The 57,671-nt window shown below is 62.8% G+C and carries 51 protein-coding genes, 1 tRNA gene and 1 riboswitch (1 of these 53 running past the window's edge); of the genes, 18 read left to right on the forward strand and 34 right to left on the reverse strand.

What is annotated here, in order from left to right; all coding sequences use genetic code 11:
* Nucleotides 1–87: 87 nt before the first annotated feature.
* The 7 genes from HMI57_RS14675 to HMI57_RS14705 form a co-directional block, all read right to left on the reverse strand.
* Entirely contained in the window at nt 88–858 is a 771-nt protein-coding gene (locus HMI57_RS14675; protein WP_171586753.1) for a cupin domain-containing protein, read from the reverse strand.
* On the reverse strand, nt 855–1,838 hold the full coding sequence (locus HMI57_RS14680) for a PmoA family protein (protein ID WP_171586754.1): 984 nt from the start codon (nt 1,836–1,838) through the stop codon (nt 855–857). Before HMI57_RS14680 ends, HMI57_RS14675 begins: the two co-directional genes overlap by 4 nt.
* Nucleotides 1,838–2,953: a Gfo/Idh/MocA family oxidoreductase gene (locus HMI57_RS14685; protein WP_171586755.1), complete on the reverse strand. Its 1,116-nt coding sequence runs from the start codon at nt 2,951–2,953 to the stop codon at nt 1,838–1,840. Before HMI57_RS14685 ends, HMI57_RS14680 begins: the two co-directional genes overlap by 1 nt.
* Nucleotides 2,954–3,109: 156 nt before the next feature.
* Nucleotides 3,110–4,414, reverse strand: a complete 1,305-nt coding sequence (locus tag HMI57_RS14690; protein WP_171586756.1) for an extracellular solute-binding protein — start codon at nt 4,412–4,414, stop codon at nt 3,110–3,112.
* Between the two features lie 491 nt (nt 4,415–4,905).
* Nucleotides 4,906–6,012 (reverse strand): Gfo/Idh/MocA family oxidoreductase, encoded by a 1,107-nt coding sequence (locus HMI57_RS14695; protein ID WP_171586757.1) that lies wholly within the window; start codon nt 6,010–6,012, stop codon nt 4,906–4,908.
* Nucleotides 5,997–6,692, reverse strand: a complete 696-nt coding sequence (locus HMI57_RS14700) for a ThuA domain-containing protein (protein WP_171586758.1) — start codon at nt 6,690–6,692, stop codon at nt 5,997–5,999. Before HMI57_RS14700 ends, HMI57_RS14695 begins: the two co-directional genes overlap by 16 nt.
* Before the next feature lie 123 nt (nt 6,693–6,815).
* Nucleotides 6,816–7,961 carry a Gfo/Idh/MocA family oxidoreductase gene (locus tag HMI57_RS14705; RefSeq protein ID WP_171586848.1) on the reverse strand — a complete coding sequence of 382 codons (1,146 nt, stop codon included), beginning with the start codon at nt 7,959–7,961 and terminating at the stop codon, nt 6,816–6,818.
* 250 nt (nt 7,962–8,211) lie between these two features.
* On the opposite strand from HMI57_RS14705, the gene HMI57_RS14710 reads away from it, so the two are divergent.
* Nucleotides 8,212–9,234, forward strand: coding sequence for a LacI family DNA-binding transcriptional regulator (locus tag HMI57_RS14710; RefSeq protein WP_171586759.1), 1,023 nt, complete (start codon nt 8,212–8,214; stop codon nt 9,232–9,234).
* Between the two features lie 15 nt (nt 9,235–9,249).
* Here the strand turns inward: HMI57_RS14710 and xylB are convergent, their stop codons facing one another.
* Together xylB and xylA are read right to left on the reverse strand one after the other, a co-directional pair.
* A complete protein-coding gene (gene xylB / locus HMI57_RS14715) occupies nt 9,250–10,695 on the reverse strand; it encodes a xylulokinase (RefSeq protein WP_171586760.1) in 1,446 nt (481 codons plus the stop codon).
* A 100-nt stretch (nt 10,696–10,795) separates the two neighbouring features.
* Nucleotides 10,796–11,986 (reverse strand): xylose isomerase, encoded by a 1,191-nt coding sequence (xylA, locus tag HMI57_RS14720; RefSeq protein ID WP_171586761.1) that lies wholly within the window; start codon nt 11,984–11,986, stop codon nt 10,796–10,798.
* Nucleotides 11,987–12,225: 239 nt separating this feature from the next.
* On the opposite strand from xylA, the gene HMI57_RS14725 reads away from it, so the two are divergent.
* The 3 genes from HMI57_RS14725 (at nt 12,226) to HMI57_RS14735 (ending at nt 15,543) form a co-directional block, all read left to right on the forward strand.
* Nucleotides 12,226–13,524, forward strand: a complete 1,299-nt coding sequence (locus HMI57_RS14725; RefSeq protein WP_171586762.1) for an FAD-binding protein — start codon at nt 12,226–12,228, stop codon at nt 13,522–13,524.
* A 36-nt stretch (nt 13,525–13,560) separates the two neighbouring features.
* On the forward strand, nt 13,561–14,781 hold the full coding sequence (locus HMI57_RS14730) for an ROK family protein (protein ID WP_171586763.1): 1,221 nt from the start codon (nt 13,561–13,563) through the stop codon (nt 14,779–14,781).
* Nucleotides 14,782–15,054: 273 nt separating this feature from the next.
* The gene (locus HMI57_RS14735; protein WP_171586764.1) at nt 15,055–15,543 is read left to right on the forward strand and encodes an Lrp/AsnC ligand binding domain-containing protein; all 489 of its coding nucleotides are present in this window, start codon (nt 15,055–15,057) and stop codon (nt 15,541–15,543) included.
* Between the two features lie 4 nt (nt 15,544–15,547).
* Here the strand turns inward: HMI57_RS14735 and HMI57_RS14740 are convergent, their stop codons facing one another.
* Nucleotides 15,548–16,192, reverse strand: a complete 645-nt coding sequence (locus HMI57_RS14740) for a class I SAM-dependent methyltransferase (protein ID WP_171586765.1) — start codon at nt 16,190–16,192, stop codon at nt 15,548–15,550.
* Between the two features lie 98 nt (nt 16,193–16,290).
* Between HMI57_RS14740 and HMI57_RS14745 the strand changes: the two genes are divergently transcribed.
* On the forward strand, nt 16,291–17,718 hold the full coding sequence (locus HMI57_RS14745) for an NAD(P)/FAD-dependent oxidoreductase (protein ID WP_171586766.1): 1,428 nt from the start codon (nt 16,291–16,293) through the stop codon (nt 17,716–17,718).
* Nucleotides 17,719–17,781: 63 nt separating this feature from the next.
* Nucleotides 17,782–18,483, forward strand: a complete 702-nt coding sequence (locus HMI57_RS14750) for a class I SAM-dependent methyltransferase (protein WP_171586767.1) — start codon at nt 17,782–17,784, stop codon at nt 18,481–18,483.
* 129 nt (nt 18,484–18,612) lie between these two features.
* Here HMI57_RS14750 and HMI57_RS14755 read toward each other — a convergent pair whose 3' ends face one another.
* From HMI57_RS14755 to HMI57_RS14765, 3 genes are all read right to left on the reverse strand, one after another.
* A complete protein-coding gene (locus HMI57_RS14755; protein WP_171586768.1) occupies nt 18,613–19,644 on the reverse strand; it encodes an isopenicillin N synthase family oxygenase in 1,032 nt (343 codons plus the stop codon).
* A 361-nt stretch (nt 19,645–20,005) separates the two neighbouring features.
* Nucleotides 20,006–20,581: a hypothetical protein gene (locus HMI57_RS14760; protein ID WP_171586769.1), complete on the reverse strand. Its 576-nt coding sequence runs from the start codon at nt 20,579–20,581 to the stop codon at nt 20,006–20,008.
* A 139-nt stretch (nt 20,582–20,720) separates the two neighbouring features.
* A complete protein-coding gene (locus tag HMI57_RS14765; RefSeq protein WP_171586849.1) occupies nt 20,721–21,152 on the reverse strand; it encodes a universal stress protein in 432 nt (143 codons plus the stop codon).
* Between the two features lie 203 nt (nt 21,153–21,355).
* Between HMI57_RS14765 and HMI57_RS14770 the strand changes: the two genes are divergently transcribed.
* The 5 genes from HMI57_RS14770 to HMI57_RS14790 all read left to right on the forward strand — a co-directional run bounded on the left by HMI57_RS14770 (nt 21,356) and on the right by HMI57_RS14790 (nt 27,092).
* Nucleotides 21,356–22,249 carry a hypothetical protein gene (locus tag HMI57_RS14770; RefSeq protein ID WP_171586770.1) on the forward strand — a complete coding sequence of 298 codons (894 nt, stop codon included), beginning with the start codon at nt 21,356–21,358 and terminating at the stop codon, nt 22,247–22,249.
* 178 nt (nt 22,250–22,427) lie between these two features.
* Nucleotides 22,428–22,814, forward strand: coding sequence for a hypothetical protein (locus HMI57_RS14775; RefSeq protein WP_171586771.1), 387 nt, complete (start codon nt 22,428–22,430; stop codon nt 22,812–22,814).
* A 136-nt stretch (nt 22,815–22,950) separates the two neighbouring features.
* On the forward strand, nt 22,951–24,786 hold the full coding sequence (locus HMI57_RS14780) for a gamma-glutamyltransferase (protein ID WP_216607550.1): 1,836 nt from the start codon (nt 22,951–22,953) through the stop codon (nt 24,784–24,786).
* A gap of 31 nt (nt 24,787–24,817) precedes the next feature.
* On the forward strand, nt 24,818–25,603 hold the full coding sequence (locus HMI57_RS14785) for an alpha/beta fold hydrolase (protein ID WP_171586772.1): 786 nt from the start codon (nt 24,818–24,820) through the stop codon (nt 25,601–25,603).
* A gap of 259 nt (nt 25,604–25,862) precedes the next feature.
* Nucleotides 25,863–27,092, forward strand: coding sequence for a S8 family serine peptidase (locus tag HMI57_RS14790; RefSeq protein WP_171586773.1), 1,230 nt, complete (start codon nt 25,863–25,865; stop codon nt 27,090–27,092).
* A gap of 118 nt (nt 27,093–27,210) precedes the next feature.
* Here HMI57_RS14790 and HMI57_RS14795 read toward each other — a convergent pair whose 3' ends face one another.
* On the reverse strand, nt 27,211–27,582 hold the full coding sequence (locus tag HMI57_RS14795; RefSeq protein WP_171586774.1) for a DUF5997 family protein: 372 nt from the start codon (nt 27,580–27,582) through the stop codon (nt 27,211–27,213).
* 104 nt (nt 27,583–27,686) lie between these two features.
* On the opposite strand from HMI57_RS14795, the gene HMI57_RS14800 reads away from it, so the two are divergent.
* On the forward strand, nt 27,687–28,817 hold the full coding sequence (locus HMI57_RS14800) for a hypothetical protein (RefSeq protein ID WP_346655228.1): 1,131 nt from the start codon (nt 27,687–27,689) through the stop codon (nt 28,815–28,817).
* Between the two features lie 98 nt (nt 28,818–28,915).
* On the opposite strand, the gene HMI57_RS14805 is transcribed toward HMI57_RS14800, so the two are convergent.
* The 3 genes from HMI57_RS14805 to HMI57_RS14815 all read right to left on the reverse strand — a co-directional run bounded on the left by HMI57_RS14805 (nt 28,916) and on the right by HMI57_RS14815 (nt 32,180).
* A complete protein-coding gene (locus HMI57_RS14805; RefSeq protein WP_171586775.1) occupies nt 28,916–29,794 on the reverse strand; it encodes a LysM peptidoglycan-binding domain-containing protein in 879 nt (292 codons plus the stop codon).
* Between the two features lie 2 nt (nt 29,795–29,796).
* Nucleotides 29,797–30,043: riboswitch (cyclic di-AMP (ydaO/yuaA leader) on the reverse strand.
* Nucleotides 30,044–30,173: 130 nt separating this feature from the next.
* Entirely contained in the window at nt 30,174–31,247 is a 1,074-nt protein-coding gene (locus HMI57_RS14810; protein ID WP_171586776.1) for an alpha/beta hydrolase, read from the reverse strand.
* 144 nt (nt 31,248–31,391) lie between these two features.
* Nucleotides 31,392–32,180 (reverse strand): SDR family oxidoreductase, encoded by a 789-nt coding sequence (locus tag HMI57_RS14815; protein ID WP_171586777.1) that lies wholly within the window; start codon nt 32,178–32,180, stop codon nt 31,392–31,394.
* A 101-nt stretch (nt 32,181–32,281) separates the two neighbouring features.
* Between HMI57_RS14815 and HMI57_RS14820 the strand changes: the two genes are divergently transcribed.
* Entirely contained in the window at nt 32,282–33,154 is an 873-nt protein-coding gene (locus tag HMI57_RS14820) for a helix-turn-helix domain-containing protein (RefSeq protein ID WP_171586778.1), read from the forward strand.
* Nucleotides 33,155–33,186: 32 nt separating this feature from the next.
* On the opposite strand, the gene trxA is transcribed toward HMI57_RS14820, so the two are convergent.
* Genes trxA through dnaK form a run of 6 tightly spaced genes read right to left on the reverse strand, consistent with a single transcriptional unit; the run spans nt 33,187 to nt 39,933 of the window.
* Nucleotides 33,187–33,615 carry a thioredoxin gene (gene trxA / locus HMI57_RS14825; RefSeq protein ID WP_171586779.1) on the reverse strand — a complete coding sequence of 143 codons (429 nt, stop codon included), beginning with the start codon at nt 33,613–33,615 and terminating at the stop codon, nt 33,187–33,189.
* Nucleotides 33,612–36,248: an ATP-dependent chaperone ClpB gene (gene clpB, locus HMI57_RS14830; RefSeq protein ID WP_171586780.1), complete on the reverse strand. Its 2,637-nt coding sequence runs from the start codon at nt 36,246–36,248 to the stop codon at nt 33,612–33,614. Before clpB ends, trxA begins: the two co-directional genes overlap by 4 nt.
* Entirely contained in the window at nt 36,245–36,559 is a 315-nt protein-coding gene (locus HMI57_RS14835; protein WP_171586781.1) for a chaperone modulator CbpM, read from the reverse strand. The genes clpB and HMI57_RS14835 overlap by 4 nt, the downstream gene beginning before the upstream one ends.
* A complete protein-coding gene (locus tag HMI57_RS14840; RefSeq protein ID WP_171586782.1) occupies nt 36,556–37,494 on the reverse strand; it encodes a DnaJ C-terminal domain-containing protein in 939 nt (312 codons plus the stop codon). Before HMI57_RS14840 ends, HMI57_RS14835 begins: the two co-directional genes overlap by 4 nt.
* Nucleotides 37,487–38,026 (reverse strand): nucleotide exchange factor GrpE, encoded by a 540-nt coding sequence (locus tag HMI57_RS14845; RefSeq protein WP_171586783.1) that lies wholly within the window; start codon nt 38,024–38,026, stop codon nt 37,487–37,489. The genes HMI57_RS14840 and HMI57_RS14845 overlap by 8 nt, the downstream gene beginning before the upstream one ends.
* Nucleotides 38,027–38,034: 8 nt before the next feature.
* Nucleotides 38,035–39,933, reverse strand: coding sequence for a molecular chaperone DnaK (dnaK, locus tag HMI57_RS14850; RefSeq protein WP_171586784.1), 1,899 nt, complete (start codon nt 39,931–39,933; stop codon nt 38,035–38,037).
* Between the two features lie 435 nt (nt 39,934–40,368).
* On the opposite strand from dnaK, the gene HMI57_RS14855 reads away from it, so the two are divergent.
* The 5 genes from HMI57_RS14855 to HMI57_RS14875 all read left to right on the forward strand — a co-directional run bounded on the left by HMI57_RS14855 (nt 40,369) and on the right by HMI57_RS14875 (nt 45,896).
* Complete coding sequence (locus HMI57_RS14855) at nt 40,369–40,632, forward strand: UBP-type zinc finger domain-containing protein (RefSeq protein WP_171586785.1); 264 nt, start codon at nt 40,369–40,371, stop codon at nt 40,630–40,632.
* Nucleotides 40,633–40,655: 23 nt separating this feature from the next.
* Nucleotides 40,656–42,398 carry an FAD-dependent oxidoreductase gene (locus HMI57_RS14860; RefSeq protein ID WP_171586786.1) on the forward strand — a complete coding sequence of 581 codons (1,743 nt, stop codon included), beginning with the start codon at nt 40,656–40,658 and terminating at the stop codon, nt 42,396–42,398.
* Between the two features lie 64 nt (nt 42,399–42,462).
* Nucleotides 42,463–43,914, forward strand: coding sequence for a helix-turn-helix domain-containing protein (locus HMI57_RS14865; RefSeq protein ID WP_171586787.1), 1,452 nt, complete (start codon nt 42,463–42,465; stop codon nt 43,912–43,914).
* A gap of 80 nt (nt 43,915–43,994) precedes the next feature.
* A complete protein-coding gene (locus tag HMI57_RS14870) occupies nt 43,995–45,128 on the forward strand; it encodes a hypothetical protein (RefSeq protein ID WP_171586788.1) in 1,134 nt (377 codons plus the stop codon).
* Between the two features lie 297 nt (nt 45,129–45,425).
* A complete protein-coding gene (locus tag HMI57_RS14875; protein ID WP_171586789.1) occupies nt 45,426–45,896 on the forward strand; it encodes a hypothetical protein in 471 nt (156 codons plus the stop codon).
* A gap of 129 nt (nt 45,897–46,025) precedes the next feature.
* Here HMI57_RS14875 and HMI57_RS14880 read toward each other — a convergent pair whose 3' ends face one another.
* From HMI57_RS14880 to HMI57_RS14930, 11 genes are all read right to left on the reverse strand, one after another.
* The gene (locus tag HMI57_RS14880) at nt 46,026–46,526 is read right to left on the reverse strand and encodes a carbonic anhydrase (protein WP_171586790.1); all 501 of its coding nucleotides are present in this window, start codon (nt 46,524–46,526) and stop codon (nt 46,026–46,028) included.
* Nucleotides 46,527–46,744: 218 nt separating this feature from the next.
* Entirely contained in the window at nt 46,745–47,815 is a 1,071-nt protein-coding gene (locus HMI57_RS14885) for a sensor domain-containing diguanylate cyclase (protein ID WP_171586791.1), read from the reverse strand.
* A gap of 540 nt (nt 47,816–48,355) precedes the next feature.
* A tRNA-Met gene (locus HMI57_RS14890) sits at nt 48,356–48,429 on the reverse strand.
* A 139-nt stretch (nt 48,430–48,568) separates the two neighbouring features.
* Nucleotides 48,569–49,231, reverse strand: a complete 663-nt coding sequence (locus HMI57_RS14895) for a peroxiredoxin-like family protein (protein ID WP_171586792.1) — start codon at nt 49,229–49,231, stop codon at nt 48,569–48,571.
* A 205-nt stretch (nt 49,232–49,436) separates the two neighbouring features.
* On the reverse strand, nt 49,437–49,862 hold the full coding sequence (locus HMI57_RS14900) for a hypothetical protein (protein ID WP_171586793.1): 426 nt from the start codon (nt 49,860–49,862) through the stop codon (nt 49,437–49,439).
* Nucleotides 49,863–50,161: 299 nt separating this feature from the next.
* Nucleotides 50,162–51,667 (reverse strand): alpha-N-arabinofuranosidase, encoded by a 1,506-nt coding sequence (locus HMI57_RS14905; RefSeq protein WP_171586794.1) that lies wholly within the window; start codon nt 51,665–51,667, stop codon nt 50,162–50,164.
* A 97-nt stretch (nt 51,668–51,764) separates the two neighbouring features.
* The gene (locus tag HMI57_RS14910) at nt 51,765–53,021 is read right to left on the reverse strand and encodes an endo-1,4-beta-xylanase (RefSeq protein ID WP_171586795.1); all 1,257 of its coding nucleotides are present in this window, start codon (nt 53,019–53,021) and stop codon (nt 51,765–51,767) included.
* Nucleotides 53,018–55,390, reverse strand: a complete 2,373-nt coding sequence (locus HMI57_RS14915; RefSeq protein ID WP_171586796.1) for a glycoside hydrolase family 3 N-terminal domain-containing protein — start codon at nt 55,388–55,390, stop codon at nt 53,018–53,020. Before HMI57_RS14915 ends, HMI57_RS14910 begins: the two co-directional genes overlap by 4 nt.
* An 8-nt stretch (nt 55,391–55,398) precedes the next feature.
* On the reverse strand, nt 55,399–56,271 hold the full coding sequence (locus HMI57_RS14920; protein ID WP_171586797.1) for a carbohydrate ABC transporter permease: 873 nt from the start codon (nt 56,269–56,271) through the stop codon (nt 55,399–55,401).
* Nucleotides 56,271–57,296 (reverse strand): sugar ABC transporter permease, encoded by a 1,026-nt coding sequence (locus HMI57_RS14925; RefSeq protein WP_171586798.1) that lies wholly within the window; start codon nt 57,294–57,296, stop codon nt 56,271–56,273. The genes HMI57_RS14920 and HMI57_RS14925 overlap by 1 nt, the downstream gene beginning before the upstream one ends.
* 9 nt (nt 57,297–57,305) lie before the next feature.
* Nucleotides 57,306–57,671, reverse strand: the 3' portion of a protein-coding gene (locus tag HMI57_RS14930; protein WP_228721148.1) for an extracellular solute-binding protein. It continues 900 nt past the right edge of the window; the window shows 366 of its 1,266 coding nt (coding positions 901–1,266); its start codon lies off the right edge, out of view; its stop codon occupies nt 57,306–57,308.

A 57,671-nucleotide genomic window follows, 5' to 3' on the forward strand; every position in this document is an offset into this window, starting at 1 on the left:
TCTTCTCAGCATCAGTCAGCTTCCGCTTAGGACCCTTCGGCCCCCGCTTCATCTGAGAAAGTTCACCTAACGCAGACATAACCCGTCCTAACTGTGGATGCGGAGACCTGTTGCGGGTTTCAGATCCCAGGTTTGGAGCCGCCCACACATTCCGTAGAGCGGCTCAGTCGACACCGGGGCCGCCCCGCGGACGGTCGCTGACGCCAGCGGGGAAGCGTCCCCGGAGGCGAGCTGGTTGATGGTTGCCAGGGTCTGGTTGGCTTGCGCCAGCGGGCCGGCTTCCACCAGAGACCGCCAGTGGCCGGTCTTGTCCGCCACCAGGGAGGCGGCGTGCTCATGCAGTTCGCGTAGCGCTCCCTGGTCCCCCCGGTTCAGGCGGTCCACCAAGCCGGTGTACCCCTCCAGGGCAAGATCACGCCGTGCCCGCACGGCCGCTTCCATCTCGGCAGAACCGGCGCCGGACGGCAGCGTCGCGGCGGCACGGTACTTTTCCGGATCAGCAAGGACCTCATCTGGAAAAGTGAACACTGCATCCCCGTGCTCGGGCAGCCCAGCATTCCCCATCACAACGACGATGTCGAGCGCGCCGTCGTCGTTCACCAACCGGTGCACGGTGCCGGGCGTGAACCACAACACCGTCCCCGGCACGAGTGGATGCTCGGCGTAACCCTCAGCGCCTAGTGTCTGGACCCTGCCCTGCCCCGCCACCACAATGTAGCCCTCACTGGAAGCGGTGTGCAGGTGCGGGCTGCCGCCGCACAGGCCGTCCGGAGAATCCCACGAGTACACGTTCAGGCGGGTCACACCGGTTCCGCCGGGAAAGTTCGGGGCTGTGGCAGGGTCGACGCGGTGGCTCATGATATTCCGGCTCCGACGGCTTCTCCGAGCAGTTGTCGTCCCGCCTGAGCGAGTTCCTGCGCTCCGTCAAGCCCCCGGTCCCCATCGGCGACCAGAAGGCCGTACTGGTAGGCGAGGGTCTGGTTCGGCTCGAAATCCGTTTCTTGGGAGAAGAACGGCGAGGCGCTGATCACCGCGAAGATCCCGGTCCGCACAAACCATTCGGTGTTCTCGTGGCCCCCGGCGTACGTGTTCCCCGGTGAGTCAACGAACACGAGCGTGGAGGCACCGCCGTCGCCGTCGTGCTTGCCGCTGAACGCCATCCAGGGCGCCCGGATGCCCATCAGTTCGTCTCCCCCGGTGACGCCCGGCGCGTACACCTGCCCGCCGCTGAAGGATCGTGGTCCGCGCCAGAAAAGGCCGCCATACCCGGCGTTCTCGCGGCCCTGGGTGGTGGGGCTGCCGATTGCAATGACTGTGCCCGACACGTTCACGAAGCTGGTGCTGTAGGTAAGCGACCAGGCCTGATGCTCGGCGGCCGACAGTTCTACGGTGAACGAACGCTGCTCCTCAACCCACAACTCTCCGGCCTGCGTGCGCCACTGAAGGTTTTCGACGACGGAGATGCGCTCCCCGGTCACGGTGATGGATTCAAAGCCGGTGTGCACCATGGTGCCGTTGTTCTCCAGCTGCTCGTAACCGCGTCCGCGGTTGTAGGTGGGGCCGCCCCAGAAGTTTTCGGTGCCCATGTTCGGCAGCGACCAGGCCAGGCCCTTGTGCCATACGTGGTCGTGCGGCCGGTACTCGCTAACTGTTCGGCCGCCGAGGGTCCGGATCGGGTGGAAGTAGGGCCGCGGGGATTCGAAGGCCGGGTCCCAGGGTGCATACACGTACCGGAGGATCTCCTGCGTTCCCGCGCGGATCAGAAGGCTGCGGCCGTGCTCATGGACCAGGGTCAGGCCAGTGGGCTCGGGTTCGGTCAGGATCGTCACGTCAGGCATCAGTGGCTCGCTTTCACATCGGACCATGGAGCGGCGGACCCGTCCATGGCGGAGTAGAACGGTGATTCGGGGGTGATCTCGCCGCTGGCGACTGGCTTCCCGGTGAACGCCGAGGCGTAGATCGCGGCAATCAGTTCCATGGTCGACCTCGACGCGCTGCTGGTAGCGGGCAGGGGTTCGCCAGCTTCGATGGCGTCGAAAACCGCAGCGAACTGGGAGGCGTGGCCGGACGGTTGACCCGTCAGGCCTTCTTTCCACAGCCGTACCAGATCGTCGTGGCCCGGCGCCGCTGTCAGCGACCAGCTGTCATCGGTGTAGCCGTACAGGTGCTCCAGTTCAACGGTGGCATGATCAAAATCGAACCGCAGGTAGCTGGTTTCCTTCGGCGACAGGAAACTGTTGATGATGGTGGCAATCGCACCGTTCTCGAACCGGACGATCGCGGCAGAGAAGTCCTCGGTGTTCGTGGGTCTGGCCTGCCGGGCCGCCACAGCGGTCACGTCGGTCCACCCGCCGAAGATCGACAGCAGAAGGTCGAACTGGTGGATGCCGTGCCCCATGGTGGGACCACCGCCCTCCACCAGCCACTGCCCGCGCCAGGGCAAATCAAAGTACTCATCCGGGCGGTACCAGAGCGTGTTGCAGATCGCGGTCATCGGGGCGCCTAGGGCCGACTGGCGTATCAGCCGCTGGAGATTCTGCGCACCGGACCCGAACCGGTGCTGGAACACGGTGGCGAAGGACGCATCCGAGACCTTCTCCGCGGCGGTGATCTCGTCAATCTCCACCAGGGTCAATGCCGGGGGTTTCTCGCAGAGCACGTTTACATTGCTGCGGAGCGCCTCGACCGCCTGATCTCTGTGGAAGCCTGGGGGCGTACAGAGGTGAACCAGGTCCAGCTCCTCCGCCGCCAACAGGTCGGTCATCGAGGTGTACCGGTTCGGGATGTCCCATTTGTCGCAGAATTCCGCCAACCGCTCGGGGTCCACGTCGACGGCGGCGACAATGGAACCCCTGTCGGCAAGTTTCTGCATCCCCTCGGCGTGCACCCTGGCGATGTTGCCGGTACCGATCAGCGCGGTGCGGATCGGTTTCGGCTGAGACTGCGGGTTCATAATGCTCCATATCATCGTTGTGCTCTGGCACGCCCAGGGGCGTGAAGTTGGTTCCCCGGGCCAGTGTCGGCCTGGCGTCAGCTCGGGTCGTCGATTACCGCAGCCCCTTGGGAACTGCCGTTCTTGATCGCTGCAGTTAGGCCACTGCAGTTAGGATCACTGCAGGTTTTCGATCACTGCGAGGGTCGACTCGGCGGCCTGCTGGGGCGACTGCCGGCCGAAGAGCACTTCGCTGCCGATCAGGGACAGTTCGCTACCGAATTCGGAGGCGTTCGACGGCGTCACCTGTGGGGGTTCGACCACTTCTGCCTGCAGGTCGGCGGCGAAGTCCAGGGCCATCACCCCGGTGTCCCCGAGCTCCGGACGGATTGCTTCCTGGATGGCAGGGATGGCTGGGACACCGCGTTCCACCTGGAGGATCTTCGCGGCGTCTTCGTCGTTGACAAGGAAGTCCACGAAACGTGCGGCTTCCTCCGGATGCTCGGTCCGCGAGGAGATCGACCAGTACATGGATGCCTTGTTCACCATTTCTGCTGACTCGCCCTCGGACTGCGCGGGCAGGCGCAGCAACACGAGCTCGGATCCGCTGGCATCAACGAACGCCTGGATCTGGGTGTGGAACTGCAGGTGGAACGCCGTCGTATTGGTGCCGAACGGCTGCTGCTCCAGTGATGCTGTGACATTTTCGGTCTGCGTCGAAGGAGCGGGGGTTGCTCCCGAATCGACCAGTTCCAGCGCAAAGGCGAAGTACTTCTCGAGCGTTTCCGCGCTGACGGGTGTTTCGCCCTCACGAGGGAAGAGCTCTTCGCCGTGCTGCCGCACGTAGGCGCCCAGCTCCATGGTCTGAGTGCCGAAGAAGTCGAATCCGGTAATGCCCTCGTCGCCGAGTTCCTCACTCACCTGGACCGCCATGTCGGTGAAGTCGTCCCACGTCCAGGTGGTATCGTCGGGCATCTCCAGACCGGCCCGTTCAAGAATGTCAGGGTTCACGCCAACGGAGAAGATTCCGACGCCGACGGGTGCCCCCACGATCGAGTCCTGCACCCTGCCAGTATCGAGAACCTCCGGGGTCATGCTCGAGAGGTCAAGTGTGTCTTCGACGGTGCCCAGATCCAGCAGGGATTCCCGCTCTCCGTAGGCAGCGATCCGTGACTCATCCATCTGCATCACGTCCGGAGCGTCTCCGCCCGCAGTGGTGGTTGCCAGCCGGTCCCAGTATCCGTCCCAGGCACTCCAGTTGGCGTTAATCGTGATGTCCGGGTTCTGGTCCTCGAACTCAGCGATGACCTCTTCGGTCAGCTGGGCGCGGGCGTCGGCGCCCCACCAGGTGAAGTCCAGTTCGACCGTTCCATCGTCGGCGCTGTCCCCGCCGCAGCCGCTCAGCGTCAGAGCAAGAACTGTTGCGGTTGCGGCGACGGCGAGACCCCGGCGGTTGGCGTTTGATTTCTTGAAGTGAAGCATCGTGATCCTCTCTGATCCGTTTGCAATGCGCTGGCGTCGGCTTCAGGCGGCTGCCCCCGCGGGCGGGGTCGCTCATCGCCGAAGCTCGAAGGTAAGCGCTTTCCATAACCTTACCGAGAGAGAAAGGTGACGTCAATCACTTTGCGAAAGGATTATCGATAGCTTTCGGACTCGACGGTTCCTGCTATCTTCAGATTCTTCGGCGCGCCGGTGAAACGCTAGCGAAGTGGAGCGGGCATCACGCCCGGTCCGGTCCATTGGCTGGGCACGCAGATGTCCTGCGTGTTCCCGGGACGCGGGCTTTGCTCTGCTACCCGACGGCGATAGCTGATGCCCCAATTGTCAGGGCTTTTCCCCAAAAGTTCTCTGCGCGTCGACCAGCGGTGGTGTCCACGGCCGCGCCGGAAGAGCTGGTCCCCTTGCCGCATCAAAGGAACCAGCTCTGACGACTACAGTCCGGAGGTTCCACCCGGATGGAGGCGGCACCTCCCCTAGACCACGGGTTGTGGGACCCCCGTCAGGGGCACCGCCGAGGGACGCCTCACCGTGGTTCCGACCGTGACCGAAGTCCCGGATCCAGCCGATTCCAGCAGTGACTCGAGGACGTCGAGCACGTGGAAGGCGAGGTCACCGTTGGCACGGTGCTCCTGGCCCTCGGGTGTCTGAGCCATGTCGGCGACACCGTACCCCCGGCCGGCGTCGTGGTACCCGGCGCTGACAGGGAGTATTGCCCAACCGGCCTCCTGGTCGGTCAGTGTGCAGACCTGCACCTCGCCGTCGAACCTATTGGGATCCGGCACGATCAGGCTTGCCGTTTCGCCGTGGATCTCGATGTTCGGCGACCGCGTCTGGACGGCATCGAAGCTCATCACCAAGGTGGAAAGCGCTCCTGACTCGTGCACCAGGACTCCTGTGACGTGGGTGTCTGTCGTGACCGGGATCGTTTCGCCTGTCCGGGGGCCGGAGCCGATCCGCCGCGAGGTGCGGGTGTGGCTCGCCGCCCCGATCACCGATTTCACGGGACCTAGAAGAGTGACCAACGCCGTTACGTAGTACGGGCCCATGTCCAGGAGCGGTCCGCCGCCGGGTACGTAGTAGAAGTCCGGGTTCGGATGCCAGCGCTCATGCCCTGGGGTCATCATGGTTGCTGTCGCGGAGATCGGGGCTCCAATCAGGCCGTCGTCGATCGCCTTCCGCGCAGTCTGGATGCCGGTGCCCAACACCGTGTCAGGTGCGCAGCCAACCCGGACACCCGCTGCCCGGGCGGCGTCGATGACCTCCTTCGCCTCAGCAGTCGTCGCTGCCAGAGGCTTCTCCCCATAGACGTCCTTCCCTGCGGCGATTGCCCGCAACGCCACCTCAGCATGCGCCACAGGAATCGTGAGGTTGAGGACCAGGTCCACCTCGTCATCGGTCAGCAGCTCGTCGACACCCAGAGCACGTACACCGGGCTGGGCGGCTGCCACGGCCTGCGCCCGGGATGGATCCAGGTCGGCTACCGCGACCAGATTCACCGAGTCCAGCCGTTGGAAAGTGTCAAGGTACTGGGCAATGATGGCTCCACAGCCGACGATTCCCAGATTCAACGGCTTGCCCACAGCATGCCCCTTTCGATGATGGTACGTACGTTCGGATCGTCGAGGATTTCCACCCGGTGCCCCGGAGTGCTGACGAAGATGCGGCCCTTGCCCCACTGGCGGGTCCACAGAGCCGGAGAGGTGACCGGGCGGTTCCACGGGTCCCACTCACGGACGGCCTGCGTGGTGGTGGCGAGGACGTCGATGTAGTCGTCGGTAAGCACCCAGTACTGCTCGGTGACGAGGTCGAAGTCCCCGATCCCCCGCGTGATGGGATGGTCGGCCGCGGCGGGCAGCATATTCACCCGGTAGGGGACGTAGTTGTCGGACTGTTCGCCGACGCACTCGTCCGGGTGTTTTCCCGGGTGGCACGCGAACTGGCCGCCGATCAGGTGCAGGTAGTCGGACTGGTTCCGGTAGGAGTCCGCGATACCGCCGTGCCAGCCGGCCATGCCAGTCCCTGCCTCGATGGCTGCGCGGAGCCCCTGGAATTCATCCTTCTCGATGGTGTTCATCGTGTTGCACTGCACGATGAGGTCCACGGTGGCCATATAGTCGGGGTCGGCGTAGATCTTCGGGGAGTCCTCGATCCGGACGTCGTACCCGTTGCCCTTCAGGAACGGGATAAACCGGTCGGTGGCTTCGACGGGCTGGTGGCCGTCCCAACCGCCGCGGACTACCAGGGCGAACTTCTTCGTCATCTCAGAATCTTTCTATGGGTTGGTAACTGGCACTTCGCTGGCCAGTCGGGAGGCGTCAATGGCCGGTGGAGAACTCGGCGTCGGCAGGGTTCCAGGACGCATTCGGTCCTCCTTCTTTGGGGTTCAAACCCGCTGCCAGCGGGATTCGTTAGTGGCGCTGTGCTCCACAGCAGCCAGCACCCGCTGTACCTGCAGCGCGTCGGCGAACGACGGCGACGGTTGCCGCCCGTCCGCGAGTGCTCCCACCAAATCCACCACCTGGTGGGTAAACCCGTGTTCATAGCCCAGACCATGACCCACCGGCCACCAGTTTCCTGTGTACGGATGATCGGGTTCTCCCACCTGGATGCGCTGGAACCCCGAGGTGCGGCTGTCGTTGCTGCCGTCGTAGTACTCCAGGACATTCATGTCCTCGAAGTCGAAGGCGATCGATCCCTTCGAGCCATTGACCTCCAGGCGGATCGCGTTCTTGCGGCCCAGTGCGAACCGCGTCGCCTCAAACACGCCGATGGCTCCGGAGTCGAACCGCGCAGTGAAGGCAGTGGCGTCGTCGACCGTCACCGGGCCGCGCTCCCCCGAGGAATCCCCCCGGCCGCCCAGTCCGACCAGGTCGCCGCCCAGGGGACGCTCGGTTACGAAGGTCTCCATCAGCGCCGAGACGCCGGAGATCGGTGAACCCGTCACCCACTGCGCAGCGTCGATGATGTGCGCGCCGATGTCGCCGAGGGATCCGGAACCGGCCTTCGCCTTATCCATTCGCCAGGTCAGCGGGGTCAGTTCGTCGGAGAGCCAGTCCTGCAGGTACTGGGCGCGGACGTGCCGGATGGTCCCGAGCCTTCCTTCCTGGACCAGTTCCCGGGCGAGGGTGAGCGCCGGCGTGCGCCGGTAGCTGTACCCACACATAGCGAGGACACCGTTTTGGGCTGCTGCGTCGGCGGCAGCGACCATCCGTTCGGCTTCTGCCACCGAGTTAGCCAGTGGTTTCTCACACAGGACGTGCTTTCCCGCTCTGAGAGCGGCGATCGCTATCTCGGCGTGTGTGTCGCCGGGGGTGCAGATATCGATGAGGTCGACGTCGTCACGATCCAGGAGGTCCCGCCAGTCAGTGGCGCTCTCGGCCCAGCCCATGCGGTGGGCGGCATCCCTGGCGGCGTCGGCATTCCGTCCGACCAGAACGGCCAGCTCCGGCTTCAGGGGTAGGTCAAAGAACCGCGGGGCGGTGCGCCAGGCGTGGGAATGGGCAGCGCCCATGAACGCGTAGCCCACCATTCCTACCCGGAGTGGAGGTGGTGAAGGTGTCACAGGGTTCCTTTCGATTAGTGCCGGGACCGGCGGTGAGCCCGCTGACGAACTGTCGCCGCGACCACGACAAGTCACCGCTCATCCACCAGTTTGTTCATCCATCTTCGAAACTATTTCGAAAGATGTTTCGATATTGGTAAAGTTAGCTTCGACACACCAACAAGGTCAACACCCTCGGCAGTATCAGGCCGTGCCCGTTCATTAGGAAGAGGAAGTGATGGCAGCAGTCAATGCCACAACTCCGAAGGCGACGCTCGCCTCCGTTGCCGAGATTGCGGGGGTTTCCATCCCCACAGTCTCGAAGGTTCTCAACGGTAGGGATGATGTGGCCGCGTCCACCCGTGACCGCGTGCTGGAGGTCATGCGCAGCCTCAACTACCGTTCGCCCACCACCCGCCGGCGGACCGAACTGGTGATGATCGACGTCGTCGTGGAAAACGTGACCACTGCTTACTATTCCGAGGTCATGGACGGGATCCTTGAATGCACCGCAGAGAACGGTGCCGAGGTGGTGCTGTCGGCCATGTCGCTGCAGGCGTCCAGCGCGGCCCAGCGGGCGCAGCGCATGCTCGACGCCGGGCGGCGGGGCCTGCTGCTGGTCACGTCGAAATGGGGCCGCAGCGACCTGGTCACATTCCAGGAGCGCGGTTTGCCAGTGGTCCTCGTGGATCCGATCAACCCTCCTGGGGCCGACGTCGTCAGTGTGGGTGCGACCAACTGGGCGGGTGGCAAGACCGCAACAGAACATCTGCTGGATCTGGGACACCGGCGCATCGCGCACCTGGGTGGACCGCCCCTAGCCGAATGCAGCCAGGACCGCCAGCACGGGTACGTGGCGGCACTGTTGGGCCGGGGCATCGAGGTCCGGCCGGAATACGTCATCTCCCGGGATTTCACCCGGTCCTTCGGCATCGAGGGACTGTCCCAGCTCCTGGAGCTCCCGGAACCACCCACGGCCATTTTCGCCGCAAACGACACGATAGCGATCGGAGTGTGGGAGGAGGCGCGCCGGCGCGGTCTGCAGCTGCCCGCGGACCTGAGCATCGTCGGATTCGACGGCACCTCCTTCGCCGAGGCGACCATGCCCCAGCTCACCACTGTGGAACAACCGCTGAGGGAGATCGGCCGCTCGGCCGCACGAGCACTGCTGCGCCAGATCGACGGGCAGGAGCCTGATTCCACCCGGGTTGAGCTGGCCACGCGACTGTTGGTCCGGGAGTCGACTGCACCGCCGCGCTGAGGCTCTTCCGGGCCATCAGGCTGGTGACAGGGTGGGGTGCAGGAGCGCCGCAGCCCTCCGATACCGGGCCAGCACCTCGCTGCTGCCCTGCGATGCAGGGACCGGCGGAAGGGTCACCGCGTCGATGTGCCACTCCGGGAACTCTCCGGTAAGGGTGGCAGCGGCCTGCCGGGCGGCGCCGTCGGCCACGTATTCGCCGGCTGCCGGAACCACCACCGGCAGCCCGAAGATTCCCGCGGCGATCTGCTGCACGGCGGTGGACTGCGCACCCCCACCGACCAGGATAATGCGGTCGGCGGTGACACCCTGCGCCTGGATGGCAGCGAGACCGTCTGCGAGAGAACAGACGACCCCCTCGAAGGCGGCCCTGGCCAGGTTTGCCCGGGTGTAGTTGGCGAGGGTGATCCCCTGCATCAGGCCGGTGGCGTGGGGCAGGTTGGGGGTCCGCTCGCCTTCGAAGTACGGCACCAGGCTCAGACCCTCCGAGCCCGACGGAGCCGTGAGGGCAAGATCGGCCAGCTCAGCCAGGTCAAGGCCAAGCACAGCCGCTGTGGCGTCGAAGATGCGGGTCGCGTTCAGGGTGCAGGCCAGGGGCAGGAAATTACCAGTAGCGTCAGCGAAGCCAGCCACGAGACCGCTGGGGTCGTGCGTTGGAGTGTCGGAGACGGCGAACACCGTGCCGGAGGTACCGAGGGACACCACAATGTCCCCGACCATCGCGCCGACCCCCAGCGCCGCTGCCGCATTGTCTCCAGCTCCCGGGCCGATGAGTGCTCCAGCCGGGGTGCGGCCGGACGATTCCGCCGGGCCCAGCACGGTCGGTAGTACCGGAATGCTGCCAAGGGCATCTTGCACGACCTCGGGGAGGTACTTCCCCTGCGCCGGCGAGTAGTAGCCGGTCCCTGACGCGTCGGACCGGTCCGTGTGCAGTGCCGCCAGTCCCTCGCGTCCGGTACCAGGTCCGTAACCGGCCAGACGCCAGCTGAGCCAGTCATGGGGCAGGCAGACGGCTGCTACGCGTGCAGCGTTCGACGGCTCGTGCTCTGCCAGCCACCGCAATTTGGTGACGGTCAGCGACGCCACGGGAACCGTGCCCGTGGTCTCCGCCCAGTAGCGGGCGCCGTCGTCGGCGTTTCCGTCCCCGGACTCCAACACCAGGGAGGTCGCAGCGGCGGCAGACCTGACATCGTTCCACAACAGGGCCGGCCTGATGACGTTCCCGTCCTCATCCAGGCAGACCATCCCATGTTGCTGGCCCGCAACTGAGATCGCTTCAACATCATCGATGCCTCCGGCGTCGGCGATGGCCTCCTGAAGCGCCGTCCACCACTCCTCCGGATCGACTTCAGTACCGTCGGGGTGGCGGGCCTTGCCCTGCCGTATCAGCTTTCCGGTGGCTGCATCCCGGATAACTACCTTGCAGGACTGGGTTGAACTGTCGACGCCTGCGACACGTGGCATGGGAGGACTTCCGTGTTGGGGTGATGAGGAGGGAACAGGCTTCCGTCGCCGGACTGCTGGCGTCCGGCGACGGAAGGCCCCAGTGAAAGGAGCGGCTAGACTAGCGGGCGCCGAGCAGGTGCTCGATGAACAGCTGCTGGAGCTTGACGAAGCCGAAGCCCTTGCCGTTGAAGTAGGACTCGGTATCGAAGTCCTCGTAGGCGGAGCGGTCGGCGCGCAGTGCCTCATAACCCTCACCGGCGTCGAGAGTTGGTTCGTTGATTTCCGAGACCTTCGACGCGGCGAGGGCCGCCTGGACGTCGGGGTCCGCCCGGAAGGCTGCGGCACGTTCCTTCAGCAGAAGGTAGGTCTGCATATTGGCCGCTGCGGAATCCCAGACCCCGTTCATGTCTTCGGTGCGGCTCGGCTTGTAGTCGAAGTGCCGCGGGCCATCGTAGGAAGGCCCGCCAGCGGGACCACCGAATTCGAGCAGGTCCACTAGGGAGAAGGCGTTCTGCAGGTCGCCGTGGCCGAATACGAGGTCCTGGTCGAACTTGATGCTTCGCTGGCCGTTGAGGTCAATGTGGAACAGCTTGCCCTGGTAGAGCGCCTGCGCGATGCCGTGGGTGAAGTTCAGTCCCGCCATCTGCTCGTGACCAGTTTCGGGGTTGATGCCGACCAGTTCAGGGCGCTCGAGGGTTTCGATGAAGGCCATGGCGTGGCCGAGAGTGGGCAGCAGGATGTCGCCACGGGGTTCGTTTGGTTTCGGCTCGATCGCGAAACGGATGTCGTAACCCTTGTCGGTCACATAGTCCCCGAGCAGGTTGACGGCTTCCCGGTACCGTTCGAGGGCGCCACGGATGTCCTTGGCGGAGTCGTATTCGCTGCCCTCGCGACCTCCCCACATCACGAAGGTCTTGGCGCCCAGTTCAGCAGCGAGGTCGATGTTGTCCAGGACTTTCCGCAGCGCGAAACGGCGGACCCCGCGGTCGTTGCTAGTGAATCCCCCGTCCTTGAAGACGGGGTGACTGAACAGGTTGGTGGTGACCATTGGGACGACCATTCCTGTCGACTTCAGCACGCCGGTCAACCGGTCGATTTCGCGCTGACGGTCCGCTGCCGAGCAACCGAAGGGAAACAGGTCATTGTCGTGGAAGGTGATGCCGTAGGCCCCCAGGTCGCTGAGGCGGTTGACGGCTTCGACTACGTCAAGCGGGGCGCGGGTTGCCGATCCGAACTGGTCCTGGGCTTCCCAGCCCACCGTCCAGAGTCCGAAGGAGAATTTGTCGTCTCGGGTGGGCTGCAGTGCCATGTGAAGTCTCCGGGTTTTGTAGGGGTAGCGCAGGTAGTGACAGAACGTGTTCCTGGGACAAACGCCAGGTGAATTGTTTTGCTAACAAACATATTCCAATTTTGCCCGATGTCAACCGTTGCCGGGGCCGTGAACCCTTGGTAGAGTCAGCCGCCACATCTCCAGCAGCAACACGAACATGTTATGTTGCCAAGAACATCAAACGTAGCTCGAGCCCCACAAAGAGGGATACTTCATACATGGAACAGCTTGTCGAGGAACGTAACTGGGCCGGAAACGTCACCTACCGGGCACCGCGGATGGCACGCCCGCGGTCGGTCGAGGAGCTCCAGGACCTGGTGGCCTCCGCAGCGAGGATCCGCGCCTTGGGTTCTCGGCACTCCTTCAACGACATCGCAGACACCAGTGGAACCCTCGCGACGCTTGACGGCCTTGATCCCCAGATCAGTGTTGATGCCGCACGCCTGACCGTGACGGTCAGTGGGGGAACCCGTTACGCGACGCTGGCCGCTGAGCTGCAACGGCAGGGCTTTGCCCTTCACAACCTGGCGTCGTTGCCCCATATATCGGTGGCCGGAGCAGTATCAACAGGCACCCATGGCTCCGGAGACTCCAACGGCAATCTCGCCACCGCCGTCGCGGGCATCGAGCTGGTCACCGCCGATGGCAGCATTCACACCATCCGCCGTGGCGAGTCTCCCGACTTCGACGGCTCGGTGGTCGCTCTGGGTGCGCTCGGGATCGTTTCCCGGCTCACGCTGGACATCGAACCCGCGTTCGACGTTACCCAGACGGTCTTCGAGAACCTCGCTTGGGATCAGGTACTGGACAACTTCGACGGCGTGATGTCCTCGGCCTACAGTGTGAGCCTGTTTACCTCCTGGAGTGGTACGACTGTCGACCAGGCATGGCTAAAGCACCGCACGGACTCGTTCACCGGCGGAGGAAGCGACACGACCACCGAGGGGGGCTCCATCCCGACGTTCTACGGCGGAACCGCCGCCACCGGGGCGCGCCATCCACTACCTGGGGTATCCGGGCGCAACTGCACCCAGCAACTTGGCGTTTCCGGACCCTGGTCAGACCGGCTCGCGCACTTTCGGGCCGAGTTCACCCCGAGCAAGGGCGAAGAGCTGCAAAGCGAATATCTGATCCCGCGCGAACACGCCGTCGACGCGATCCGTACCCTGCGCGGACTCTCCGACGTCGTAACACCCTTGCTGATGATCGGTGAGATCCGGAGCATCGCGGAGGACAATCTATGGCTGAGCCCGAATTACGGCCGCGATGGCATCGGCTTGCACTTCACCTGGCACCCCGACCAGCCAGCGGTCGAGGCAGCGCTGAGGCTGATTGATTCGGAACTTGCTCCTTTTGCGGCAAGACCACACTGGGGCAAGGTATTTACCAGCGAGCCGTCCACCCTGGCCACGCTGTATCCCCGGTTTGATGATTTCATTGCTCTCGCTGCCCGGTTCGATCCGACCGGAAAGTTCCGAAATACGTTCCTTGAGCGCACCCTCTATGGCAACTGGTAGCGTCGCCACAGTGTCATCGCACCGACAGTTCCCCCAATGACTCAACCACCGTTGCCGCACCTGTCCCCGCCATTGCCGGCCATCGATCCGGATCCGTCGCGACGGAACAACCTCGCCCTCATTACCGCTCTAGTCCACCATCATGGCTCCCTGAGCCGCGCGCAGCTGACCAAACGGACCGGCCTGAACCGTTCGACGGTAGGGGCGCTGATCGGCCAACTGGTGACCCTCGGGCTGATGTACGAGGCGGCACCGACCGGCAAAGCCCAGGTCGGCAGACCGAGCCCCGAGGTGCATCCCAGCCCGTCAATCGCTGCCCTGGCGGTCAATCCTGAAATCGATGCGGTCACCATCGGGTTGATGAGCCTCGGCGGGAAAGTACAGAAGAAGATCCGCTACGCCACCGAACGGATTCCCACCGCCCGGGAAGCGGTCAACATCGCAGTGGCAGTGATCGAGGGTATGCAGTCCGAGCTGGCTGCCTCGTACCGGATTACGGGCATCGGGATGGCGGTGCCGGGACTGGTCAACCGCGACGACGGAGTGGTTCGGTATGCACCGCATCTGGGGTGGCGTGATGAACCCGTCGCCAGAATGATGAGTGAGGCGTCCGGCTACGTGTGCCACGCCGCCAATGACGCTTCCCTGGCGGCGGAGGCCGAACTCATCTTCGGAGCCGGCGCAGGCCAGCGGAACATTGTCTACCTCAACGGCGGGGCGAGCGGTATCGGTGGCGGCCTGGTCTCCGACGGGACTCTCCTACGGGGATCCTCCGGGTACGCAGGCGAAATGGGCCACACGTTGGTCCGCACCTCCGGCACGGTTTGCCACTGCGGGGCGTCTGGATGCCTGGAGACGGAGGTCTCGCAGGCCCCTCTGTTCGAACTCGCGGGGTTGGACGGTGGCGATACCTCCCAGCTCGAAGATGCGCTCCGCACCCGCCGAAGCGACAAGCTCGACAAGGAGGTGGCACGCCAGCTGGGGTACCTGGGCATAGCCCTCCGCAACGCGGTCAACACCCTCAACCCGGACGCCATCGTCCTGGACGGATTCCTGGGCGTTCTTCACGCCCTGTCCCCCCAGACGCTGGGCGATCACTTGCAGTCGCAGGCGCTGGGCGGACCGGCGAGCGAGGTGACGATCCACCGCGCTGAGTTGGGTTCCGATCTGATGATGATCGGAGCCGCGGAGCTGGCCTTCTCGCAGTTCCTCGCCAACCCGGCTGGCATGGGCGCGGTTCCGACGGCGAGGCGTTAGGTAGGGAAAGGAGTCCGTTGCCTATGGATGGTGCAACGGACGGATTGCGCTCGTTGTGCGGGCGTGGTTCCTACAGCCTGTCGCGGGATGTACTCAATGGCTGTTCCTGAAGCCGAGGTAGAGGATCACCCTTCCTGGCCGTTCTGTCTCCTATTGAGCGCTATGGCAATCCCTTTGTGCAACAGTCGAAGCATGCAGTGGTCAATCTGACTACACTTCAATCGTGGTGGCCTGTAAATATGGTCATCCTGACCGCGAAAATGAGGAGCACCCATGGCCGTCAATAAAGGTCACCGTCCCATCCGGGACGCAATTGATCGGGCTGTCCTCGAAGCATTGGATGCCGACTCCCGCATGACAGTGCTCGCCATCGCACACCGCACTGGCCTGGCGCGTGGCACTGTCCAGGCCCGGCTGGAGCGGTACGAGCGCGAAGGGGCACTCAGGGATCACAGCGTACGCATAGCACCCGAGGCGCTTGGCCTGAGAATTTCAGCCCATGTGGCGGCGGAGCTCGACCAGCACAGGATCGATGTTGCAGTAGAGGGCCTGCGGGCCATCCCGGAAATCATCGAATGCCTCGCTCCCGCCGGTGAAACGGACCTTCTCTGCCGGGTGGTCGCCCGCGACCCGGACGACCTGTATCGGGTCTCTGAAGAAATCCGCCTCTGTCCAGGAATCCTGCGCACCCGAACGAGTATGTTCCTGCGCCAACCTATCCCCTACCGCATGAGTCCGCTGCTCGCGACGCTTGGCAGCTAAATAGTTAGCTTTGTCGTCTTCCTACTCGGATCTGCAGGTGTCCACCCCGGGCGGAGGACACAACGACGTCGGCACAGTCACGCTCCAGACCTGTCCAGGGGTGGGCGTCAATATCTGCGCCGCCAAGCCAGCAGGCGGCCTGGGCAAGTGGCGTCAGGACTGCTGCGAATCCAGTTGGCTTCTGCATGTCGACGATGCACAAGGAGGCTTCTGGTGTCGTGAGCCGGACCATCGCGGCCCAGGCGGTCTCCCAGTGCACCATCAGGGACAGGGAATAGGTGGCAAGTGCTGCATCAGAGCGTGCCCGGCCTCCCCTCGCTGCGATGCGGGATCCGATGTCGGCGGGAGACAGGGTGGTTGCATCGGCTTGGATAAGGATCACGTTGGTCCAACCGTTGCGCGTCGCCCGCCGTCTGGCCTGCTCAAGCATTTCTGGGCTGCTGTCGATGCCGACAATGGTGCCACCTGGCGAAACCCGATGCTGGAGGAGACTGAAGTTCAACCCGGTGCCGCATCCGACGTCGAGCACCTGCCCTCCAGCCTGCAGCGGCAGTCGCTTGATGCCAAGTTCCCGGCCCGCACGGTATACGGGATACTCGCCGGAGAGCGCGTCGTAGAACCGTGCGAAGGTCCTGTACCTTCTGGACATCGCGATGCTCCTGGAGTTGTGGTGCGATTCCCTGCGGGCGGGGACCTGATCCAGCTTAGGCTGGGGAGAACCGGAACAACGTTAATGAGGGCGAAGTAATGGCACGTGATACCGAGGTAGTGGATCTTTTGGTCATCGGTGGCGGGACCGCTGGGATCGTCGGGTCGATGACGGCCGCGAGCCTCGGTGCCCGCACCGTACTGGTGGAAAGATCCCGGACCGGTGGGGACTGCCTCTGGACCGGTTGCGTCCCGTCGAAAACGATCCTGTCCGCGGCCGCCGCCGCTGCCGGGGAAAGTGCTCTCACCGGTAATCGCACTGATTTCGCCCTGGTTCGCACACGCGTCGCCGGGGCAATCGCCGCAATCGAACCGGAGGATTCACCGGAATCCCTCACCGCGGCGGGCGTCACTGTTATCTCCGGCAGCGCACGCTTCACCGGTCCTGGTGAAGCCGACGTCGACGGCAGGACCATCCGCTTTCGGCAGGCGCTCATCGCCACCGGCGCAGCGCCAGCTCTGCCCTCCATACCCGGTCTCGACCAGTCGCCACGGGTTGTCACCTCGGAAACCATCTGGGACCTGGAAATCCTTCCAGGACGCCTGGTGATTATTGGTGGCGGCCCGGTTGCGTGTGAGTTGGGCCAGGCGTTCGCCCGGTTGGGCTCACGGGTGGTGATCCTTGCCCGCACCGCCATCCTGCCCAAGGAGAACCGGGACGCAGCTGCCCTCGTGTGTGACGCTCTCCGGTCCGACGGCGTCCAGGTGATCGAGAACACCGATGTCAAGCAGGTCACGAACGACGACGGAACCGTCCTCCATACCGGAGACGGGCAACGGTTCGATGCGGACGTCATCCTCGCGGCCACCGGCCGGGAAGCCAGGACACGGGGCCTGGGCCTAGATCTGGTGGGCGTATCCTGTAACCCGTCCGGCCGGGTGCTCGTTGACACGTCGATGCGCTCGTCCGCCCCAAACATCTGGGCGGCCGGGGACGTCACCGCCTACCCCGAGTTCACCCATCTCGCCGGAGTGCACGCGAGCACTGCAGCGTCCAACGCGGTCCTGGGTCTTCGCAGGAAAATCAGCCCGGTCATGCCGCGGGTCACCTTCACCTCCCCGGAGGTCGCCGCCGTCGGCCTCACCGACGCCACGGCAAGGAACCACACCGCAGTGACCATCCCGCACGCGCACACCGATCGTGCGATCACCGAGGAGCAAACTTCCGGGTTCACGAGGATCATCATCGGCAAGGGCGGCCGCATCCTCGGCGGGACGATCGTCGGACCGCGAGCTGGTGAATCGCTGGCTGAGCTCACTCTTGCCGTAGATCAGGGGCTCAGCACCCGCGCCCTCGCGGGGGTGACACATCCTTATCCGACCTATAACGATGCCCTGTGGAATGCTGCGATCGCCCATACCCGGTCACAGCTGCAATCTCCGGCTGCGCGGACCGTAGTCGGAGCCCTCAGTGGTGTGAATCGATGGCGGACCGACCGGCTGCAGCGCCGAGGTGCCATGGGTTAGTTGAAGAAGGCTGTTACCCTCGGGGTGGTTAGGCCTCAATCTGCGATCCGGAGGAGTTCCCCCATGCTGCAGGACACCGATTACGATGCGTTCGCCGACTCCTACTCGGCCGAAAATGAGTCGAGTTTGCTCAACGAATACTACGAACGCCCGGCAATGATTGGACTAGCCGGAGACGTTCGGGATCGTCGTATTCTCGACGCCGGCTGCGGCGCTGGCCCGCTCACGACGGCGCTCCTTGATCGTGGCGCGAACGTGACAGGGTTTGACTCCAGCAAGGCGATGCTTGAGTTGGCGAAGAAGAGAAATGGCGACAGGGCGGAACTGGTTGCCGCCGACCTGGGCCAACGGCTCCCCTTTGCCGACGACGCCTTCGATGATGTTGTTGCGTCATTGGTCTTCCACTACCTGGAGGACTGGGCTGGTCCGCTCTCCGAGATCCGGCGCGTCCTCCGTCCGGAGGGCAGACTCCTTGTGTCGGTGAATCATCCGATCCTGTTCCCCTGGAACAACCCCGGCAAGGACTATTTCCAGGTGACGAAGTACTCGGATGAGCTCACCTTCAATGGCGAACCCGCCACCCTGACCTACTGGCATCGGCCGCTTCACGCGATGACTGACGCGTTCACCAGGGCCGGGTTCCAGATCGAGGTGATCAGCGAGCCTCCCTACTCGTCCGATACCCCGGCGGACCTCATTCCACCGGGTTTGAAGGAGCGCGATTCATTTCTGAGCTTCATTTTTTTCGTGTTGCGCGCGCCCTGATCTGATCCTCAGTGACACCGGACGGAAAGTACGACGGTGTCACCAGAAGTACTCTCCAGGTGCCCGCCCAGTCGCGAGATAGCCCGGGGATGCCTCCCCGGGCTATCTCCTCACCGTATCCGCCGTTTGTCAGGAGGTCGGCGTGCTGTTCTGTGCCACGAGATCGGCGTGGTGCACAGCGGCGACATTGGGGTGGGCGCGGAGCCGGTACCGGAGCGCGTTATCCCCGTAAGTTTCCAGGATCGGGCTGTCGGTCGGATCAACAGAGAGTCCAGTGGCTTTGGCGTGATACTGCGGGCTCATGGTCAGCGCGGGCATCGTGGCGTCCAGCGCAGGGTTGTAGAAGAAGGGCAGGGAAATCCGCTCCGCGCCGTCCGCCTGTGAGATCACCCGGTGCAACGTCGCCTTCAGGAAACCGTTGGTAGCGAGCTCCAGCATCTCGCCGATGTTGACCACGAAGGTACCAGGAACCTCGGGCACGTCGATCCACTTTCCCTGGTGTTCAACCTGGAGTCCGCCCTTTCCAGGTTCGACGAGGAGCAGTGTCAGCACGCCGCCGTCGCGGTGTGACCCAACGCCCTGTTTGGGCTTATCGCCGGACTCCCCCGGATAGCGCACAATCTTCAGCATCGGAAACGCCCGGTCGCCAAACGCTTCGTCGAAGCTATCTTCCGGTGCACCGAGGGACACCGCTATTGCCCTCAGCAGATCGAGGGAAATGGTGCTCAGGCGCTGTGTCCAGTCGGAGACAATCTCCTGCATCTCAGGAAGATCTGTGGGCCACAGATTGGGACCTTCCAGGCGCCAATAGTCGGCCACGCCTGGGCCAGGCTCGACGGCGTCGCGATCGACACCGATGTCGATCTGTTCACGCCAGTCCACAGCCCGGTCGGTGAGTTCGGCACCCATCCTGGTATAGCCACGGAACTGTGGGCTATTGACATTTTCCAGCGCAAGTTTCTGTTCCTCGGACAGATCGAAGAAGCGACGGGAGATCGCGAGCATCTGATCGGTGAGGTCCTGGGGGATGCCATGGCCGCCCAGGTAGAGGAAGCCGACGTCGTGCATCGCGTCGCGTAGATCGGCTCTGAATTGTGCGGCCTCTTCCTGGCCGGCGCTCAGCAGTGAGTAGTCCAGGACGGGCAATGATTCGAGTGACAAGTTCGTAGAGTCCTTTGAAGCGAAGTGTGGAAAATAAGATCCGTATGCGCTTAAACGTTACGGCTGCGGCCGCTCAGACCGTCGTTCGCGTTGCGAAGTGTGTCCTTTTGCGGTGTGGGCCGGGTCCGCTGCCGAAAGCGACCTAGGTGTTTCGGGGGACTCCGCTGATTGGGTCGGCTATCTGCACCGTCTGTCCCATGGGGTCTTTGACCACGTAACTCCAGTAGCCGACCAAGAACTTCTCAAGCCCCTACCAGGTCCGGTAGAACCGGCGGGAGGCTGCAATATCGTTACTGCGGGTATAGAGAAAGAACGCGGGGTTTGGCATTCGGCGAGCCTACCCGTCCCGCCGACGGCAGTCCTACGAGATACCGAGATGGTCGATAATCGTCTCGATTACATTGAGACCGGTATCTGCAGAAGTACGCCAGCCCATCGATGCGGTTTCCAGCCTGTGGTTGGCCGAGTCGATCGAGATGACCCGGGCATCAGTGCTCCCCATAAGGTCTGGATGCCACGATGGATCCGCCGTTCCACCGATCACGAGATGCTGACCTGGATGCATCCCGGAGAATGCGTCAGCGATAGCTGGATCGCTAAGGATCGGGGTCAACCAGGCTGCCTTCACCTGCCGCGTCGCGAAATGGGGCAGCGCGTACGTCCCTAGCGACTTCGCGATCACTAGCTCAGGCTGGGCGGGCATCAACTCTTCGGCACGCGCCAACGCAGATTTCATAAAACCAGCGATGTCCTGTCGGTCCACCGTTTCGATCCCTGAATGCCAGTCGATGCACCACACATCCCATCCGCTCTCGATCAGGGCGAGGATCGGCCAATAGAGCAACGGAGCATGAACCGTATAGCGCGCCCCGGGGAGCACCAGGGCAGCAGGAGCACCGTCTACAACAGCCATATTTGCTCGCTGGACAATCACCATTGAGTGAGATTAGCAGGCCCGTTACGTCGCCCAGCGCCCGGGCACAGACGAAGTACCGTCGTCGTTCACGCCGGGCGTCCACGTGCTCGTCCCGGGCTCCACCGCGGCCCTTAAGCGCAGCACAGCAATGCTGGAGAAACTAGGAAGCAGTTTTCACCACGAGTACGTCGCAGGGAGCGTTGTGCACAACGCTCCACGCCACGCTTCCCAGAACCCGCAATAGGCCTGTCATGCCCACGTTGCCCACCACCAGCAACTGGGCACCGGTGCGTTCGGCTTCCTCGATGAGGACATCTTGCGGTTTCCCCCGGCCCGCAGCCGAACGGACCTTCACCGAAGGGTGCTCTTCGCGCAGCTTCACAGCTACCCGTTCAGCCAGCTTCAGGGCCTGCTCGGCGTCGTCGAGTATCCAGGTGTCATTTCCGATCCGAACCACCTCGGTGTTGCCCTTGATGTGGGCGCTGAGCACCACAAGTTCTACTCCCAGCCCCTCAGCAAGGACCGCAGCCCGTGACGCAGCCATATACGCGGTGTCGCTACCATCGACCCCAACAACCACATTTCCCGCCATGCTGGTTTCCTCCTCGATCATCAAACCGCTTGTAGCGGTATCCGGAGCCTACCGAAGTCGACCGACAAAGCTCATTAGGCTACGTAGGCTTTTCGTTACGACGACTCGCAACTGGGGCTTTCGTTCACGGGTGGGAATGCCGGCGTGGTTTGATTTAGGCACTCAGGCAGCGGTCATGCCTCAATCATTCAGGGGCAGCACGCATGGCAAAAGGAAAGTACCGCAGAACGTCGTCGACGGAATGGGCGGGCGATTCAGGCGACCACCAGCCTTTAGACGATCAAGGCAGACGAACCACCGGTCCTGTCGCAATCACCCGACGGATCGTTGCCGTCGTGGGCAATCTTGTTGGGGCAGGTGCCTTGCTCGTTGCGGCCGGCGCCGTGTTCTGGCTTCTGTCCCTCACGGCCGGAGACAACTCGATTAGCAGTGTCTTTGAGGATGACGTCGCCGGCACCTCAACCATTGCGTTTCCAACCCTGATGGGGCTGCTGTCCATGATTGGGTTTTTCTTTGGCCAGTTCGCGCTGCGTGGACGCTGGGGAGAGAGTAGGGTATCCGGTTCCTCGGGCGGCAGCTTCGCCGTCGATCTGCGGCCTATCAGCGTCTGGCTCCATGCCCTCCTGCTGGGCCTTGCCATCATTGCCTGGATTCTCGTGATGGTGATGCCCCTCGTGCTCGACCTTCGCGGCGAGATAGCCGCCTCGGACGGTTCCTCCGCACGGGAGCAGTTCTGGTTCATCGTGACGGTGTACGGCACGATCACCGGTGCACTAGCCGCCATGGTCGGTATGTCGTTGGTGAAAAAGCTGACCTATAACCGAGCTTTAAAGCGACATGGATGGAGTGTTGAGCAGGGGTCCGCCACCCAGCTGTGGTGGCGGAATGTCTCCCACATCTGGCGGACCGAACTCGGTATTGCGGCGCTGGGAGGAGCGGCCCTTGGGCTTGCACCGCTCGGCCTCCACCTGAACAGCGCACTTTATGGTCTCTCCTTCACTGCTGCGGGAATCATACTGTTGGTCCTTTCGCTTCGCTTCGCACTCAACGCGTGGCGTTCCGGTCTTCCTATTGAACGGGTCGAGTCCTACACCTGAGCTCTGCCAGGAACGCTCTGCGCATGCCCTAGGCTCTAGCGGCGCGGTTCAGCGGGTCCTATCCTTGGTGCCGGACGCACATTGTCGGGAGTCAGGATCCGCTGACGGCGTGCCAGTTACGCGGCAACAACCGGTGTTGGAGCGGCCAACATTCGGGCAAGGTGGAAGCGGTGAGCTGATGGAAGATCCAATCGAAATGCTGACGAAATCCCTACCGTCATGGGGCGCGAAGATGGCTTTCGGTGAGAGCATCACGGTGGGCGGCCGGGAAGTAGTCCCTGCGGCGTTGGTCATCTTTGGTTTTGGCGGCGGCGGAGGGGCTGGCAAGTGGGTCCAGCGCGAGTCGACCCCCGGAAATGAAAGTGAAGGAAGCGGTGGTGGCGGGGGTGGCTATACCCTCCCGATCGGCGCTTATGTGGATGGTCCCGACGGGCCGAAGTTTCAGGCAAACCCTGTTGCGCTGATCATCGTCAGCGTGCCATTGGTGACTGCAGCTGGGTGGGCGCTGGCACGAATCATCTCCGCCGGTTCCCGCGCTCGCACGGCGGGCGTGGACTACCGGTAACTCTGGGCGATAGGGAAGTGCCGCGGGCGCTCCACCCGTCGCACCCTGACGCCCGGCACGGCGCGAACCAAGAAGGGCCCCCGCACGTGTAATAGGTACCTGCGTCGGTTTGACCCGTTGTGAAGGAGTTTTCTTGGTGCGTCGCTCAATACCTAGGATTCCGGCCCTCATCGCTCTGGTGGCCATGGCGGTGATCGCCGTCGTCGTGGTGGTCAGCCTGACTGGCAACCGCCAGCCTGGTGCGGCGCCCACCGTCACCCCCGCGACGACCGATGCTCAGGAATCTCCAGCGACGCCGTCGCCGATCCCCGTCACCACCTCGCCGGAACCGGAGCCAAGCCCCGATCTGGTGGAAGCGGTGGTCTCTTCGCATAGCCTGGCCACCGATGCGGGCGCTGCAATTCTCGACGCCGGCGGCACCGCCGCTGATGCTTCGGTTGCCATGGCCGCCGTCCTGAGCGTGGTGGAGCCCTTCTACTCAAGTGCGCTCGGCGGAGACACCTGGGGACTCTATTACGACGCCGACGCTGAAGCGGTAACCAGTGTGAACGGTGTGGGCCCAGCTGGCAGTGGAGCTACCCTCGCTGACTACGGTCCCCGGGCTGGCACCCCTGGCATGCACCAGGCAATCGTCCCCGGAGCGTGGGACGGCTGGATGGTTTGGCTCGGCGAGTATGGCACCATGGACCTCGACGAAGTGCTCGCCCCCGCCATCAGTCTCGCCCGTAATGGCTACCCCGTCAGCACCGAGATGTCCTATTGGCTCGGCGTCCACGAAAATGAAATCCGGGCCAGCCCGGTGATGAGCAACATCTATATCCGCGAGGGCTCGCTGTCGGCGCCGGGTCAGACCATCTACCAGAACGATTTGGCGGACACCTTCGAAGCCCTGGCATCCGCGTACGACGAAGCGCTGCCGTCCGGAAGATCAGAGGCAGTCACCGCCGCACGTGACTACTTCTACCGCGGTCCCATTGCCGATTCAATCGTCGCGTTCTCCGAGCAATCCGACGGCTATCTCACCGCTGAGGACCTCAGCTCTTTCGAAGCGGAAATCGTCGATCCAATCGAGCTTGAATACACCGACGACATCACCATCTACCAGAATCCTCCCAATAGCCAAGGCATCGCGATGCTCGAGGCCCTCAGCATCTTGAGGGAGGACAACTTCAGCAGTCTCTCTCCCGATGATCCCGCCGTCGTTCACACCCAGATCGAGGCCATCAAGCTCGCCTACGCCGACCGGTACGCCCTCGTCGGAGACCCGGATCGCGCCCCGGTGCCAGTCGCCGAACTGCTGTCCGAGGACTACGCCGCCGCACAACGATCCCGGATCGATCCCGACACGGCGGCAGAGTGGCCCATCGACAGCGGGATCGAGCGGAGCGCCTCCGACACGACTACCTTCCATGTCGCCGACAGTTTCGGCAACGCAGCTGCGGTGACCACCAGCATTGGAGGCCATTTCCTGGTGGTCGGCGATACCGGAATCCACATCAACGAGCGGATGCGTTTCATGTCCCTGGAGGAGGGCAACGTGAATGTGGTTGCCCCCGGGGCCACGGTGCGCCACACCTCCAACCCCTACCTGGCGCTTCGGGACGGCAAGCCGTACCTTCTCGGCGGGAACACCGGGATAGACACTCAGCCGCAGGGCCAGTTGCAGCAGTTCATGAGTGTGGTGGACTTCGGGCTCTCCCCCACGCAAGCGATCGCCAGGCCACGCTTCGTGAGCACCGCGTTCCCCGCCTCAACCTTCCCTTACGCAGCAAACAACGTGCTCGACGTCGAATCCTCCCTCCCCCAAACGACGATCGACGGGCTCCGGGCACGCGGGCACGACGTCGTCGTCGGGCAGGGAATCTTCGGTACAGCGAGCATGCTGGAGATCTCTCCCGACGGATTGTCCGCCGAGGCAGCCTCGGAGCCACGCAACGACACCGCCAGTAGCAGTGTCACCGTTCCGGACTAGCTTGGCTGCCCAGGTGGGGCAGACTTGAACCATGCATGACAGATCACTACAGCAGCTGGCGGCTGCACCGGACGGTACCCATCTCTCATGGCGGGAAGCTGGCTCCGGGGAACCGCTGCTCCTCATTAGTGGGCAGGCTGTCGATTCCAGCTCGTGGGATGCGCTGCTTCCATCGCTTGGTAGGCACTTCCGGGTCATAACGTTTGACCATCGCGGGACGGGGCAGAGCTCGATCGGGCCCGACGAGGCCTACTCGACCGCCGGGTTCGCCCGCGATGCGGTCGCGGTGCTCGACGCCGCTGGCGTCGGGCGGGCCCACGTGTATGGCCATTCCATGGGTGGCCGGGTTGCACAGTGGATGGCGATCGATCACCCCGATCGCTTGGGATCGTTGGTCCTCGGGGCTACGACCGCCGGCGACAGGCGTGGCGTGCCCCGGTCCCAGCAGGCCACCGCGGATCTGGCCAGCGGTGACCCCGACCTGATTGCGAAGCTGTTCTTTCGCAGCGGCACCCGCAGAGAAGACGCCGAAGCGTTCTTCAACCAATCGGCATCACGCCATGCACGGCGTCTCCATCTTGCGGCCAGCCGCAACCATGACGCCTGGGATAGCCTGCACCTGATTGCTGCACCTACCCTGGTGATTCACGGCACTGACGATGAAATGACTCCTCCTGGCAATGCCGAGCGTATTGCCGCGGCCATCCCCAATGCCGAACTGATGCTCCTCCAGGCAGCCCGGCACGGATACTATCTTGAGGAATCCGAAGCAACCGCGCACGTCATCGGGTTCCTACAGCGCAACCCGCTCCAGTAACAGCCGGGATTAACTCCAGCCGATACTGTCCGGCCCTATCGCCTTTCAGCCATTCGCCAGCGGGTAACGCCTAAGTAACGCCTCCCGGTGTACACCTGACTCCATGGCGCGGATCAACTCAACTCTGGAATGAGTGGCCAGGCTAGAAGCTGATCGCGTCAACCGTGGATCGGAATTTCCCGATCTTCCGGGCGCAGCACTGCGGCCCGCTTTTCGAAACTAACACCACTTCAGAGATATATAGGCGAAGGAGCCTACGATGTCCGAAATGCTTAACCCTGGGATCGTCATTCTTCGTGCGCCCGCGCGGGCAACGCGTGACCCCTTCGACGGACCAGGCGCCCGCGGGCTTGAAACCGCTGCCCAGGACCTGGCGGAACGTGCCACAGGATTGACTGTAGAGAAGGACGATAACCCCTCGCATGCAACCCTCAGAGCCTTGCGGAATGACTCGACGGTCCTGAGCGTCGCCCCCGCGATGCCCATGAAACTTGTTGAACCCCTCGAAGCGGAACCAGCTGCCGCTTCGACTGTGACCTGGGGAGTCAAAGCCGTTGGAGCAGATACCTCGCCGTTCACTGGCGCCGGCGTCACCGTCTCGGTCCTCGATACGGGTATCGACGCCGATCACCCAGCCTTTGCGGGGGTCGACCTAATTACCAAGGACTTCACGGGTGCCGGTAGCGCCGAGGATGACAACGGCCATGGAACGCATTGCGCAGGAACCATCTTTGGCCGGGACATTGCGGGCCAGCGGATAGGTGTTGCTCCCGGTGTTCAGAAAGCGTTGATTGGGAAGGTGCTCGGCGGCCCGAACGGTGGCAGCAGCGACATCCTTGCCTCAGCGATGTTGTGGGCTGCCGACAACGGTGCCCACGTCATATCCATGTCGCTTGGGATAGATTTCCCGGGCTGGGTGGACGAGCTTGTCACGGTCCATGGCCTGTCTATCCCGGCAGCCACTTCGATCGCCCTGGAAGGTTATCGCGCGAATGTCCGGCTATTCGAGCAGCTGGCTAACCTCCTGAATGCCCGTGCCTCCGTCGCGCAGACCACCCTCGTCGTTGCCGCCGCTGGCAATGAAAGCAAACGGTCCAGTACGCCCGCCTACGAGGTCAACGTGGCGCCGCCAGCCGCCGCGTTTGGAATCACTTCGGTCGCAGCATTGGCCAATGGAAACGGCACTGGCCGCCTCACCGTAGCACCGTTCTCCAACACGTTGGCAACGGTTGCTGGCCCCGGAGTCGGCGTCTTCAGCGCCTGGCTCAACGGGGGCACCAAGACCATCAGCGGAACGAGCATGGCAACCCCGCACGTGGCTGGCGTAACCGCTTTGTGGGCTGAACGCCTTCTGGCACAAGGACCGCTGAGCCCGGTACTTCTTCAATCCAAAGTCATCGGTTCCGGGACGTTCAAACCTCTCGACCCCGCCACGGATCCACTGGATATTGGTGCCGGGTTGGTCCAGGCCCCCGGTATTGCAGCCTAATAGCGGAGACTCTGCCATACCGGTCAGTCACGGGTCATCGACGCAGATGGGGTGGACTGGCCGGCAGCGGCTTCACGGTTCTCCAAGGAGGCGGTACACCGAGACGTGACTGCTGGATTCAGGTAGCGGGCACTTCTACATCGACGATGCCGACGAACCTGCTCCCAATACCCTCGTACTCGCTCCGAACAAGTCTCGGCAGTACTAGCGGGATTTCATCGTGTGCGTGGTGGGAGCAAGCGACATATGTGAACGGCGGCCACCACTTCTTGGGGCGAGCGGCTTCCGAGAAGCCGCAGACAACGCAGGTCAGCTGGACCCAGACTGGCCGTTTGCCCGTGCGGTTTTCTCTGGACTGGACGAGCCACGCGGGCGGATTGTTCACAAGCTCGGACAGCTCGGCGTCGGTCAGCCTGCTTGGGATACCGTGGCGGTGTGCCATCTCCAGGGGGATATCAAGGGTCTGAGCTGCAACACGTCGGGTAACCACCAGTTAAAGATACGGGATGCCGAACCCTCCCGGCTCATCGATGACGACTCGCTGACGCTTCCTTCACCCTTTATTGCGTCATTGCTTTCAACTACTATGCGACGGTGGACGCTTCGCTGAAGTATGGCCCCTACCAACCCAAGAAGCCTCCGATGGCAGGGACAGACCCGGTCGTGGAGTGGTTGCTGGAAGGTGATCCCGCCATCCGGTGGCAGGTACTGAGCGATCTCCTCGACGCCCCGCAGGATGAGGTCGTAGCCGAGCGAGCACGGGTAGAGCACGAAGGGTGGGGCGCTGGGCTCCTCGCTCTACGAGCACCTGATGGACAGTGGGCTAACGGGGCATGCTTCCCGAACACCGCGGCGTTCACCAAGAACACCGCTCAAGCCCTTGCGAACGGGGAGCCACCCCCACCATTCCCATCACCCGACGCCGAACCGACCGATATACCTGGTGAACAGGCGGGGCAACCATGGACCCCTACCTACCCGGTGCTGCTCGACCTCTGTCACTTGGGTGTACCGCCGAACAGCGCAGTCATGCGTGAGACCGCACAGCTGGTCGCGCATAACTGCCGGTGGGAGTACGACGGGTTGCCATTTTTCGCAGGGGAAGTCGACTGCTGCATCAATGCTGGCACTATTCTGATCGGCACTTACCTAGACATCGACGTCGACCAGGTGGTGCAGCGACTCATGGCCGACCAACTGCCTGACGGTGGTTGGAACTGCTGGGCTGAATCGCCCTCGGCGCCCGGCTCTTTCGCGAGCACACTTGACGTCGTCGACGCCTTACTGAGGTGGGAGGGACTCACCGGCGGATCGGACGAGGTCCGGCGAGCTCGCCAGAAGGGCGAGGAATACTTGCTTCAGCGAGGTCTGTTTCGGTCCCTGCGCACTAGGGAAGTGGTGAACCCGCGATGGCTTCAGTTCTCCTACCCTCCCCGCTGGCACTATGACCTGCTGAAGGCGACGAGCTACTTCGCTCTGCGTAGTGGTCCGGCCGATCCGCGGCTGGCCGAGGCGATCGACCTGGTTCGAGCCAAGCGTCGGCCAGATGGACGGTGGCCGCTGGAGAACACTCATCCCGGTGCGGTCCACTTCCGTTTCGAAGAACCCGATGGAACACCGAGCAGGTGGAACACCCTGAGGGCACTTCGGCTTCTGCGCTGGTACGACGCAGCAAGCATTTCCGCCGAAGCAGGCACGACCCCTGAGAACAGCAGCGGCATCTGATGCAGCAGTTGACAACAAGACAAAGTGGCAGGTGCCCTCCGTCCAGGACACCTGCCACTTATGTTCAGTTCGCGGAACTAGTCCGAGAGCTTGAGATGTTAGCCGTTGACTCGCACGAAATATGATCCGGCGAGATCCGACAGCGGGTGCTCCATGGTGAGGTTGGCACCGTTCATGCCGCTGCTGATGACCTTGCCACCACCAACGTAGATCGCGACGTGTCCGGCGTTGATCACGAGGTCACCCGGTGCTGGTGACGATACGACCGAGCCGTACTGAGCGAACTGCGAGGGGCCGAGGTCTCCGACGTTCAGGCCGATGGAGCGCAGAGCGCGTTCGACGAGCACGGTGCAGTCCTGGATGGACCCGATCTGGCTGTAGGCCGAAGCGACCAGCGCTGCGCCGACTCCGCTGGCCGGAACCGACGGTGCCGCCTTAGCTGCAGATGCAATGGGGGTGATCGAGCCGGAAGCCAAGGTCATGATTGCCGGTGCGGCGGGTGCTGCTTCCTGTACGGCAGGTGCAGCTGCCGGAGCGGCTGGTGCCGCGTAGAAGGCCTGGCTTGCAGTAGCTGCTGGAACGGCGGCTGCGCTGACTGCTGCGCCACCGGTGAGCTGGATCTGCTGTCCGGGGTAGATGACTGAGGCGTAGGACAGGCCGTTCTGCGCGAGGAGGGTATCGAGGTTGATACCGTGCTGTGCAGCGATTGCGCCCAGGGTGTCCCCGGCGGCAACGGTGTAGACACCGGAAGCGGCGGGCGCTGACACTGCGGGGGCGGTTGTTGCTACGTCCTGGGTATAGCTGCTTGCGTGGGCAGTTGCTCCGACGGAGAAGACAAGGCTACCGGTCGCGACGGCGATGATGGCTGGCTTGCCCAGTGCTACTGCATTGTTCTTGGCGGACTGGGTCAGGCCTTCAAGAGCGATGGAATGGGTGGTGGCTGCGCGGTGGCGTGCCGAAATGGTCTTACGTGACATGGTAATTGCCTCTCCCATGCCTGCGGGGTGAGCTGTCGGGTTCGGATGGGAGTCACCCGGCCGTCCGCCATCCTGAGCTTCCCGGCAATCGCGAACGATGCTGCAGGTCTTGCACTGGATAGTCAGATCGACTTAACCCCGAGGGTCACCGCGTGCGGTGGCCCGGTGGAAACGTGGTTCCCCCGTCCCTGCCATCTGGATTGTGCGAACGGGTCCCGGTGCAGCGGCAGGGCTCGGCATTCTGCACGGGATTATGATCTCGGCGGGGTGCCGGGATCACTCGAATGAGAGTACCCCACACTGGTTGGGAAGTCACGTTACGGTTACGAACCCTTCTCGGCGTCGCCCGCACTCCGTTGAGTGCCGTCGAATCCGCAGCTCACTTGTAGTTGGTCTGGTCCTGTCCGTCTGGATCGAGTTCATCGGAATCCATTGCTTCTAGATGTCTCGTAATTGCTGCTATCACCTGCGCCATGTGTGGGTACGGGAACGGGTGCCCTGCGTCGTCCAACCAAAGGCCGCGGGCCGATGGAATGGCTGCAGCGAGTCGGTGTCCGTGTTCGATCGGCAAGATCACGTCGGCTTTTCCGTGAATCACGAAGGTAGGCGCAGTGATTGTTCCCAGAAGCGGGTACCGAGAGCGTGTCACAGCGACCGCGGCCTGGTGCTGGAAGAGTGCACGAAAGTTAAGTCCGTTTCGTTCTCTCAGGTCGTAAAGAACAATTTTGGTCCACTCTTCGACGTCGATAGGTTCGTCGCCGCCCTGCGCAACTAACCCCGCGATGAGTTCTTTGACAAGATTCGTCTCCCCTCCCAGCAACCGATAGCGGAACTGTGGAAGGCCCTTGATCGCGGATTCGATCAGCTGCCAGGTTCGGGGTCCCGGCATCGACGGGTCCGTCGGGTCCGCGGAGGTCGACATGAGACTCAGCGAGTGAACACGCCCCGGGTGGGCGATCGCGATTTCCTGGGCGACGAAACCCCCGAGTGAGAGCCCGACCACGTGGGCGCGGGCGATGCGCAGCTCGTCGAGGACGGCTATCGCATCGCCCGCCATGTCTATCAGCGAGTACGGGTTCTTCCGACTCCAGTCAGTCATCCAACTTGAGCCCCCAGTGCCCCGATGGTCGTACCTGACGACGCGGTACCCTGCTGTCGCCAGGCCGCGCAGGAACTCCGGAGGCCAGAACAGTGAGCTCACACCGAGAGAGGCGTTCAGCAGGACCACACCGTGCTCGACGCCGGCGGGAGGGATGGACTCGTACCAAATGTCCACCCCGCCCGACCTGGCATTCCCTGTTTCACCACGAATCACTCCGCTTATGGGTCCGCCGCGGACCCGGGCGATCGTCTGCCTGGTACCGGACGGCAGGCGGGGTCCGCGCCATGTCAGGACCGCCATAAGTCCGGTGAGACCCAGCACCGCTGACGCAAGAACCGTCCCCTTCCTCATCGGCTCAGCATAGAGCAGACAGTGTCTGGGCGGTCCACGTCCCAAACGGGATTTGCCGCCCTGCAATCACGGCCACTACATCGACGATCGGGATCGGCTGCCAGCGGATTGTGAACTCAGTAGGTCATTTGCGAATCCGCCAGCTCAGGATGCCCGGGTAGTGGTGATGCCACCGTCGACGGCCAACGTAGCGCCGTGGATATAGGCTGCCTGCGGCGACGCCAGCCACGCAACAGCTGCGGCAATTTCATCGGGAGTACCCGGGCGGCCCGCGGGGGTCCCAGCAGTCATTTGCGCGATGATGTCCCCGGCCCCTGCATTGATTGGGGTACGGGTGGCTCCCGGCGAGACGGTATTGACGCGAACGCCTCGGGGCCCGAACTCCGCAGCCCAGCTGCGCGCGAGCTGTTCCTCCGCGGCCTTTGATGCCGAGTACAGTCCGACAATCGCGTGGCCCACTGTCGACATCCAGGATCCGATCACCACGATAGTGCCGGCCCCCTGCTCAAGCATGCCCGGTACCAACGCAGCCGTGAGCACGTGCGGAGCGCGAATGTTGACCGCAAGGGTAGCTTCAAGATGCTCGTCGGTGAGGGACAACGTATCCACGGCCGGGCACACGGCAGCGTTATGCACCAGAAGATCGACTGCACCGCCAAGAGCGGATTCCCAGGACCGCGCGGCGGAGCGCAGTTCGTCAGCAGGAGCCGAGAGGTCAGACGGGACAAAAGTGGCCGCACCGCCGTCGCGGTGGATGCCCGCCACAACGTCTTCGCCGCGCCCGCGGTCCCGCCCGGTGATGAGTACGTGGGCGCCGCGGGCGGCGAGGAGACGGGCGGTAGCGGCACCGATGCCGCTGGTGGAACCGGTAACAACCGCACGGCGGCCGGAGAGGGAAAGGGAATCTGACTGGGACTGATTAATTGTGGTCATGTTCTTCATTCCAACCGACTTGCCGGGGACGCACCAGTGCAAGCGGTGCCTAGGCATGGGATGACCACCCTCGTTCGGACGTCGCTTCCTATACTGGGAGGGTGCCTGCAGACCGTACCGCCCTCGCCGCTTTCCTCCGCACGCGCCGAGACCGTTTGACACCGGCACAGGCTGGCATCGATCCCCTGCCTGGCCGCCGCCGTGTATTAGGGCTCCGTAAAGAAGAGGTAGCGCACCTTGCGGGCCTCAGCACCGATCATTACAGCCGGATCGAGCAGGGTCGTCAACAACACCTCAGCAGCGACATCGTGCTCTCCCTCTCACGGGCACTCCGGTTGGACGAGATTGAAACGACGCACCTGTTTGACCTGGCCGTTTCGCCCGCTAAGTCCCGTGATTCCGGGTGGGAGGCACCCCAGCGAGCTGACCCCGGTCTACTTCGCCTGCTGACGACGCTTGACCATGTTCCCGCGTTGCTCCTGGGCAGGCGCGGCGACGTTCTCGCACGCAATGGGCTCCTGTGCACCGTGCTGGGTACCGAACTCGATCCGGGATCGTCCTTCATGAGATGGCTGTTTCAGGCCCCGGAGGCACGGGAGCGGATCCTCAACTGGTCTGACTTCGCTGCCGCAGCCGTCGGTGGCTTGCGCTACGAGACCGGACGGCGTCCCTATGACCGCAAGCTCAAAACGCTTGTCGGCAAGTTACGCACCGAGGACCCGGACGTCGCGCGGTGGTGGAATGATCACGGAGTCACGGACCAGACGTCGGTCACCAAGCGCATCGAGCACCCCCACTTCGGGATCCTCGTGTTCGGCATCGAGGCCGTCAACACGCCGCATGACCCCGATCAGCGACTGATCGTCTACACCGTAGAACCGGACTCCGCGACCGCTGCATTACTTCCACTCCTACAGTCCTGGGCAGCTCAGGCCCGGAGCGATCCATCTCTGAGCACACCGCGCCCTGAATGAAGCAGGACTTGAACCATCCGGCGGTCCTTGAGCTACTTCGAAAGCGCCCCCTCCAACCATGACCTCAGCACCGGTGCGGGGGCTGCCCCGGCCTGCCTCGCGACAATCTTTCCGTCGACGATGATCATTAATGTGGGCACTGCCTGAATGGTGAATCTGGCGGAGAGCTGCGGCGAGCGGTCGACGTCGACCTTCACAAGTTTGATCTGCCCAGGGCGTTCGTGAGCCAGCTGGTCCAGGACAGGGCTCACCATCCGGCACGGGCCACACCACACCGCCCAGAAGTCCACCAGCGCCGGGACGCCGGACCGTTCAGCGATCTCTCCGAAGTCGTCGTCACCTGCTTCAACCACCCAGGGAAGATCCTCATGGCAATTGCCGCAGCGTGGCCGGCCGTCGGCGGCCGCCGGAACGCGGTTGGATTTGCCGCAGTGGGGACACTTGATGATGGCCTTGTTCATGAGGTTCCAGCCCCTTCCAGTTCCATGGTGCTGTAGTCGACAACCAGTTCCCCTCCGGCTGCTGTCACTGTCACCATTCCGCCTTCCGCGATGCTGCCACGCAGCAGCGCCCTGCCCACCTGTGTCTCCACCACATGGGAAATGTAGCGGCGCAAGGGGCGGGCTCCGTAGATCGGATCGAAGCCGCGTTCGGCGATCAACAGGCGGGCCTCCTCGGTGAGTTGCAGCTCAATCTGCTGCTCGGCCAGGCGCTCCCGCAGCTGGTGGAACTGCAGGTCAACGATCCGCTCAATTTGCGGTAATCCCAAGGGTGCGAACAGCACCGTATCGTCGACGCGGTTGAGGAATTCGGGACGGAAATGCGCCCGGAGCTCTCCCATGACCATGCTGCGCGCCTCGTCTGTGATCGCCCCGCCTTCCGTCGAGCCCTCCAGGAGATAAGGGGAGCCGATATTGGAGGTCATGATGATGACGGTGTTGCGGAAATCGATGGTCCGGCCTTGGGAGTCCGTAATCCGTCCATCATCGAGCACCTGCAGCAGCGTGTTGAAAATATCCGGATGGGCCTTTTCCACTTCGTCGAACAACACCACCGAGTAGGGTTTCCGGCGTACTGCCTCGGTGAGCTGTCCTCCTTCGTCGTATCCGATGTAACCGGGAGGGGCCCCCAGAAGCCGGCTCACGCTGTGGCGCTCCTGGTACTCACTCATGTCCAGCCGAATCATCGCGTTTTCGCTGTCGAAGAGTGCCGCGGCCAGAGCCTTCGCAAGCTCGGTTTTCCCGACGCCGGTCGGTCCGAGGAAGATGAAGGAGCCGATGGGACGGCGGGGGTCTCGGATACCGGAGCGGGCGCGGATGATCGCGTCCGACACCGCGCTAATCGCTTCCTCTTGTCCCACGACACGGTCGCGCAGGATTTCATCCAGGTGCAGGACCTTCTCGCGTTCGCCCTGCTTCAGCCTTGCGACCGGGATGCCCGTCCATGCCGCAACGATGTCGGCGATCTCGTCTTCAGTCACGACCTCCCGGAGCAGGCGTTTTTCTCCCTGTTTCGCGGTGAGCCGTTCCTCCTCAGCAGCCAGCCGCCGTTCAAGGTCGGCGAGTTGGCCGTAGCGTAGCTCCGCCGCCCGGTTGAGATCGTAGTTCCGTTCGGCTTCTTCAGCCTCCAGCCGCAGCCGCTCCAGTTCACTGCGGATTTCCTGGAGTTTGTGAATCGCCTGACGCTCGGCTTCCCACTGGGCACGCTTCGCGTCCGCCTCGGCGCGCAGGTCTGCCAGTTCCCGCCTCAGCTCTTCCAGGCGGGTCTTGCTGGCTGGATCGCTCTCTTTGGAGAGTGCAGCCTCTTCGATCTCCAGCCGTGTGACCTTCCGCGTAAGTTCATCCAGTTCCGCGGGCATCGAATCAATTTCCGTCCGCAGTCGGGCGCATGCTTCATCCACAAGGTCGATGGCCTTGTCCGGAAGAAACCGGTCAGTGATGTACCTGTGGGAAAGGGTAGCCGCAGCCACCAGCGAACTATCCTGGATCCGCACCCCGTGGAATACCTCCAGCCGTTCCCGCAGGCCGCGAAGAATGGAAATAGCGTCTTCGACGTTCGGTTCCTCAACCACGACCGGCTGGAAGCGGCGTTCCAGAGCCGCATCCGACTCGATGTGTTTGCGGTACTCGTCGAGGGTGGTGGCGCCGATCATGTGGAGCTCCCCACGGGCCAGCATGGGCTTGAGCATGTTCCCAGCGTCCATCGAACCGTCGGACGCGCCTGCCCCCACAACAGTGTGCAGCTCATCGACGAACAGCAGGATCCTTCCTTCCGCCGCCAGCACCTCGGCCAGCACCGCTTTCAGCCGCTCCTCGAACTCTCCGCGGTATTTCGCACCTGCCACCAGCGAGCTCAGATCGAGGGAGAAGATGGTCTTGTTCTTCAGTCCTTCCGGTACGTCCTGCCGAACGATCCGCTGGGCGAGTCCCTCCACAATGGCGGTCTTGCCAACGCCAGGCTCACCGATCAGCACCGGGTTGTTTTTGGTCTTGCGAGATAGTATCTGGACGACCCGACGGATTTCCGCGTCGCGGCCGATCACCGGATCCAGCTTCCCAGTCCGGGCATCCGCAACCAGATCGCGGCCGTACTTCTCCAAAGCCTCGTAGGTCTGTTCCGGTGTTGCGGAGGTGACCCGCTGATTTCCGCGCACCTGGGTCAGGGCCGAAAGGAATGCCTCACGCGTGACCCGGTGGTCAGCCAGCACCCTGCCGGCTGCTGTGGACCGCCCTTCCTCCGCCAGGGCCACCAGCAGGTGCTCCACCGAGACATACTCGTCCTTGAGCCGTTTTGCTTCACGTTCAGCGGTGTCCAGAAGCGCGGACAACCGGCGGCTCACGTAGACCTGGCCCGGTGCAGCTCCCGGACCCGTAACCTTCGGCTTGCGCTTCAGCTCGGTCTCGACGGCGGTCCTCAGTTCATCAAGCTCCACCTGCATTCCCACGAGCAGACGTGGAACAAGGCCATTCTCCTGTTCCAGCAGGGCAAGCAGCAGATGTTCCCCGTCGGTCTCGGTGTGCCCATTGCGTTGAGCCAACCGTTGAGCCTCAGCCAACGCCTCCTGCGACTTTTGCGTCAAACTCTCCATGTTCATTGTGAAGCTGTCCCTTCCACCTGCGTGATTTCAACCAACCGTCGTTCAAGCGAGTCGACCCTCACCAACAGATCGAGTACCAACGGGATTGCCGCATAATTCAGCGACAGCTCCGAATGGAGTCTCAGAACGCGTGCTATGAGGTCCGGGACCCGCGGGCTGAACCAGGGTCCGCCCGGTGCGTCCCCCAGGGGCCGAATCAGATCAAGATCCACGAACCGCATGACGACGTCGGGGTGGACTCCGCTGCTGTGCGCCACCGCCTCCAGATTCAGGCGCCATGGATAGACGAGTGGATATTCTCGGCTCACGGAAGTCCCTCCCTGGGGTCGAACTCGGACGCGGCGGCAAGCTGTTCGTACAGCTTGCGTTCCTTACTGGTCAGCCGCGGCGGCACCATGACGCGGATCTCCGCATAGAGATTTCCCGGTTGGCCCTTCGGATCGGGCAGGCCCTGGCCGCGGAGTCGAAGCCGTCGCCCACTGGAAGACCCTTCGGGAACGGTGATGGTGACCGGTCCGGCTGGTGCGCTGACCTTGATCCTTGCCCCGAGAGCGGCTTCCGACGGTGTGATGGGAAGGTCAAAGTGAATATCCCGGCCGTTGAGCCGGTATCGGGGGTTCGGCTGGATACGGACGGTCAGGAACAGGTCCCCTGTCGGCCCCCCGTCGCGGCCCTGGGCGCCCTCCCCCGCAAGGCGGATGCGTTGACCGTCCTGCACACCGGCGGGCACGTCGACGTCATAGCTGCGGGTCTCGCCGCCCTGCTGAGCCAGACGGACGGTGCGCCGCCCGCCACGGATCGCTTCTTCAAGGGTCAACCGCAGCTCTGCTTCATGGTCCGCACCCTGGGTCGGGCCTGCTCCCTGCTGTCGAAACCAGCCGCCGAGTAGGTCTTCCCAATCCACGTCGTCGCCCCTGTTGACGTCGTCGTCATACCCGCCCCACCCGGGCCGTGGACCTGGACGAGGCCCACCGGACCCCCACCGCTGAGATCCTCCTGCCGAACCGGCGCCGCTGCCGGCGTACTGACGGAAATCAGAGCCGAAGCGGTCATAGCGCGCCTTCGTGTCAGCATCCGACAGGGTGCTGTAGGCCTCGCCGATCTCCTTGAACCGGTCCGCGGAGTCTGGATCGCGGTTAACGTCCGGATGATGTTTGCGCGCCAACTTGCGGTAGGCGCGCTGGATCTCGTCGGCGTCCGCCGTCCTGGAGACTCCGAGAATCGAATAGGGGTCCTTAGCCACGGTCAGCACTCACCGCCCGGCTCACAACGACGGCGGCCGGCCTGAGAACGGCGTCCGTTCGGCCGTAGCCCGGGCGCAAAACGGACAGCACAGTCGCTGGTGGAGCCTCGTCAGTTTCCGACACACTGACTACCTCGTGGATCCGCGGGTCGAAGGGGACGTTCTCGCCGTCTATCCGCGGATATCCCAGACCAACCAGGGTATCGACGGCTTGGGATCGGATAGCGGCTATGCCGGCGACGAACGGATCCTCCGCTGACGGGGCGTGGGCCAACGCCAGTTCCAGGTTGTCGAGGACGGGTAGCCATGCCAAAGAGACCGCTGCGCGTTCCTGGGCCCTGAGCTGGGCCCCCTCCCGGGCAGCCCGCTTTCGGACGTTGTCCGTATCGGCCAGGGCACGGCGCCACAGATCCTCCATTTTGGCCAGCGCCTCGGCCTGGGACGCCGCCTCGGATTCCCCGTCGTCGGGTGTGTTCTCAGCCTCGTCACTTTGGAGATGGGCCTGTCCAGTCGGCCCTACCGGGTCGCTCATGGCCGTCCCTAGCTCCGATCGAATTCTGCGTCGACGATGTCATCGTCATCTGCATCCTCGGACGTTCCGGGCTGAGGGGCAGATCCCTCGGCTGCTTCCGAAGTGGCCCGGCTGGCAGCCGAGGCGCTCAGCACCGAATGCAATTGCTGAAGCTCCGAAATCAGTTCCCTCGCTGCAGCAACGTCCGCCTGGTTGCTGACGGCGTCGCGCGCCTGGCCAATCAGGAGTTCGGCTCGTGCCTTGTCGTGCACGGCAACTGCGCCGTCGAGGTCGTTGACGGCCCGCTCAACGCGGTAGGCCACCGCATCGAGCTCGTTCAGCGTGTCAATCCGCTCCCGATTCTGCAGATCCTCACTTCTGTGAGAGTCAGCCTCGGCAATCATGCGCTCGACTTCCTTGGCGTCCAGGTTGGATCCCTCGCTGATCGTGATGCCCTGTTCCTTGCCCGTGTCCTTATCGCGGGCGGTGACGTTCAGAATGCCGTTTGCGTCGATGTCGAAGATGACCTCGACCTGTGCTTCTCCGCGAGGCGCTGGCCGGATATCACCCAGCTGAAACCGCCCCAGCACCCGATTGTCCGCCGCCAGTTCCCGCTCCCCCTGCAGGACCACCACGTCAACGGCAGGCTGGTTGTCATCAGCGGTGGAGAACACTTCGCTGCGTCTCGCCGGGATAGTCGTGTTGCGCTCGATAATTTTTGTCATCACGCCGCCGCGGGTTTCGACGCCGAGTGAAAGGGGCACCACATCCAGCAGCAGGACGTCCGAGACCTCTCCTTTGAGGACGCCGGCCTGGATGGCCGCGCCAAGAGCCACGACTTCGTCTGGGTTAACGCTCATGTTGGGGTCTTTGCCGCCGGTAAGACGCCGAACGACGTTCTGCACCGCTGGAATGCGCGTGGAGCCGCCCACCAGAATCACTTCATCGATGTCGTTCGCGGTCACCTTGGCGTCCGTCATTGCCTGCTGCACCGGACCCATGGTGCGTTCCACCAGGTCATGGGTGATGTCTTCGAAAACGGAGCGCCGAACCGTCGTCGTCAGATGCTTGGGTCCTGCAGCGTCGGCAGTGATGAAGGGAAGGTTCACTTGGGTCTGGGTGACGGAACTCAGCTCGACCTTCGCTTTCTCAGCGGCCTCAAACAGGCGTTGCAACGCCTGCGGGTCCGAGCGGAGGTCGATCCCCGCCTCCTTCTGGAAGTCGTCAGCCAGGTAATCAACAAGCCGACGGTCAAAATCGTCTCCGCCGAGGTGCGTGTCACCCGCCGTGGAGCGGACCTCCACCACCCCGTCCCCCACGTCCAGCAGACTCACATCAAAAGTTCCGCCGCCAAGATCGAAAACCAACACCGTTTCATGCTCACGTTTGTCGATGCCGTAGGCCAGGGCCGCTGCGGTAGGTTCGTTGATAATCCGCAGCACTTCCAACCCGGCAATCCTGCCTGCATCCTTGGTCGCGGTTCGCTGTGCGTCGTTGAAGTACGCGGGAACCGTAATGACAGCCTCGGTCACCTTCTCGCCGAGTTGCTTGGCGGCATCGTCCACCAGCTTGCGGAGGACCAGAGCGCTCACCTCTTCGGGCGCGACCTTCTTGTCCTGAACCTGAAAACGGGCCACGCCGTTGTCATCCGCTACGACGTCAAAACTTACGGCCCGGGCTTCATCGGTGGTCTCGTCGTAGTGTCGGCCGATAAACCGCTTGGCAGAGGTGACAGTTCCCTTGGGGTTGAGAATTGCCTGCCGGCGGGCCAATTGCCCGACCAGCCTTTCTCCGGAGTCCGTGTATGCCACGACTGACGGGGTGGTCCTGGCTCCTTCCGCGTTGGGTATGACGCGAGCCTCCCCACCCTCCCACACAGCGATCACCGAATTGGTTGTTCCCAGATCAATTCCTACTGCCTTGGCCATGACTTACTCCGGTCCTAGTGGGCGAGACCGGTCCTTTGGCGACGTCCGCCCAATGCTGCACCGCATGACTCCGCCCGGGATGAGCCACGAAGCTCAACGGCGTTGTCATGAGGCCTTACAGGGTTAAGTCTGGCCCCGGCCGGATGCGGCGGCTTGGCCCTGCCAGGTCAGGAAAGTTTCCTGTAATCGACCTCTGGGGGCGCGGCCACCGGTAAATCTTTCGGCCGTCGGGTTGGAGCACGACGACGACGGTACTGGGTGAGCCGGATACGGCTTCCCCACTGGACCCGGATCCCCGCGAACCGGTTGACAGGCCACGTGGCCGGGTGTAGAACTGCCCTAACCGGCTCACCCTTTGCCGGACCGATCCAATCCCATGGCTGCAGATTATCGCGGCGGGGCTGACTCCATGGACTGACCGACCTAGGAGCCAGCATGATCCCCCGAATTCCTGATCCCCATCTCGCCCTGGTTCGTCCGGTTCGGGCGCGCACACCGCAGGGCTGTGAGGAGTGTCTGTCGTTGGGCACTCCGTGGGTTCATTTGCGTTTGTGCCTGTCCTGCGGCCACGTCGGATGTTGCGACTCTTCACCGATGCGGCACGCCCGGGCCCACGCCACCGAGTTGCATCCAATCGTCCGTTCCATGGAGCTCGGCGAGGACTGGCGCTGGTGCTATCCCCATGAAACGTTCGTCTAGGCACCGACAGGGGCAACCAGCTGATGGAACCTGACGCATCATCGACGCAGATCGAAACGCCGGATCTCACCGGAGCCTATCCACGCCTAAGCCCGGCCCAGATCGACCTGTTGGGCCGTACCGGGACAAGGCGGACTACGTCCCCCGGAGAGACACTCATTCGGGAGGGAGACCTCGACACGGACTTCTTCGTCATCCTGCAGGGCACAGTGCTGGTCGTGGAGGGACTCTCCGATGCTGATGGCAAACCGCCTGCCGAGGTGGGCTCTGACACGCGGATCCTCGGGGTTCACGGTCCGGGACGGTTCCTCGGAGAGTTGGGTCTAGTCGACGGGCAACCTGCCTTTGTCAGCGCGGTATCCGCCGAGGCGTGTGAAGTGCTCCAGATCAGCGGCGACGATCTGCGCCGTATGGTTCTGACGGACGCCTCGGTGGGCGAAACGATCCTGCGGGCTTATCTACAGCGCCGGATTCTGCTGATCGGCGCGGGCGCCGGCATCCGCATCGTTGGATCCCGCTTTAGCCGTGACACCCTTCGACTCCTTGAATTCGCGGCCGCCAACCGCCTGCCTCATCGACTGGTCGATCTGGAGAACGACCAGCAAGCGCAGGCCATCCTGGACCGGTCAGGGATACTTGAGAGCGACCTGCCCGCAGTGGTCCTAAGCGCTTCGCGCGTCCTCAGAAACCCGTCCAACGCCGAACTGGCCCTCGCCATGGGCCTGCGGGCGTCGAAAGAACATACTGCCCCATACGACCTCATGGTGATCGGTGCGGGTCCCGCTGGCCTTGCGGCCGCCGTCTACGCAGCATCCGACGGACTGTCCGTCATCCTTAAAGAAGGATTTGGGATAGGCGGGCAGGCCAGCACGTCGTCGCGAATAGAAAACTTTCTCGGCTTTCCTGCTGGAATCTCCGGCGGCGAACTCACTGAACGAGCGATCCTGCAGGCCCGCAAGTTCAGGGTTCACGTCAATGCTGCCTGCCTGGCCCGCACCATCGAGTTCAGGGACGGTGAGTTCCGTGCCGAGTTCAACGAGAGTGGCCCTGCCTCTTCCCGCGCCGCGCTGCTGGCAACCGGGGTGCGCTACCGCCGGCTGCCGGTCCCAGGGCTGGAGGAGTTCGAAGGAATCAGCGTCTTCTATGCCGCCACCGTCCATGAAGCCAGGCTCTGTGGATTACAGCCCGTGACCGTCGTCGGCGGCGGAAATTCCGCGGGTCAGGCCGCACTGTTCCTGGCAGGCACGGGGACGCCGGTGCACCTGGTGGTTCGCGGGACCGACCTGCGCGCGGACATGTCAAAATATCTTGCGGAACGCATCGAAGAGCACTCAGGCATAGAAGTCCTGCTGGGAGCCACCATAGTGGGTGTCGAGGGGTCGGGCACCCTTGAACGGATCGTCGTCGAGCTGTCAGCCACAGGCGACCAGCGCACTTTCGACTCCCAATACCTCTTCATTTTCATTGGCGCCGCGCCGCGCACCGAATGGCTGGAGGGCACTCTCGCCCTGGATGACCGCGGCTTCGTTCTCACCGGGGCTGATCTCTTGGACTTCCCACCGGAGCTCAGCCAGCTGGGGCGCAAACGATTACCCCTGGAAACCAGTGTTCCCGGAATGTTCGCGGCCGGCGATGTTCGGCATGGATCGGTGAAGCGTGTGACGGCTGCAGCCGGTGAAGGCTCGACCGCCGTGGCGATGATCCACGAGCACCTGCGCCTTCTCCGGGATGGATTCGCCGGTGCTCGATGGAGCGCGGGCAGATGAAGATCCAGCCCCACTGCTATCCCGTGGGAGGATACCGACGCCCTGGACACGGTCGAGGATCACCATGATCAATCGACGGGTCGCAGAGGAAATCTTCAGCACAGCAGGACTAGCGGTTTCGGCAATGTCGTTCTGCGAGGTCAAGGACCGTGACGTCGCTGGGCCCCCGGATCTCGCGCAACCAATCCAGCTCCGGACAGCTGCAGGAACAACCATTACGAGACGCTCCAGCGAATCCCATGGAGAACGTCAGAACGGCGCACGTGGTCAGGCACACGGCAGCAGCGTGACGGAACAGCGACTCCTGTCACTCTCCGAGAGAGTACTGGAACTTGAAGAACACGACAGGATCCGGGAGGAGTTGGACCGGGGCGCAACACCTGACCTCCAGATCGCTGACTTCAATGAGAGACTCCTGGCGGAGGCCCTCTCACGGCTATCGGGGCAGCCCATCTGTATTGAGGACGCGTTTGGGCACATTAGCGCGGCGATTGGGTTCGGAGCCAAATGCCCCTACCCCCGGCTCGGCGCGGCGGCCAGGTCGCGGACTGCGCAACTCTGGCTGTCCTCCGGCACTCCAGTTCGCGAACCGGGACGGCTCGTCGCCCTTGCCCTGTCGAACGGCGAGGTGTTGGGGGCTATTTGCATGTTGGAAACCGATACGCCCGTCACGGCCAACAGCGTCTTCGCATTGTCGTACGCAACACGGCTCCTGGAAGCGGAGCTGTCGCATCGCCGCGCCCTTGCCCTGCTGGAAGTGAAGTTGGGGCGCGACCTCGTGGACGAACTCGTGTCCGGGATGGAGGCGCCAACCGCGGCCCTTCGCACCGAGGCATTGGGATACGACATCAGTGGTGCGCAGCACGTCATTGTGGCGGAATGGCAGCCCCAGCGAACTGACGACACTGTGGTGGAAGCATTGCGGAAAACGTTCCTGGAACTCCGTTCACCCGCGCTCGTTTCACGGCGCGCAAACATGGCTATTGCCGTGGTGAGTGGCGATCCGCTGGGCGCCGACGTGTTTGCCGCTGTCGCCAGAAACGTGCGAAATGGCAACGGTGCGGTGGGGATCGGAGGTCCCTGTCTGGATACTGCGCAGATTCCGCGGTCTTTCTCAGAAGCCAAGCACGCGTTGCGTATTCGCGCCGGTTCAAGTGATCACTACGGAGTCACCCGCTTTGACCAACTAGGGATCTACCGCATTCTGGACACGCCCGGGGGTGAACCGGAGCTGGCCTGCTATGTCGACGAGTGGCTCGGCACCCTTCAACGTACCGATGACGACCGGGGGTCTGACCTGGTGCAAACCCTCGCCCAGTACCTGGACCATGGCGGCAACTATGACAGTGCTGCCAAAACCCTGACCATCCATCGAAGCACCCTGCGCTACCGCTTGAACTGCATTCGCCAAATCACTGGCTTCGACCTCACCGATCCGGAGACCCGGCTTAATTTGCACGTCGCAACTCGCGCATGGCGCATTCGTCCCCACGGTTCCCCGTTTCACGTCCCGTAGCCCCAAAGGGGTCCTATCGCGAAGGAATTGTCCAGTTTGCTCAATAACAATGCTGAACTATGAACCACAGGAGGCCGGGTGTGCTGGAAAGCTTGGGTGACATCAACCGCATTAGTGCCCGCACGCTAGGCGTGCTCGCCGAACCAGAAGTCACCGGTGAGTTTGCCGAGCGTAGCGGTCGCGAAGTGGTTCAGCTGCTGAACCTTGCCGACGAACATCACGATTGGTCTGTGGTGATCGAGTATCAGGATTTTTCGGCTGGCAGTGGACTGGCGCCCATGCTGGACTCGATGGTGAGGCATCGAAACCTTCGTGCCTGGGATGTCATGGTCTGCCTGACCGATCTTCCGATTCGTGTCGGCGGCAAGACCGTCGTCGCGGAGGTTGCGCTTGGGGAGCCGATCTCCCTGGTTTCCTTGCCCGCGCTCGGCGCCGTCAACATCCACCGGCGGGTCCGCTCTGCCGTCGCCGACCTCGGCTGGGCGATGCACCGGCGTTTCGACCCTGAGGATGACACCGTGGAATTCGGTCCGCCCTCCTTGCACCAGTCGCGGCACATCGAGACTACTGTTCCTAACGACGACGACGGGCCAATCGAGTTCCGGTACGTCTCAGCGTCCCGCCTCGGTCGCGGACGTCTACTGGCGGGCATGCTGCAGGCGAACCGTCCCTGGCGGCTGGTTTTCGGACTGCGAAGCGCATTGGCCGCTGCGATCGCCACAGGCGCGTTCGCGCTTGTCACGGACACGATCTGGCAACTCGCAGACCTGCTGGGAACGCTGCGGCTGACGCTGCTCATGGTCCTGGCGATCGGGTCAATGGTGTTCTGGATCATCACGCAGCACGATCTTTGGGAAAGCCCGCGCCGTGACAATACCCTCGAACGGTTCAAGGCTTCCTTGTACAACACTTCGACGGTGTGGTCGTTGATGATCGGCGTCGTGATCAGCTACGTCCTGCTCTTCGTCGCCGTGCTGTTGGCCGCGGTATTCACCATCGACAGTTCTTTATTGGCACAGACCCTCCAGCATCCGGTGACTGTGTGGGACTTTATGGTGGTTGCCTGGATGACGACATCGGCGGCGCTCATCGGCGGCGCGCTGGGCTCAGGATTCGAGTCCAAAGACGACATCCTTCGGGCAGCGTACGGTCAACGCGAACGTCATCGTCGCCAGGCGGCCGATGAAGGCGAGGCGACCGTGGAGACAGGATAACGCTGGCTGATTGCAGTTGTCGTTGCAACTCGGGCAAAGTCCGCGATTTCCACCTGGTACGTCTAGGTAACGTCCGAGTAACGAGCCAGCTGCTCTACTAGGTGCTGGTATCGGGGTCCGGTCGCGTGGTCTGTCGAAACTGCGGATGCCGGGGGCGGTGATACGTCCCTGTAGTCCACCGGTACATGCTCGTCCAGGTGAAGGCGTTCGCGGCACTGTGGACATCTGCCGGGAATCCGATACCGGAACGATTGGGAAGCGGGCGGAGAGGGCCCGCCCGTGGTGATGAGGAATATTATGAGATCGAAGAAGACGGCCATATCCGCCGCAGTTTTCGTAGCGGTCGGCACCTTGGCGACAAGCAGTGTTGCTACCGCGACGCCCGGTTCTGGCTCCAGCCCATCGACGCCGCTCGTTATCGGCACGCTGGACGGACCGCAGAAGACCAAGGGGGACGGCATCGAGTTTAAAACCAAAAAGGATGTAGCCGTTCTCGATTTCGAACTGACTTACCTACCCTTGGGCTACTCGGGATGGCACGAGCACCCCGGAATTGTGATTGCCACAGTCAAATCTGGTCAGGTGGAGCGTCAACTCGGTTGCGGGCCCGCCCAGACCTTCACGGTGGGCGAAACGTTCACCGAGGTTGGCCCCCACTTTGTGAGCAACGCCAGCACCACGACCCCCGCGGTGCTTTCGATCACCCAGATTGTGCCTGCCGCGGACGTCAACGCTAGGAGGATCGACCTTCCAGCGCCCACCTGCTAGGACCTTATCGTCCGCAGAGCCCACGGAGACGCATGAAGGTGGCTATCCTGTCGCGCTGCTAGATGCAAGTTTCATTTAGCGATCGCTGCTCCCCCCGCGAATTCTGTGGGGCCGGATTGAGTGCGCGGGCTATTGGTTCGGCACAGTCACTTCGTTCAGCTTTCCGGTGGCGACGTCGAAAACGAACCCACGGATCGAGTCCTTGATCGGAATGAACTGGCTGGCCTGGATACGTCGGACGGATTGGACGACGTCGGCTGCCGGATCGGTGAACGCTTCCGCCGCCCAGGGTGGCCTGATGCCCGTCTCGTCCTCGATCGTCTGTTTGAAACCGTCATCGGTGAAGGTGAGCATGCCGCAGTCCGTATGGTGGATAAGGATAATTTCGCGCGTTCCCAACAGGCGCTGGCTGATCGAGAGCGAGCGTATTTCGTCTTCAGTAATCACCCCGCCAGCGTTCCGGATGACATGGGATTCGCCCTCCTTCAATCCCAGAGCTGCGTATACGTTCAATCGTGCGTCCATGCACGCGACCACGGCGACGTGCTTGGACGGCGGCAATGGCAACGGGCCGGTGAATCCTTGCGCATACGCCTCGTTGTTCTTGAGAAGCTCATCTGTAACGGTCACCAGTTCCTCCAGAGTCGAGTACCTCGCGCACACGTGTGCGTTGAATCACCCTAAGGTCCTGGGCATCTGACTTCCAGCAATTCGACTTGGCGGGTCACACAACTCAACAAAAGGTCATGCTCCTCCTCGAAGCGCGGCCCGGCCCTCGTGCCCAGCAGCAGGCGGCCCGGCCCTCGTGCCCAGCAGCAGTACGAGCTAATCCATTCGACGGCCATAGACTACTGCGGTGCGACCCCGTTACCTCTGTCGTAGCCCGTCCCTGAGAGGGCAATAGGTGCCATTACAGACGCGGAGCCAGGAACACTCTTTGCCGAATACATGGCGGCATCGGCGTCAGCAAGCAAAGCCGAAGGCTCGGTTGTAAATGAAGCTGTCACGGCGAAACCAAGACTCGCGCGAACTGTCCGTAGCTCGCCGTGTACATCCCAAGGCTCGGCCATGGCGGCTATCACGCGGGCCGCCAACTGCTCGGCATCGCTGACGCCAGACAGTTCCTCACAAAGGAGCACGAACTCATCGCCACCAAAGCGGGCCACCGTGTCAGCGGAGCGCAACACGCTCGCCAGCCTCCTTCCCGTCTCGAGAAGAACCTCGTCCCCGACACCATGCCCGAAGGTATCGTTGATGATCTTGAAGTCATCGATGTCAAGGTACATCACGGAGATCATTCCGCCGGTTCGCTCTAGTCGTGCCAGCGCGCCGAGGAGGCGGTCCCCGTAGAGGGCACGGTTGGGTAATCCCGTCAGCGAATCCATTCGGGCAGATCGTCGCAGCGCGAGCACAGACCCGGCCAGCTTCCCCTGGTGTTGGAGGATGTCCAAAACTTCGGCCGAGAACTCGCGTGCCTGATAGTCGAAGATCGCCACACTGCCCAGGACCACGCCGTTATCAATGAGCGGGACACCGGCGTATGAACCGATGGCGCCACTGAGCACCATCGGGTTCTGGCTGTAGACGGGATGTGCAGCGGCATCAGGCACCGTCATGGGCTGGCCCGTGTCCACTACCTCCGCGCAAAATGACAGTGAGTCCGATACTAGGGTGCACTCAGCCCCGACACCGATCTCTGCCGCGTAAGTCTGCCGGTCTTCACTGACGATATTCACCACGACAATTGGCGACGCGCAGGCCAGGCGCAAGGTAGCCACTACCGCTTCAAGGTCAGGATCGGCCATGCCACCGCGTAGGTCTGCGTCCGCAACAGCCTTAAGGCGGCGCGAGTCACGGACCCCTGTAATCACACTCTCGCCCGAGGAAGCCGGGGACGAATTTACTGCCAATTCCGTCATCGCCAATTCCTTCTATTCACGAAGGATCACCCGGACGGTCCGAGTGATCTCTTTTAGGCCGCCCATAAGACACTACTCATTGCGACCGCTACATACTCGCCTGGCGATTTCAGGCGGACCATATCGACCAGCCAATCCGAGTGAGCTGCCCATGAAGTTCAGACGGCGGACCTGGCGGATCCTTCTCCACCGCCAATGCCGACTTTTGATAACCATAATGGACTTCGATGGGCCGTCAGTAATTGAACGCTGAATCCCGCCAGAGGCCCGTAAAGACTTCGACATACCGGTTCATACTGGTGCGCGGCCTGCGACTGATTCGCGTCAATTGCCAGGTAAGTACACTCGTACTTGAACGACTTGGGAACACATTTCGGCATGTTTCGTCCCAGAACAGCCCCACTGAGGATTTGTGATCACCCACAGGCGCCCTACAGAACGACCGACATCAATACTGCAAGCTAGGGGTTCCGTGACAGCCTGATTGAAAACGAAGGACCCCTGACTGGGCATAGTACCCAGTCAAGGGTCCTTCTCTTGTTGCGGGGACAGGATTTGAACCTGTGACCTCTGGGTTATGAGCCCAGCGAGCTACCGAACTGCTCCACCCCGCGGCGCATGAACGACCCTACGCACCCCAGCGTCAATATGCCAATCAGGGCGACCAAGGGCGTGGGAGATTCGAGTTGTCCACCGTGGAACCGGCCCAGTACGGTCACGGAAACGTAGACCCTGTCACCGTCGTTGAATGGATTAGAGGCTCTCTACCGCCCGCAGGATGTCGGGCACTTCGGAACGCGTCGTATAGTCGGTGTGGATATCCACAAACCGCACCGTCCCTCCCGCATCGACAATGAGGACAGTCGGGAACGGAATGGCAGGCGTGCCGTCAGTGTTGCTGTCCGCAACATTGAACCCCAGCTTGGTGTGGGCGCTGCGGGCGTCGGAGCTTGGTTCCGTGACGATGCCGAGCTTGAAAGCGAGTCCGTTGGCGGGATCTGAAAGGACCTCGAAATCTAGGTCGCCGGCCTGGACCGCGGCCTCGCTGCCGGTGGGATGTTGCGGACTAATCGCTATCAACTTGATGTCCTGCTCGACCAGGCTAGGCAGGAGTTCACTCTGGTAGGTCTTGAGCGTTATGTTGCAGTAAGGGCACCAAGCACCGCGGTAGAACACCAGCACTGCAGGCGCGGATGACAGTACCTCCGATAGCTTCACCTCATTGCCGTCCCGCCGGAGCAACAGAGCATCCGGCATCTGTTCACCGACAGTGACTGCCTCGACCGGTACTCCAGCGGATCGAAGGTCCGCCTGTTCCGCGGCGAAGGTACCAGCCAGATCCTTCCCAATCTGGGAATCGAATCCCTGGTTAAATTCTGCCACCTGCTCCTTGATGCTTGTGCTGCTATGCGACATGACAATCTCCTGTATCTCCGGCCCAACCGGACTTGGGCTGCACCTCAGACACTAGATGGCCCAATGAACTTCAGGGTGATAGCCGTCACACAAATTCATATAACTGCCCCATGCCAGTCACGGACAGACCCAACTGGCCATTGATCTCCTACCGCGCAGGCGACGGCCCTGGTCCGTGTTTCCGTGTTGATCGCGGCGGCCCCGCCTAGGCTCTGGCGTAGGCGTCGTAACCCGCAGGCGATTCAGTTCGTTCGAAAGCATCATCAGCATGGCCCAAAAGCACTGCTTCAGGTTCTTCCTCGACAGCCATTTCACCGGCACACAGGGGTCGGAGCAAGAGGGCTTCCTGCTGCTTGGTGAGAAAGAGCGGGAAGCTGATGGCCAAGTGCGCATGACACAGGGCCGAGGTGATCCAGTAGGTGCCATCGATGCCGCCCATGACGTCGGCGACCATTGCACTGATACGACGCCGGTCGATCGAGATGCCGTGCTTGGCCAGGGCGAGCCGGGCTGGGTGGTGCTCAATGTGAGTCTGGGCAACCATGTTGGCGGTGTGGATCGCGCGCAGCTGACTCGGTGTCCAGACGCGGTCGAAGATGCGGGCTGAGGGAAAAGCTGGGACTGTGCTCATTGTGTTCCTGAGATGTGAGAGTGAAGTGCTTTGTTTAACCCATATGTGAGGCAAGTCATTCACGGGTGAGGCGTGCAGTCGTCACCAGGTGCCGCCAGCGATCACCGCCGAACGCTCGGCATGACCTGTCTTCTACATTTTTCTAGGGTACGTTCGAAATTCTTCTGGTTGGGGGCGGATCCCAGACCCTGCGCGAAAGCTTCGTCATTCCTACAGATAGTGCGCATTCGCTGCAGTCTCGGGCAGCTCAACTCCTGTGTGATACATCTCTACGTGTCCAACATCATGACCCACCACAGCTAGGTGAGACTGATGGCTGACCATGACACGGGTGGAAGCGTCACTGTAATCGTCCCGTCGTCGACAGAGGCACCGTCGAGTGCTTTGAGGCCGACCCGGTGCTGGTTATCGAACGTGTTCTTCGCGTAGACGTCGTCGTCGTGCAGAGTGAGCGCCTCGGTGATCGTGGTGGCATGAAGATCGGTGACGTCGATCGAGACTTCGATCGATTCGGTTTGGCTGCGATTCACGAGGAACACCGCCGACGCGCCGGCCTCAACATCCATGGTCGCCACCGCGTCGACGAGGGGCGCACGGCCGTAGACGGAGGTCTCGTAGGTGTCTACCTCGATGGTTGGGCGAAGGATTTCACCGCGGGCTAGGCGTGCGGTGACCGAAAAGGGGAAAAAGGTGGTTTGACGCCATGCAGCACCACCTGGTTCGGTCATGATCGGCGCGATGACGTTGACGAGTTGCGCCAGGGACGCAGACGCGACTCTGTCGTGGTTCTTGAGCAGGGTGATCATGAGGTTGCCGAGCACGACGGCGTCGGCGACGGAATAGACGTCCTCGAGTTGGCGGGGCGCATAAGTCCACTGGTCGTTGACCTCGCCGGAGGCTTGGTGCTCGTCGAGGTACCAGATGTTCCACTCGTCGAAGGACAGGTTGATGGTCTTGTCGCTACGCAATTTGTGTTTGACGTGATCGGCGGCGGCGACAACGGCTTGGATGAAGTACTCCATGTTCAACGACGAGGCCAGGTAAGAATCGAGGTCGCCGCCGCGCTCTTGGTAGTAGGCATGGCAGGAGATGTAGTCCACGTGTTCGTAGGCGTGTTCAAGCACGATGCGCTCCCAGTCGCCAAAGGTGGGCATCGAGGAACCGGAGGATCCACAGGCTACGAGTTCGAGGGTTTTATCCGCCGCTTTCATAGCCTGTCCGGTGCGGGCAGCGAGCTGCCCGTATGCGTCGGCGCTCATGTATCCAGTCTGCCAGGGTCCGTCCATCTCGTTTCCCAGACACCACATGCGGATGTCGTAGGGCTCCACAGCGCCGTTGGCGACCCGTTGGTCGCTTAATGCAGTTCCCGATGGGTGGTTGGCGTACTCCAGGAGGTCGAGGGCACTCTCGATCCCGCGGGTCCCGAGGTTCACTGCCATCATCAACTCGGCTCCGGTGAGTTTGCACCAGCGAACAAACTCGTCGATGCCCATCTGGTTCGACTCCAGGGCATGCCAAGCGAGGTCACGGCGGACCGGGCGCTGATCGCGTGGGCCCACACCGTCTTCCCACCGGTAGCCGGAGACGAAGTTGCCGCCCGGGTAGCGGATCGTTGTCGAGCCGAGCTCTTTGACCAACTCGACCACGTCGAGCCGAAACCCGTCCTCGTTGGCGGTGGGGTGATCCGGCTCGTAGATCCCGCCGTATACACACCGGCCAAGGTGCTCTACAAACGAACCGAAGATCCTACGATTCAGGGGCGCGACGACCGCCGAACGCTCAATGACAATATGGGCCTTGGTCACAACATCATCCTGTTCATAGTTACGTATGAGGGCAGCCCGATTCCGGACCATCTGTCGGGTGGGCGTGGGTATGGTAGTTGGCGGGATCACGCCAGAGTCAGCTGAATCGGACGGTGTCCGTTTCACGCCCCCGGGAGAGCGAGACGGGCGCAGTCTGCCCGTCTCGCTTGATCACGTAATCACCGAAGAAGCCCGTGATCGACAAGCGACCGTCATCATCCGTGCGCATCGACGTTTGTGGCAGCCACCATTCGTCCTTAACCAGCGACTGGAGTGCGTGATACGACGGTTTCGGCGTGCCGTCGGCGCGAACCAACCCGCCCGGCGCGCCGAGCCACGCCCCGTCGTCGGTGAATCCCCAGTAGGTGATGGCCTGCACTGCTGGGTGGCCCACGAGTGAGCGATAGTGGCGGACAATTTCGTCCGCTTGCCTCGCCTCTCCCTCGGGCGTTGATGGCCAGGATGGGATCTGATAGTCGTTGAGGTCGACGATCTCCGGCGGCATGAGCTCCCCCGACAGCAGAGTCGTCTCGGTCAGATGGAGGGGCAACCCGAAGCGGGCGAATCGGTCGACCATCGCGAGCATGGTCTCTTCACCCCAATATCCCTGATGCATGTGCGTCTGCAGGCCGATCGCGTCCACGGCGATCCCCGCTTCAACCACGCGCTCGATCAGAGCTTCGTAGTCGCTCGACAAGTCGAAGTCGTTCAGAACGAGCGTCGCCGAAGGGTTCGAGGCCCGAGCTTCCTCGAACGCAAGCTGAATCATGGGCACGCGCCCAATGCTCTGCGCAAGCCGGGTGATACCGTTTTCCTCTGCAGTGAACACGGGCATGATGACGGCTTCGTTGATGGCGTCCCACGTGTCGATGACCCCGGCAAAGTCGGTCACCTCACGTCGGATCCTCTCGCGTTGCAGCCGCTCGATCTCGGCCACCGGTAGACCGGTGAGCCACTCGGGCGCGAGCGTGTGCCAGGTAAGCGGATGCCCCTTCACCGTCACCCCGTGCTCAGCGAACCACGAGGCGGTCCGCTGAAGTCTTCGGGTGTCAGGCTTGCCGCGGGTCGGCTCGAATCCTCGGCAGTAGAACGGAAGGGTCGCAGTGTTAAAGAGGTCGAACCACATCGTCTCGAGCTCCGGCAGGCTGGCGAGCCCGGCCCCTCCGAAAACGGGATCCGCCGCAGCATCCTGCTCGGTCTCCCCATTGGCGATCGGAATGAAATCGAAACCGATGTTGCCGAAGGCGAAGTCATGACGCAGCTGTTCAACAGTGACATCCGCGTCGCGCACCGGGTTGCCGACGGAGTCCAGCACGGTGACCTGCGCGGTCACCCCGCGGTGATCGACACTCATGAGGCAGTCCGTGCGACCTCGATGAACCTCGGGTGGAAGGCCCGGTCGAACCCCACGACGCGGGCTTCACCGGAGAGCTGCACCGAGTGCGTGACCCGCAGGTCGGTGCTCGACGCTCCGAGAGCAACGACGATCTCTCCCGGTTCGACTACCCGTTCGCCGTTTCGGCCGGTGAAGCAGGTGACATCTGCAGGGACGTGTATCGAGAGCTCGACGGACTCCCCCGGCAACAGATCAACGCGCTGAAACCCGATCAGACGCTGCACCGGGCGTACCACTGACGCGACCGGATCGTGGACGTAAACCTGGACGATTTCTGACCCAGATCGGTCTCCCGTATTGCGGAGGCGGAGGCCGAGGGTCGCCGTGCCGTCGACTCCGACCGTATCCGGCCCGTGCTGGCCGGCGCTCCAGTCAAAGGTCGTGTACCCGATCCCGTGCCCGAACGCGAAGGCCGCGGTCGGGTCGATGCTCGACACGCCGTTGGAGCGCGCCAGGGGGGCGGCCAGGTATGTGGACGGCTGCGTTCCCTCAGAGGCAGGGATACTGACAGGCAGGCGCCCACTCGGATTAACCCGGCCGGAGAGGATGCCGGCGAGTGCGGCAGTGCCTTCTTCTCCTGAGAAGAACGCTTGCACGATCGCGGCGGCGCCCGTGACAGCCGATCCCAATGCGTACGGACGCCCAGCAAGCAGGGTGACGACGGCAGGAGTGGATGTTGCCAGGACGGCGTCGAGAAGGTTCTGCTGGGCGCCGGGCAGGCGGAGCGACTCGACATCGCAGCCCTCACCGCTTGTACCGCGGCCAAAAAGCCCGGCACGGTCGCCGAGGGCGACGATGACGACGTCCGCCCGCATTGCAGCATCCACCGCTGCGGAAATCCCGGCGGTTTCTCCTCCGTCGATAGTCGTGCCTGGCACGTATTCGATGTCGGCTTCGGGAAATTCGATGCGGAGGCTATCCAGCAGGGTTGGCAGTTTGATACCGAGGGGTGTGTCAGGATGCTGCACGCCGACATGCGCGGGGAACGAGTAGCAGCCGAGCACGGCGAAGGGGTCGTCGGTCGTCGGTCCGACGACAGCAATCCGGCGCGGCCCTGCGAGTGGAAGAGTCCCGTCGTTGCTCACCAGCACGATAGATTGTTCGGCGATCTCTCGGGCGACCGCCCGATTGCCGGCATTGTCCAGGTCGATGGTCCCGCGGATGCCTTCAGCGTTGTCCACGGCGACGTCCCGCAACGCTGTGGGCGTGGCATCCCAGTCAGGGTCAAGCAGTCCGAGTTCGGCTTTCTGGCGCAGCACACGCCGGAGGGCACGATCTATGACCGCCTCGGGCAGGTCGCCCGACCGGACCGCTTCAACCAGCGGCGCGCCGAAGGTCTTCACCGTCGGCAGTTCGACGTCCACGCCCGCGGTAAGCGCGAGGGCGGCGGCCTCGCCCCACGAACCCGCGACGCCGTGCAGCAGTTTTAGAAAGGCGATCCCGAAGTAGTCGGCCACAACGGTGCCGTCGAAACCCCAGGTGTCGCGCAGGACTCCGGTGAGCAGCGACTCGTCGGCCGCGGATGGGACGCCGTCGATGTCGGTATAGGAGTGCATGACCGAACGCGGTTTGCCTTCCCGCATAACCATTTCGAACGGGACGAGCAGCACGTCAGCAAGTTCACGAGGACCCACCGATACCGGCGCGAGGTTACGGCCGGCTTTAGACGCCGAGTATCCGACGAAGTGCTTGAGAGTTGCAACGATTCCTGCGGACTCAAGGCCACGGACGTACGACGTTCCGATGGTGCCGATGAGATACGGGTCTTCACCAATAGTCTCTTCGACGCGACCCCAGCGGGCATCCCGGACCACGTCGAGCACCGGAGCAAGGCCCTGGTGGATGCCGACCGAGCGCATGTCGGACCCTATGCGGTGTGACATCCGCTCAATGAGCCCCGGATTGAACGAGGCCCCCCAGGCGAGGGGTACCGGATAGGCGGTCGCCCCCCAGGTGGCGAAGCCGGCAAGGCACTCTTCATGCGCAACAGCCGGGATGCCAAACCGGTTGGATGCCGCGATCCGGCGCTGGCTGCGGAGGAGCGACAGCGCTCCGAGCGCCGGGTCTACCGGAGCGGAGCCGAACGGCCGAGTCAACTGGCCGAGCCCGTTCGGCAGGAGCGCATCGAGGTCGACGACGTCGTCCATGTCGTTTTGATGCGGAGCAACGTCCCCGCCTTCATTGGACGCGCCGACCCAGACGCCAAACAACTGGGCGATCTTCTCCTCGAGCGTGAGCTCAGCAAGGAGCGCTTCGGCTCGGTCGGAAGCGGATGAGGTGACGTCGTGCCATGCCAGCGTGGTCGTCGTGGATGTCGTGGTGCTCAAGGGAAGTCCTAACCTTTGACGGCGCCGGTGAGTCCGCCGACGATGCGACGCTCGAACAGCGTGAAGAATATCAGTGCAGGAATCATGGACAGTGAGGTGAAGGCGAGTACCTTTGCCGTGTCCACCGAATACTGCGAAGCGAACGCCTGAACGCCGAGCGGCAGGGTGTAGGTCGCCTGGTCGCTGAGGATGAACAGTGGCAGAAGATAGCTGTTCCAGCTCGCCACGAAAGCGAGGATACCCGTCGTCACCACGCCCGGCAGTGACAGAGGAACGACCATCCGGAAGAAGAAACCCAGCCGGCTGGTGCCGTCGATCGACGCAGCCTCTTCGATTTCATCGGGGATTGCCTTGAGGAACGGCACCAGGATGATGATCGTGACCGGCAAGCCGAAGGCGATCTGCGGGAGAATCACGCCAGCCAAACTGTTCATCAGGCCCAGATCCCTGACGAGGATGTAGAGGGGCGTAATGGCCACGGTCATCGGGAACATGAGCCCGGCGGCGAACAGCGAATACATCGCTCCGCGACCGGCAAACCTGTAGCGTGCGAGTATGAAGCTTGCCATCAGGCCGAGCGTCACCACACCGATGGTCGTCGCGAGCCCGGCAATCATTGAGTTGCCGACCTGCTGCCAGAAGGTCGAGCTCGCGAGCACCTCCGCATAGTTGTCGAAGTTCCACGGGTTCGGGAATCCTGCGGGCGAATTGGTGATCTGGGAGTTGTCGCGGAACCCACCGAGGATGATGTAGATGACTGGTCCGAGACAGAGCGCGATGAAAACAAAGGCGATGAAGTAGGTCGCTGGGCTGCCCCACTCCTGGCGGTCACTCGATAGACGCTTTTTGTGCGGGCGCGTGGGAGCTTCGAGAACTGCCATCACTTCTTTCCTTCTGTTAGAGCACCGGCGGTGTCCCGCGAAAGAACGAACCGTTGGTAGATCAATGCGATGACCAGGGAGATCAGGAACATGACGACGGCGACAGCACTGCCGTAGCCGAAGTTGCCGGACGTGCGCCCGTTGGCGACCATGTAGGTGGCCATGGTTGAGGTTCCGGCAGTCGAAGCGACGTACTGGCCCCAGATGATGAAGACCAGGTCGAACAACTGCAGCGAGCCGATGATGGACAGAAACGCCCAGATCCGCACGGTCGGCCCGAGCAGTGGCAAGGTGATAGAGCGTTGAGTCTGCCAGTAGCTGGCGCCGTCGATCGCGGCCGCCTCGTACAGTTCGTCCGGGATGCTCTGCAACCCGGCGAGGAAAAGAATGACGGCGAAGCCGATGTACTTCCACGAAATGATCACCATGAGGGACCAGATGGCGATGCTCGGGTCAGAGAGCCAGTCCCTTTGGAAGGCTCCCAATCCGATGTTTTCGAGCAGCCCATTGACGGAACCGGATGTCTGCAGCATGAGACCCCAGCCAATCCCGACAATGACCTCGGAGATGATGTAGGGAACGAAGATGAGCACGCGGATGAGCGACCGGCCACGGATCTTCCGGTTGAGCAAGAGCGCGAGGACGATCGCAATAGGTCCCTGGAGGACCAGGGAGAGCACCAGGATGAACCCGTTGTGGCGCAGCACGTCGTGGAACGCGCTGTCCGCGAAGATGATCATGTAATTTTGGAAACCGACAAAATCGGTAGCTGGCCCAAAGCCCTTCCAGCGAAAGAAACCGTAGTATCCGGCGAGGACGACCGGGAGGATCACGAAGCCGACAAAAACGACAATCGCTGGCCCGGCCAGAAGCATGATCTCGAGGCGCTTGCGCCAATCCGTTGGACGCCGTCTGGGCCGCGGTGCGGCAGGGGACGTCGCGCGAGCGCCATCCCCTGCCGTTACCGTGCCCCGCGGCGGCTGCTGGTCCGTCAACAACGGAGCACCCCCTGCAGGTTCAGTCATTATCTGCTGCTATCCCTGTGCTGCTGCGGTGTTCAGAGCGGAGACGATGTCTTCAGCTGTGCCCTGACCAGCGAACAGGTCGACGGCACCCTTGTTCAGCGCGTTTCCGACGTTCTGTCCGAACAGCGTGTCGAGCCACACCGTGACGTACGGTGCCTCGTTGTAAGACTCGATGATCGAAAGCAGTGCTGGATCCTCCACGACCTCCTGAGCATCCTGGTTGGCAGGGATCGTCTGGAACGCGTCCGCGTAGCCTTCCTGATGCTCCTGCTGCATGAAGAAGTTCAAGAACGCGGTGCACTCTTCTTGCGGGGCCTGAGCCGAGCAGGTGAATCCGTCCACGCCGCCCATCATTGCGCCGGGCTCACCCTCGCC

Origin of the sequence: Arthrobacter sp. 260, assembly GCF_013116745.1 — a bacterium.
In the GTDB taxonomy this organism is placed as follows: domain Bacteria; phylum Actinomycetota; class Actinomycetes; order Actinomycetales; family Micrococcaceae; genus Arthrobacter_D.

What these genes read in the sequence shown, in the direction of transcription:
- HMI57_RS14860 (WP_171586786.1), top strand. Translation starts at nt 40,656, where the DNA reads ATGGAACCTGACGCATCATCGACGCAGATCGAAACGCCGGATCTCACC.
- HMI57_RS14875 (WP_171586789.1), top strand. Translation starts at nt 45,426, where the DNA reads ATGAGATCGAAGAAGACGGCCATATCCGCCGCAGTTTTCGTAGCGGTC.
- HMI57_RS14920 (WP_171586797.1), bottom strand. Translation starts at nt 56,271, where the DNA reads ATGGCAGTTCTCGAAGCTCCCACGCGCCCGCACAAAAAGCGTCTATCG.
- clpB (WP_171586780.1), bottom strand. Translation starts at nt 36,248, where the DNA reads ATGAACATGGAGAGTTTGACGCAAAAGTCGCAGGAGGCGTTGGCTGAG.
- HMI57_RS14885 (WP_171586791.1), bottom strand. Translation starts at nt 47,815, where the DNA reads ATGACGGAATTGGCAGTAAATTCGTCCCCGGCTTCCTCGGGCGAGAGT.
- trxA (WP_171586779.1), bottom strand. Translation starts at nt 33,615, where the DNA reads ATGAACAAGGCCATCATCAAGTGTCCCCACTGCGGCAAATCCAACCGC.
- HMI57_RS14895 (WP_171586792.1), bottom strand. Translation starts at nt 49,231, where the DNA reads ATGTCGCATAGCAGCACAAGCATCAAGGAGCAGGTGGCAGAATTTAAC.
- HMI57_RS14760 (WP_171586769.1), bottom strand. Translation starts at nt 20,581, where the DNA reads ATGGTGATTGTCCAGCGAGCAAATATGGCTGTTGTAGACGGTGCTCCT.
- HMI57_RS14690 (WP_171586756.1), bottom strand. Translation starts at nt 4,414, where the DNA reads ATGCTTCACTTCAAGAAATCAAACGCCAACCGCCGGGGTCTCGCCGTC.
- HMI57_RS14785 (WP_171586772.1), top strand. Translation starts at nt 24,818, where the DNA reads ATGCATGACAGATCACTACAGCAGCTGGCGGCTGCACCGGACGGTACC.
- HMI57_RS14815 (WP_171586777.1), bottom strand. Translation starts at nt 32,180, where the DNA reads ATGACCACAATTAATCAGTCCCAGTCAGATTCCCTTTCCCTCTCCGGC.
- HMI57_RS14740 (WP_171586765.1), bottom strand. Translation starts at nt 16,192, where the DNA reads ATGTCCAGAAGGTACAGGACCTTCGCACGGTTCTACGACGCGCTCTCC.
- HMI57_RS14790 (WP_171586773.1), top strand. Translation starts at nt 25,863, where the DNA reads ATGTCCGAAATGCTTAACCCTGGGATCGTCATTCTTCGTGCGCCCGCG.
- HMI57_RS14730 (WP_171586763.1), top strand. Translation starts at nt 13,561, where the DNA reads ATGACTCAACCACCGTTGCCGCACCTGTCCCCGCCATTGCCGGCCATC.
- HMI57_RS14925 (WP_171586798.1), bottom strand. Translation starts at nt 57,296, where the DNA reads ATGACTGAACCTGCAGGGGGTGCTCCGTTGTTGACGGACCAGCAGCCG.
- HMI57_RS14855 (WP_171586785.1), top strand. Translation starts at nt 40,369, where the DNA reads ATGATCCCCCGAATTCCTGATCCCCATCTCGCCCTGGTTCGTCCGGTT.
- HMI57_RS14735 (WP_171586764.1), top strand. Translation starts at nt 15,055, where the DNA reads ATGGCCGTCAATAAAGGTCACCGTCCCATCCGGGACGCAATTGATCGG.
- HMI57_RS14770 (WP_171586770.1), top strand. Translation starts at nt 21,356, where the DNA reads ATGGCAAAAGGAAAGTACCGCAGAACGTCGTCGACGGAATGGGCGGGC.
- HMI57_RS14700 (WP_171586758.1), bottom strand. Translation starts at nt 6,692, where the DNA reads ATGACGAAGAAGTTCGCCCTGGTAGTCCGCGGCGGTTGGGACGGCCAC.
- HMI57_RS14745 (WP_171586766.1), top strand. Translation starts at nt 16,291, where the DNA reads ATGGCACGTGATACCGAGGTAGTGGATCTTTTGGTCATCGGTGGCGGG.
- xylA (WP_171586761.1), bottom strand. Translation starts at nt 11,986, where the DNA reads ATGGCACTGCAGCCCACCCGAGACGACAAATTCTCCTTCGGACTCTGG.
- HMI57_RS14775 (WP_171586771.1), top strand. Translation starts at nt 22,428, where the DNA reads ATGGAAGATCCAATCGAAATGCTGACGAAATCCCTACCGTCATGGGGC.
- dnaK (WP_171586784.1), bottom strand. Translation starts at nt 39,933, where the DNA reads ATGGCCAAGGCAGTAGGAATTGATCTGGGAACAACCAATTCGGTGATC.
- HMI57_RS14765 (WP_171586849.1), bottom strand. Translation starts at nt 21,152, where the DNA reads ATGGCGGGAAATGTGGTTGTTGGGGTCGATGGTAGCGACACCGCGTAT.
- HMI57_RS14725 (WP_171586762.1), top strand. Translation starts at nt 12,226, where the DNA reads ATGGAACAGCTTGTCGAGGAACGTAACTGGGCCGGAAACGTCACCTAC.
- HMI57_RS14845 (WP_171586783.1), bottom strand. Translation starts at nt 38,026, where the DNA reads ATGAGCGACCCGGTAGGGCCGACTGGACAGGCCCATCTCCAAAGTGAC.
- HMI57_RS14750 (WP_171586767.1), top strand. Translation starts at nt 17,782, where the DNA reads ATGCTGCAGGACACCGATTACGATGCGTTCGCCGACTCCTACTCGGCC.
- xylB (WP_171586760.1), bottom strand. Translation starts at nt 10,695, where the DNA reads ATGCCACGTGTCGCAGGCGTCGACAGTTCAACCCAGTCCTGCAAGGTA.
- HMI57_RS14710 (WP_171586759.1), top strand. Translation starts at nt 8,212, where the DNA reads ATGGCAGCAGTCAATGCCACAACTCCGAAGGCGACGCTCGCCTCCGTT.
- HMI57_RS14680 (WP_171586754.1), bottom strand. Translation starts at nt 1,838, where the DNA reads ATGCCTGACGTGACGATCCTGACCGAACCCGAGCCCACTGGCCTGACC.
- HMI57_RS14805 (WP_171586775.1), bottom strand. Translation starts at nt 29,794, where the DNA reads ATGTCACGTAAGACCATTTCGGCACGCCACCGCGCAGCCACCACCCAT.
- HMI57_RS14675 (WP_171586753.1), bottom strand. Translation starts at nt 858, where the DNA reads ATGAGCCACCGCGTCGACCCTGCCACAGCCCCGAACTTTCCCGGCGGA.
- HMI57_RS14865 (WP_171586787.1), top strand. Translation starts at nt 42,463, where the DNA reads ATGATCAATCGACGGGTCGCAGAGGAAATCTTCAGCACAGCAGGACTA.
- HMI57_RS14705 (WP_171586848.1), bottom strand. Translation starts at nt 7,961, where the DNA reads ATGGTGGGCTACGCGTTCATGGGCGCTGCCCATTCCCACGCCTGGCGC.
- HMI57_RS14810 (WP_171586776.1), bottom strand. Translation starts at nt 31,247, where the DNA reads ATGAGGAAGGGGACGGTTCTTGCGTCAGCGGTGCTGGGTCTCACCGGA.
- HMI57_RS14900 (WP_171586793.1), bottom strand. Translation starts at nt 49,862, where the DNA reads ATGAGCACAGTCCCAGCTTTTCCCTCAGCCCGCATCTTCGACCGCGTC.
- HMI57_RS14910 (WP_171586795.1), bottom strand. Translation starts at nt 53,021, where the DNA reads ATGAGTGTCGATCACCGCGGGGTGACCGCGCAGGTCACCGTGCTGGAC.
- HMI57_RS14685 (WP_171586755.1), bottom strand. Translation starts at nt 2,953, where the DNA reads ATGAACCCGCAGTCTCAGCCGAAACCGATCCGCACCGCGCTGATCGGT.